General features: G+C 41.6%; 59 protein-coding genes and 1 pseudogene. 8 read left to right on the plus strand and 52 right to left on the minus strand.

Annotated elements, in window-relative coordinates:
• Positions 1–255 precede the first annotated feature (255 nt).
• From QZ169_RS04410 to QZ169_RS04475, 14 genes and pseudogenes are all read right to left on the minus strand, one after another.
• Positions 256–4,803 (minus strand): SpaA isopeptide-forming pilin-related protein, encoded by a 4,548-nt coding sequence (locus QZ169_RS04410; protein WP_295505078.1) that lies wholly within the window; start codon positions 4,801–4,803, stop codon positions 256–258.
• A gap of 327 nt (positions 4,804–5,130) precedes the next feature.
• A pseudogene (locus tag QZ169_RS04415) lies at positions 5,131–5,220 on the minus strand (SAM-dependent methyltransferase); the annotation flags it as partial.
• Positions 5,192–6,058: a PrsW family glutamic-type intramembrane protease gene (locus tag QZ169_RS04420; protein ID WP_295505080.1), complete on the minus strand. Its 867-nt coding sequence runs from the start codon at positions 6,056–6,058 to the stop codon at positions 5,192–5,194. The pseudogene QZ169_RS04415 and the gene QZ169_RS04420, both read right to left, overlap by 29 nt.
• Positions 6,055–6,918, minus strand: a complete 864-nt coding sequence (locus QZ169_RS04425; protein ID WP_295505081.1) for a PrsW family glutamic-type intramembrane protease — start codon at positions 6,916–6,918, stop codon at positions 6,055–6,057. Before QZ169_RS04425 ends, QZ169_RS04420 begins: the two co-directional genes overlap by 4 nt.
• 1,131 nt (positions 6,919–8,049) lie before the next feature.
• Entirely contained in the window at positions 8,050–8,622 is a 573-nt protein-coding gene (locus tag QZ169_RS04430; protein ID WP_295505082.1) for an HD domain-containing protein, read from the minus strand.
• An 80-nt stretch (positions 8,623–8,702) separates the two neighbouring features.
• Positions 8,703–9,227 carry a DUF1697 domain-containing protein gene (locus QZ169_RS04435; protein ID WP_295505084.1) on the minus strand — a complete coding sequence of 175 codons (525 nt, stop codon included), beginning with the start codon at positions 9,225–9,227 and terminating at the stop codon, positions 8,703–8,705.
• Between the two features lies 1 nt (position 9,228).
• Positions 9,229–9,804: a DJ-1/PfpI family protein gene (locus QZ169_RS04440; RefSeq protein ID WP_295505126.1), complete on the minus strand. Its 576-nt coding sequence runs from the start codon at positions 9,802–9,804 to the stop codon at positions 9,229–9,231.
• Positions 9,805–10,153: 349 nt separating this feature from the next.
• Positions 10,154–10,564 carry a helix-turn-helix domain-containing protein gene (locus QZ169_RS04445; protein WP_175859092.1) on the minus strand — a complete coding sequence of 137 codons (411 nt, stop codon included), beginning with the start codon at positions 10,562–10,564 and terminating at the stop codon, positions 10,154–10,156.
• Positions 10,561–11,301 carry a class I SAM-dependent methyltransferase gene (locus QZ169_RS04450; RefSeq protein ID WP_295505085.1) on the minus strand — a complete coding sequence of 247 codons (741 nt, stop codon included), beginning with the start codon at positions 11,299–11,301 and terminating at the stop codon, positions 10,561–10,563. Before QZ169_RS04450 ends, QZ169_RS04445 begins: the two co-directional genes overlap by 4 nt.
• 185 nt (positions 11,302–11,486) lie before the next feature.
• A complete protein-coding gene (locus QZ169_RS04455) occupies positions 11,487–13,358 on the minus strand; it encodes a SpaA isopeptide-forming pilin-related protein (protein WP_295505086.1) in 1,872 nt (623 codons plus the stop codon).
• A gap of 291 nt (positions 13,359–13,649) precedes the next feature.
• Positions 13,650–13,835, minus strand: a complete 186-nt coding sequence (locus tag QZ169_RS04460) for a hypothetical protein (protein WP_268683207.1) — start codon at positions 13,833–13,835, stop codon at positions 13,650–13,652.
• 33 nt (positions 13,836–13,868) lie between these two features.
• Positions 13,869–14,216, minus strand: a complete 348-nt coding sequence (locus QZ169_RS04465) for a class Ib ribonucleoside-diphosphate reductase assembly flavoprotein NrdI (protein WP_268683220.1) — start codon at positions 14,214–14,216, stop codon at positions 13,869–13,871.
• A 9-nt stretch (positions 14,217–14,225) separates the two neighbouring features.
• Positions 14,226–14,573: a hypothetical protein gene (locus QZ169_RS04470; RefSeq protein WP_002931247.1), complete on the minus strand. Its 348-nt coding sequence runs from the start codon at positions 14,571–14,573 to the stop codon at positions 14,226–14,228.
• A gap of 161 nt (positions 14,574–14,734) precedes the next feature.
• A complete protein-coding gene (locus QZ169_RS04475) occupies positions 14,735–15,301 on the minus strand; it encodes a TetR/AcrR family transcriptional regulator (protein ID WP_268683208.1) in 567 nt (188 codons plus the stop codon).
• Positions 15,302–15,452: 151 nt separating this feature from the next.
• On the opposite strand from QZ169_RS04475, the gene QZ169_RS04480 reads away from it, so the two are divergent.
• Positions 15,453–16,406, plus strand: a complete 954-nt coding sequence (locus QZ169_RS04480) for a hypothetical protein (protein WP_295505088.1) — start codon at positions 15,453–15,455, stop codon at positions 16,404–16,406.
• Positions 16,407–16,510: 104 nt separating this feature from the next.
• Here the strand turns inward: QZ169_RS04480 and QZ169_RS04485 are convergent, their stop codons facing one another.
• The 14 genes from QZ169_RS04485 to QZ169_RS04550 form a co-directional block, all read right to left on the minus strand.
• Positions 16,511–16,996, minus strand: a complete 486-nt coding sequence (locus tag QZ169_RS04485; RefSeq protein ID WP_295505089.1) for an immunity protein YezG family protein — start codon at positions 16,994–16,996, stop codon at positions 16,511–16,513.
• 161 nt (positions 16,997–17,157) lie between these two features.
• Positions 17,158–17,637: a DUF6985 domain-containing protein gene (locus QZ169_RS04490; protein WP_295505090.1), complete on the minus strand. Its 480-nt coding sequence runs from the start codon at positions 17,635–17,637 to the stop codon at positions 17,158–17,160.
• Positions 17,638–17,961: 324 nt separating this feature from the next.
• On the minus strand, positions 17,962–18,447 hold the full coding sequence (locus tag QZ169_RS04495; protein WP_295505091.1) for an immunity protein YezG family protein: 486 nt from the start codon (positions 18,445–18,447) through the stop codon (positions 17,962–17,964).
• Between the two features lie 77 nt (positions 18,448–18,524).
• Entirely contained in the window at positions 18,525–19,235 is a 711-nt protein-coding gene (locus QZ169_RS04500; protein WP_295505092.1) for a hypothetical protein, read from the minus strand.
• Positions 19,236–19,398: 163 nt separating this feature from the next.
• Positions 19,399–19,815: a DUF3021 domain-containing protein gene (locus QZ169_RS04505; RefSeq protein ID WP_295505093.1), complete on the minus strand. Its 417-nt coding sequence runs from the start codon at positions 19,813–19,815 to the stop codon at positions 19,399–19,401.
• A 10-nt stretch (positions 19,816–19,825) separates the two neighbouring features.
• Complete coding sequence (locus QZ169_RS04510; protein ID WP_061410523.1) at positions 19,826–20,281, minus strand: LytTR family DNA-binding domain-containing protein; 456 nt, start codon at positions 20,279–20,281, stop codon at positions 19,826–19,828.
• A gap of 22 nt (positions 20,282–20,303) precedes the next feature.
• The gene (locus tag QZ169_RS04515; RefSeq protein ID WP_295505094.1) at positions 20,304–21,149 is read right to left on the minus strand and encodes an ABC transporter permease; all 846 of its coding nucleotides are present in this window, start codon (positions 21,147–21,149) and stop codon (positions 20,304–20,306) included.
• Position 21,150: 1 nt separating this feature from the next.
• Positions 21,151–22,017 carry an ABC transporter ATP-binding protein gene (locus QZ169_RS04520; protein WP_295505095.1) on the minus strand — a complete coding sequence of 289 codons (867 nt, stop codon included), beginning with the start codon at positions 22,015–22,017 and terminating at the stop codon, positions 21,151–21,153.
• Between the two features lie 150 nt (positions 22,018–22,167).
• Positions 22,168–24,168: an ABC transporter permease gene (locus QZ169_RS04525; protein WP_295505096.1), complete on the minus strand. Its 2,001-nt coding sequence runs from the start codon at positions 24,166–24,168 to the stop codon at positions 22,168–22,170.
• Entirely contained in the window at positions 24,149–24,928 is a 780-nt protein-coding gene (locus QZ169_RS04530; RefSeq protein ID WP_002899832.1) for an ABC transporter ATP-binding protein, read from the minus strand. The genes QZ169_RS04525 and QZ169_RS04530 overlap by 20 nt, the downstream gene beginning before the upstream one ends.
• 171 nt (positions 24,929–25,099) lie before the next feature.
• A complete protein-coding gene (locus tag QZ169_RS04535; protein WP_295505098.1) occupies positions 25,100–25,855 on the minus strand; it encodes a TraX family protein in 756 nt (251 codons plus the stop codon).
• 149 nt (positions 25,856–26,004) lie between these two features.
• A complete protein-coding gene (locus tag QZ169_RS04540; protein WP_295505099.1) occupies positions 26,005–26,385 on the minus strand; it encodes a class Ib ribonucleoside-diphosphate reductase assembly flavoprotein NrdI in 381 nt (126 codons plus the stop codon).
• 11 nt (positions 26,386–26,396) lie between these two features.
• Positions 26,397–27,377 (minus strand): sensor histidine kinase, encoded by a 981-nt coding sequence (locus QZ169_RS04545; protein WP_295505100.1) that lies wholly within the window; start codon positions 27,375–27,377, stop codon positions 26,397–26,399.
• A complete protein-coding gene (locus tag QZ169_RS04550) occupies positions 27,361–28,047 on the minus strand; it encodes a response regulator transcription factor (protein WP_295505101.1) in 687 nt (228 codons plus the stop codon). The genes QZ169_RS04545 and QZ169_RS04550 overlap by 17 nt, the downstream gene beginning before the upstream one ends.
• A gap of 148 nt (positions 28,048–28,195) precedes the next feature.
• Here QZ169_RS04550 and QZ169_RS04555 point away from each other — a divergent pair, with 148 nt between their 5' ends.
• The gene (locus QZ169_RS04555; protein WP_295505102.1) at positions 28,196–29,410 is read left to right on the plus strand and encodes a DUF2974 domain-containing protein; all 1,215 of its coding nucleotides are present in this window, start codon (positions 28,196–28,198) and stop codon (positions 29,408–29,410) included.
• Positions 29,411–29,568: 158 nt separating this feature from the next.
• Positions 29,569–30,765, plus strand: a complete 1,197-nt coding sequence (locus QZ169_RS04560) for a ferric reductase-like transmembrane domain-containing protein (protein WP_295505103.1) — start codon at positions 29,569–29,571, stop codon at positions 30,763–30,765.
• Positions 30,766–30,916: 151 nt separating this feature from the next.
• Here the strand turns inward: QZ169_RS04560 and QZ169_RS04565 are convergent, their stop codons facing one another.
• On the minus strand, positions 30,917–31,477 hold the full coding sequence (locus QZ169_RS04565) for a hypothetical protein (RefSeq protein WP_295505104.1): 561 nt from the start codon (positions 31,475–31,477) through the stop codon (positions 30,917–30,919).
• A gap of 285 nt (positions 31,478–31,762) precedes the next feature.
• On the opposite strand from QZ169_RS04565, the gene QZ169_RS04570 reads away from it, so the two are divergent.
• Entirely contained in the window at positions 31,763–32,290 is a 528-nt protein-coding gene (locus tag QZ169_RS04570; RefSeq protein ID WP_295505105.1) for a DUF2975 domain-containing protein, read from the plus strand.
• Between the two features lie 12 nt (positions 32,291–32,302).
• Positions 32,303–32,512, plus strand: coding sequence for a helix-turn-helix transcriptional regulator (locus QZ169_RS04575; protein ID WP_002894739.1), 210 nt, complete (start codon positions 32,303–32,305; stop codon positions 32,510–32,512).
• A gap of 54 nt (positions 32,513–32,566) precedes the next feature.
• Here the strand turns inward: QZ169_RS04575 and lacG are convergent, their stop codons facing one another.
• The 14 genes from lacG to QZ169_RS04645 all read right to left on the minus strand — a co-directional run bounded on the left by lacG (position 32,567) and on the right by QZ169_RS04645 (position 45,552).
• Entirely contained in the window at positions 32,567–33,973 is a 1,407-nt protein-coding gene (lacG, locus tag QZ169_RS04580; RefSeq protein WP_002899825.1) for a 6-phospho-beta-galactosidase, read from the minus strand.
• Positions 33,974–34,204: 231 nt separating this feature from the next.
• Positions 34,205–35,911, minus strand: a complete 1,707-nt coding sequence (locus QZ169_RS04585) for a lactose-specific PTS transporter subunit EIIC (protein ID WP_295505106.1) — start codon at positions 35,909–35,911, stop codon at positions 34,205–34,207.
• Positions 35,911–36,228, minus strand: a complete 318-nt coding sequence (locus QZ169_RS04590) for a PTS lactose/cellobiose transporter subunit IIA (protein ID WP_295505107.1) — start codon at positions 36,226–36,228, stop codon at positions 35,911–35,913. The genes QZ169_RS04585 and QZ169_RS04590 overlap by 1 nt, the downstream gene beginning before the upstream one ends.
• Positions 36,229–36,277: 49 nt before the next feature.
• Entirely contained in the window at positions 36,278–37,111 is an 834-nt protein-coding gene (locus tag QZ169_RS04595; protein ID WP_295505108.1) for a PRD domain-containing protein, read from the minus strand.
• 196 nt (positions 37,112–37,307) lie between these two features.
• Positions 37,308–38,288, minus strand: a complete 981-nt coding sequence (gene lacD, locus QZ169_RS04600) for a tagatose-bisphosphate aldolase (protein ID WP_295505110.1) — start codon at positions 38,286–38,288, stop codon at positions 37,308–37,310.
• Between the two features lie 3 nt (positions 38,289–38,291).
• Positions 38,292–39,221, minus strand: coding sequence for a tagatose-6-phosphate kinase (locus tag QZ169_RS04605; protein ID WP_295505111.1), 930 nt, complete (start codon positions 39,219–39,221; stop codon positions 38,292–38,294).
• Between the two features lie 12 nt (positions 39,222–39,233).
• Positions 39,234–39,749 (minus strand): galactose-6-phosphate isomerase subunit LacB, encoded by a 516-nt coding sequence (gene lacB, locus QZ169_RS04610; RefSeq protein WP_002894723.1) that lies wholly within the window; start codon positions 39,747–39,749, stop codon positions 39,234–39,236.
• Positions 39,750–39,765: 16 nt separating this feature from the next.
• Complete coding sequence (lacA, locus tag QZ169_RS04615; protein WP_009659075.1) at positions 39,766–40,191, minus strand: galactose-6-phosphate isomerase subunit LacA; 426 nt, start codon at positions 40,189–40,191, stop codon at positions 39,766–39,768.
• Positions 40,192–40,398: 207 nt separating this feature from the next.
• Positions 40,399–41,154, minus strand: coding sequence for a DeoR/GlpR family DNA-binding transcription regulator (locus tag QZ169_RS04620; protein WP_295505112.1), 756 nt, complete (start codon positions 41,152–41,154; stop codon positions 40,399–40,401).
• 216 nt (positions 41,155–41,370) lie between these two features.
• The gene (locus tag QZ169_RS04625) at positions 41,371–42,027 is read right to left on the minus strand and encodes a DUF4230 domain-containing protein (protein WP_295505113.1); all 657 of its coding nucleotides are present in this window, start codon (positions 42,025–42,027) and stop codon (positions 41,371–41,373) included.
• Between the two features lie 4 nt (positions 42,028–42,031).
• Complete coding sequence (locus tag QZ169_RS04630; protein WP_002903218.1) at positions 42,032–42,166, minus strand: hypothetical protein; 135 nt, start codon at positions 42,164–42,166, stop codon at positions 42,032–42,034.
• Between the two features lie 172 nt (positions 42,167–42,338).
• Positions 42,339–44,339 carry a methionine--tRNA ligase gene (gene metG, locus QZ169_RS04635; RefSeq protein ID WP_295505114.1) on the minus strand — a complete coding sequence of 667 codons (2,001 nt, stop codon included), beginning with the start codon at positions 44,337–44,339 and terminating at the stop codon, positions 42,339–42,341.
• A 128-nt stretch (positions 44,340–44,467) separates the two neighbouring features.
• Entirely contained in the window at positions 44,468–45,100 is a 633-nt protein-coding gene (locus QZ169_RS04640; RefSeq protein ID WP_295505115.1) for a DUF421 domain-containing protein, read from the minus strand.
• Positions 45,097–45,552, minus strand: coding sequence for a DUF3290 family protein (locus QZ169_RS04645; RefSeq protein WP_295505116.1), 456 nt, complete (start codon positions 45,550–45,552; stop codon positions 45,097–45,099). The genes QZ169_RS04640 and QZ169_RS04645 overlap by 4 nt, the downstream gene beginning before the upstream one ends.
• 141 nt (positions 45,553–45,693) lie before the next feature.
• Between QZ169_RS04645 and QZ169_RS04650 the strand changes: the two genes are divergently transcribed.
• Both QZ169_RS04650 and QZ169_RS04655 read left to right on the plus strand, forming a co-directional pair.
• Positions 45,694–46,521, plus strand: coding sequence for an exodeoxyribonuclease III (locus QZ169_RS04650; protein ID WP_295505117.1), 828 nt, complete (start codon positions 45,694–45,696; stop codon positions 46,519–46,521).
• A gap of 11 nt (positions 46,522–46,532) precedes the next feature.
• Positions 46,533–46,919 carry a VOC family protein gene (locus QZ169_RS04655; protein WP_295505118.1) on the plus strand — a complete coding sequence of 129 codons (387 nt, stop codon included), beginning with the start codon at positions 46,533–46,535 and terminating at the stop codon, positions 46,917–46,919.
• Positions 46,920–46,946: 27 nt separating this feature from the next.
• Here QZ169_RS04655 and nth read toward each other — a convergent pair whose 3' ends face one another.
• The 8 genes from nth to tmk all read right to left on the minus strand — a co-directional run bounded on the left by nth (position 46,947) and on the right by tmk (position 53,435).
• Positions 46,947–47,576, minus strand: a complete 630-nt coding sequence (nth, locus tag QZ169_RS04660; protein ID WP_002897087.1) for an endonuclease III — start codon at positions 47,574–47,576, stop codon at positions 46,947–46,949.
• 94 nt (positions 47,577–47,670) lie between these two features.
• Entirely contained in the window at positions 47,671–48,024 is a 354-nt protein-coding gene (locus tag QZ169_RS04665) for an arsenate reductase family protein (protein ID WP_295505119.1), read from the minus strand.
• Between the two features lie 136 nt (positions 48,025–48,160).
• Entirely contained in the window at positions 48,161–49,336 is a 1,176-nt protein-coding gene (locus QZ169_RS04670; protein WP_295505120.1) for a 3-phosphoglycerate dehydrogenase family protein, read from the minus strand.
• A gap of 12 nt (positions 49,337–49,348) precedes the next feature.
• Positions 49,349–50,440: a 3-phosphoserine/phosphohydroxythreonine transaminase gene (serC, locus tag QZ169_RS04675; protein ID WP_295505121.1), complete on the minus strand. Its 1,092-nt coding sequence runs from the start codon at positions 50,438–50,440 to the stop codon at positions 49,349–49,351.
• 258 nt (positions 50,441–50,698) lie between these two features.
• Complete coding sequence (rsmI, locus tag QZ169_RS04680) at positions 50,699–51,565, minus strand: 16S rRNA (cytidine(1402)-2'-O)-methyltransferase (RefSeq protein ID WP_295505122.1); 867 nt, start codon at positions 51,563–51,565, stop codon at positions 50,699–50,701.
• Positions 51,566–51,567: 2 nt separating this feature from the next.
• Positions 51,568–51,885, minus strand: a complete 318-nt coding sequence (gene yabA, locus QZ169_RS04685) for a DNA replication initiation control protein YabA (protein WP_002894690.1) — start codon at positions 51,883–51,885, stop codon at positions 51,568–51,570.
• Between the two features lie 24 nt (positions 51,886–51,909).
• Positions 51,910–52,800: a DNA polymerase III subunit delta' gene (locus QZ169_RS04690; protein WP_295505123.1), complete on the minus strand. Its 891-nt coding sequence runs from the start codon at positions 52,798–52,800 to the stop codon at positions 51,910–51,912.
• Positions 52,797–53,435, minus strand: coding sequence for a dTMP kinase (gene tmk / locus QZ169_RS04695; RefSeq protein WP_295505124.1), 639 nt, complete (start codon positions 53,433–53,435; stop codon positions 52,797–52,799). The genes QZ169_RS04690 and tmk overlap by 4 nt, the downstream gene beginning before the upstream one ends.
• Positions 53,436–53,748: 313 nt before the next feature.
• Between tmk and QZ169_RS04700 the strand changes: the two genes are divergently transcribed.
• Positions 53,749–54,636, plus strand: coding sequence for a YitT family protein (locus tag QZ169_RS04700; RefSeq protein ID WP_295505125.1), 888 nt, complete (start codon positions 53,749–53,751; stop codon positions 54,634–54,636).
• A 34-nt stretch (positions 54,637–54,670) separates the two neighbouring features.
• On the opposite strand, the gene QZ169_RS04705 is transcribed toward QZ169_RS04700, so the two are convergent.
• Positions 54,671–55,327: a CBS domain-containing protein gene (locus tag QZ169_RS04705; protein ID WP_002905931.1), complete on the minus strand. Its 657-nt coding sequence runs from the start codon at positions 55,325–55,327 to the stop codon at positions 54,671–54,673.
• Between the last annotated feature and the right edge of the window lie 536 nt (positions 55,328–55,863).

Genomic DNA, 55,863 nt, shown 5'->3' on the forward strand with positions numbered 1-55,863 from the left:
CACTGAAAGTATACATAGGGGACAGCACCAAACGGTTGGTTAATTTGGCACCGTGACGCAATTGAATCGGGTCTATAATTTGTTTAGACATAGTAAAAATCTCCTTTCTTCTTTGACAACTATTATAGAAGATTCAGAGGCCAAAAACAAGGGCTTTTCAGTAAGTGGTATTAACCATCAGGTATCCGGTAAGAAAAGGATGGTCACCTGCATAAAAAAACAAGCGTCAATGTTCATTGACACTTGTTTTCTGTTTTATTTTTTGAAACGGATTCCGAAATAAACCCCACAACCAACTATGATAATCAAGCCTATAGCAAGTAGCGTAAAGCTGATTTCTGTACCTGTGAAAGGCAGAATTTTCTTCGTCTTCCCCTTATCTCCAGGTTTATCTTGGTCTTTTTCTGTTGGTTTATCTTGATTTGATTTTTTCGGATCTGGTTCATCTGTTTTTTTAGACGGATCCTTGTCTGGGCCAGTCGGTTTCGTTTGGTCAGTTACGACTAACGTCCCATCCTTGTATTCTACTGTATTTCCATTGGCATTTACAACTGTTACTGTACCATCGAGATTCACTTGGAACACGATGTCGGTAACAGCTAAGTAACCAGTTGGGGCTGCAGCTTCATGGAAAGTATACACTCCAGGAGCTAATCCAAGCTCATGCGATGTATTTGCTTCTGAAGTCCATTTCGCTACAGGATTACCAGTTGCCTCTTTGCCTTGGAAAATTTGAATCTCTGCACCAGCAATCTCAGTACCACCAAGGTTAACCTTACTGAAGGTAATCTTACGTGGAAGATCATCGTCCTTATCGGTTACTGTAACAGTTGAGCCGTTTGTTACGACCTTGTTCTCTTCACCCTTAGCGTCTTTTTCTCCTACGCTAGTCACTTCCACTGTACCGTCTGTTTTGACTTGGAAAGTGATGTCGGTTACTTTCAGGTAACCTGTTGGAGCTGCTTCTTCATGGAAGGTGTAGGTACCAGGTGCTAAGTTGATCTCCTTAGACTTACCAGCTTCCGATGTCCAGCTTTCGACTGCGTTTCCTTCAGCTTTCTCGCCCTTGTAAATCTTGATCTCAGCACCAGCGATTTCTGTACCGCCTAGGTTGACCTTACTAAAGGTAATCTTACGCGGTAGGTCATCATCTTTGTCAGTCACCGTAACAGTTGAACCATTGGTCGCAACGGTGTTAGCTTCACCCTTAGCGTCCTTCTCGCCAACATTGGTCACTTCCACTGTGCCATCATGTTTGACTTGGAATGTGATGTCAGTCACTTTAAGGTAACCCGTTGGAGCGGCTTCCTCATGGAAGGTATAAGTGCCTGGAGTCAAGTTGATGTCCGTAGACTTACCAGCTTCGGATGTCCAGCTTTCTACTGCATTTCCTTCAGCTTTTTCGCCCTTGTAAATCTTGATTTCTGCACCAGCAATCTCAGCACCACCGAGGTTGACCTTACTGAAGGTAATCTTACGTGGGAGATCATCATCCTTATCGGTTACTGTAACAGTTGAGCCGTTTGTTACGACCTTGTTCTCTTCACCCTTTGCGTCTTTCTCGCCAACATTGGTCACTTCCACTGTGCCGTCATGGTTAACTTGGAAAGTGATATCTGTTACTTTGAGGTAGCCGGTTGGTGCGGCTTCCTCATGGAAGGTGTAGGTGCCTGGAGTCAAGTTGATATCCTTAGACTGACCAGCTTCAGATGTCCAGCTTTCGACAGCTGTGCCTTCAGCTTTGTCGCCCTTGAAAATCTTGATTTGAGCTCCTGCGACTTCTGTACCACCGAGATTAACTTTACTGAAAGTAATCTTACGTGGAAGGTCATCATCCTTATCGGTTACTGTAACAGTTGAGCCGTTTGTTACGACCTTGTTGTCTTCACCCTTAGAGTCTTTTTCTCCTACGCTAGTCACTTCCACTGTACCGTCATGCTTGACTTGGAATGTGATGTCGGTCACTTTGAGGTAACCGGTCGGTGCTGCTTCCTCATGGAAGGTATAAGTGCCCGGAGTCAAGTTGAGGTCTTTAGACTTGCCAGCTTCGGATGTCCAGCTTTCGACAGCTGTACCTTCAGCTTTATAGCCCTTGTAAATCTTGATTTGAGCACCGGCGATTTCTGTTCCACCAAGGCTTACCTTACTGAAGGTCACCTTACGTGGGAGATCATCGTCCTTATTGGTTACTGTAACAGTTGAGCCGTTAGTCGCAACGGTGTTAGCTTCACCCTTAGCATCCTTCTCGCCAACATTGGTCACTTCCACTGTGCCGTCATGTTTGACTTGGAAAGTGATATCGGTCACTTTAAGATAACCCGTTGGGGCTGCTTCCTCATGGAAGGTATAAGTGCCTGGAGTTAAATTGATGTCCTTAGACTGATTAGCTTCAGATGTCCAGCTTTCCACTGCGTTTCCTTCAGCTTTCTCGCCCTTGTAAATCTTGATTTGAGCACCGGCAATCTCAGTACCACCAAGGTTGACCTTACTGAAGGTAATCTTACGTGGAAGGTCATCGTCTTTATCCGTTACGGTCAGAGTTGAACCGTTAGTCGCAACGGTGTTAGCTTCACCCTTAGAGTCCTTCTCGCCAACGTTTGTTACTTCTACTGTTCCGTCTGTTTTCACTTGGAAAGTAATGTCTGTCACTTTGAGGTATCCGGTTGGAGCTGCCTCCTCATGGAAAGTATAAGTACCAGGTGCTAAGTTGATATCCTTAGACTTACCAGCTTCAGATGTCCAGCTTTCGACTGCGTTCCCTTCAGCTTTTTCGCCCTTGTAAATCTTGATTTCCGCACCAGCGATTTCTGTACCGCCTAGGTTGACTTTACTGAAGGTAATCTTACGTGGTAGGTCGTCATCCTTATCAGTAATAGTCAGAGTTCCACCATTGGTCGCAACGGTGTTAGATTCACCCTTAGCATCTTTCTCACCAACGTTTGTCACTTCCACTGTACCGTCATGCTTGACTTGGAAAGTGATATCGGTCACTTTGAGGTAACCGGTTGGGGCTGCTTCCTCATGGAAGGTATAAGTGCCCGGAGGCAAGTTGATGTCCTTAGACTGATTAGCTTCGGAAGTCCAGCTTTCTACGGCTGTACCTTCAGCTTTTTCGCCCTTGTAAATCTTGATTTGAGCACCGGCAATCTCAGTACCACCAAGGTTGACCTTACTGAAAGTAATAGCTTTCAGACTATTGTCCTCCTTGTCAGTAATCGTCAGAATTGAACCCGCTGCTTGAACGGTATCTTCTGCTCCTTTTTTCACAAGAGTAACAGTACCATTAGCGCCGACAGTAAATGTGATATCTTCTACATATTGATAACCAGCAGGAGCATTAGCTTCAGTCAGCGTATAGGTTCCTGGAGACAGTTTTATTACTTTAGAAGTATTTTCTTCTGAAGTCCAGTCTGCAACAGGAGCTTCTTCCTGTTCAACATGATCACCTTTATAGATTTTTAGTTCCGCACCAGGAATTAATTTTCCGTTTGGATCTACTTTTTTGAAAGTTACATCCTGCTCGGTTACCGTCTTCTTATTGACGATTTCACGCGATACAGATTTGTCTGTTCCAAAATCCTGGGCACCAATCTTAATTTCCTCAGTTAATTTATCATATCCTCTAGGAGGAGTCACTTCACGGATGGTATAATCATCGCGCAACAAGTCACCCAAGTTGGCATTCCCGTTAGAATCTGTGGTTAATTTTCCGACAACTGCACCGCTCCGATCACGAACAACTTCAAATTCTGCACCTTGCAGGTTCTCACCATTTTCATTAACCTTATGGAGCTTAATAGTGAAAACATAGCCTTCTCCAACACCGCCGGCAATCTGATAAGAGCGATTTTCAGCTGATGTCGTTGTTTGACCACCATTATAGGTCATGGTAGCACTATTGGAAACACGCTCACCATCAACTAGATCGTAATCTGCTTTTGTCTTATAGTCCAGCAAATACCCGAAACCATCCATGTCGCCAAGGTCGATCGTGAATCCATCACCAGCAGCATTTTCCGTGATTTTTGATTGGAAATTAGCTGTCACGTCTTCTGTTGAATCCCGAACCCAATCTCCATTATTCCAGCGCCAAGCAATTTTGTAGACCCGAATTGAGTCCCTCATGATTTTAAAATTAGGCGAAGTAATCTTGTCAGTTATCGTTACTCCGGTATAATGCTCCATATTGCGGTTAATCGCAATATTGTAATGAACCTCGTTCTTACCGTCTTCTGCTGCCTGATAAGAGCTCTTCTCAATTTTTGAGTCATATCTTTTGGGTGGTCCATTATAATGGACGATTCCCGGATACAACATCCGACCTCCTACGGTAAATCCACCATTCAAGTCACCTTCTTGTCTCACAACATCATGGTCAACTCGTGCATAGAAGAAGAATTCTCCTTGGACACCAGACTTTTGCTCAACATAATTTGTATAGGTCAAAGTAATGGTCTTGTTGGTTGAATCCAAAAATCCATTTGCCACTACGTTATCCGAGCCGTCCTTAAGCTCAATAGCTGAAGAGTTCCCAAAAGCATACTCAGAAGGCAAGGTGATTTTTGTCGTATCTCCTTGATGTACTTGGTTATCCGGCAAGACAAACTTTGCGTAAACTCGAAAAGTTTCCCAAATATCAATTCCCTGCGTCAAATCACCACCTGAAGAATTCTTCAGGCTCATCTCAGTGATAACATCACCAAACTCAGCTGCTTGCACCTGAGTAAGAGGAGCAACTGATGGCAAAATGACTCCTAAACAAAGAATAATAAGGTGGAGCAATGCTCTAATCCTTTTGTTCATGCAATTTTCCTTTCTCACAATATTCAGTTTTAAATGTACAATGTAATTGTATACTAACTGAGCTTCCCCATCTTGTCAGTGCCCGCTTTCTAGAAAACGAACATTTATAGATACATTACATCTACATTTTATCATACTATAAGAAAAATGGCTATACACAAAAGGAGATTTTTTTAACATTTGTTTAGCTTTTTGTCATTTAGAAAAGATGGACGATTTATATGGTTCATTTGCAAATCAGACCAATATTGCTAGGGTCAATTGCGTCTGACAATCAATGTCCTCAATAACATAGAAAAACCGGAAACAAAGTCCGGTTCTAATCATTTATTTCCTAAACGTCAGGGCATAAAATTTCCCATCCCAGAGGAATTTAAATTCCTTCTCTTTAACTCCAGCCGGTATAACGGCCTCTAAAAAGATGAGAATTTTTCAATCGTAATTCACCTGACTGCCTATCTATATCTTTTGCTAAACTATAGGCTTTATAGAGGACTAAAAGACTAAAAGCAAGCTCAAAAGCTAGAATTATCCGACCCCAATAAGTCTGATTCGCTGGCAGATTCCACAAGAAATGTAAAACAAAAGGCAGCATAACACAAAATAGGCCATAAGCAAATACAGATTGATTCTTCTTATGATAATGTAATATCAGTGCAAGACCGAAAGTAAGCAAAGATGTATATAGCCCGTGAGACATAAAAGCCGGAACTAAACGGCTTATGACTTGTGATAGAGAATCAGCCAAACCACGGTCTACATTATTAGCAATCCAAACAAATTGTTCTTGAATTTCAAATCCTGTACCCGCAGCATAGCCCAGCAGCAATATTGATTTTAGATTTTTTACTGGAACAAAGTAATAGGCGAAGACTACTGCTAGAAGTTTGGCAGGCTCCTCAATAGGCGGAGCAACAACAGAGTCCTGAATGATATTCACCCAGGAAGTCTTAGGAAAGTTACTTTCTAATAAATAAGTCAGTCCCCTATCAGCCGTACTAGATAGAAACTTCGACAGGAAAAGTCCGCCTATCAGTGCTAATAAAATAGCTGCCAAGGGGGTCTGCCATTTTTTAGCCAAAAGAAAGAGCAAAAGAAAGACTGGAACAATATAGAAAATTTCTAATAAACTAGCTACTCCCACTATCCCATAATCAGTACCTGACAAACTATAGGAGATATAAGGTTCTGTAACGACTCCTAGTCCAAGTATCACTAGAAAAAAGTAAATAAAAAGAATAAGTCTTTTCTTCATTCCTTTACCCCCATTCTGAAATCAAGGAAATGGTTGTTACCAATGTTTAAGTCTTGTTTTCGATCAAATTTTTTGGCAAAATGAAAAGCTTCGTAAAGAACAACTAAACTGAAAGAAACTTCAAAAGCAATCATAAGGGGACTGAAGGATAAGTGACCGTTTGGTAAATTCCATAGAAAATGCAAAACAAAAGGCAAAATGAAACAAAATATTCCTTTATAAAATACTGATTGATTCTTCTTATAATAAAGTAGCATGAGTATTAAGCCAAAAGCCGTTAAAGCTGTATAAAGTCCGTGAGAAGTCAAAGCTGCGAAAATTCTCCCCAGAGCCTGAGAAATGGAATAAGCCAATCCTTTATCTAAATTTTTAGCAATAAAAGTGAACTGCTCCCTAATCTCGAATCCTGTCCCTGCCGCATAGCCTAGCAACAGTATAGATTTTAGATTTTTCACAGGCATAAAATATATTACCCAAACAACAGCTAATAACTTGACTGGCTCCTCAATAAATGGGGCTACTAAAGAGTCTTTAAAGATATTAAAGAATGAGTGACTAGGAAAAGTTGACTTTAACCAAGCAAAAATGCTCTCATCACCAACTATAGCAAAAAAACTGGATAAAAATAAGCCACCTACAAAAGCTAGCCAAAGAGCAACAGAAGGCGTTCGCCATTTGCGAGTCAAATAGGCCAATAATATTATAATAGGAACAATATAGAAGAGTTCAAGCAGACTCACTACACCAACAATCCCATAATCTTTTGCAGACAAACTATAAGATAAGTAAGGATTCATGGATAATCCTAACCCAAGACAAATCAGGGATAGGTAGCTAAATAAGACAATATTTTTCCTCATAAAAAGCCTCCTTTTCAAGAAAAACTACAAAAAGACTTATTCGAAAACGAATGATTATCATTTTTTTGCTTAAAATTCATCGAATTTATCCTCTTGAAAATAATGTAGTTGACTGCTTGTAAATCAGATTCTTAAAATCAACTGTCAAAAATTTTTGAATGAAATAGTAAAACATCTTACTAATTTCATTCTAGCAAAATATTAAAATTTTAATCTTACATAAATCTTACGTTCCAAACTTATAATCTTACAGTATTGTAAGATTGCAAACATAAGCAATTCTAATATAATCTGTCATTTCATTTCCGGTGTCAATTTATTGTAAAAAGTTTAAACCTTCTTCAATCCCTCATATTAAATATTCTAGAATACAAACATCAATTATTTTTCAAAAAATTTGCAGTTATTTTTTTCATACAATATTCCTTTCTAAAAAGTATGATATTAGCCTTAAAATCATTTCTCTATTTGGAGAAAATCAAAAGGTCACCCCCTATTATGCAAAAAAGAAGATAGGCTTTCCATAACCTAACCTTTCATTTCAGCTTTTAAACTTACATTTTTGTCACTTAGCATGAAGGAATATTTTTCTAACAATTAAACTGTGTCGAATGTTTCTTTTATTCAGAATCAAAAAAACCGGAAACAAAGTTCAATTCCTACATTTTTTGAAACTTACAACCTTGATTTAACAATGTTTTAGGACTTTTCAATTTTATAAAATAGACTCTTTTTTCAAATTTTAGTAACTTTTAGGTAATTGTTAATATAAAACAAATCCAAAATAACATATTACTCTCTCGCTTTAATATTATCTACACTGTCAATTTCATATCTACATTTTTTAAGATAAAGTAAACTAATAACAAAATCTAAATGTAAAATCATTCAACAAAAATATACTAATCTTTACCTATTGAGACTTTATCTTATAAACCATCAATCTGCATTAAAATAATCATAAACCTCTTTAAAAAGGGTATGCAATATTTCTTGCTCTTCTTCATCTAAATTATTTTCAGAGACTAGCTCATCCAAATACTTAGGTACAGTAGAATGGTTTTTAATAGTCGATTTAGCATATCTTCCTATCAAATGAGTCTTTTATAAAAGTTAATTTCAATATTTTATTCAGTACAATTCCTTTTCTAGTTCATTTAGGAAGGTGATTACAAATTGATGGCGACTTTCTGCCATTTGTTTGGCAGTCTCCGTGTTCATTTCATCTTTTAAGAGGAGCAACTTGTCATGGAAATGTTGGATGGTATCAGCAAGGGGCCTCCCTTTGTGGCCACCATAGGAAAAAGTTCGCGCAATTCCTACAGCTCCTATCGCATCCAGGCGGTCTGCATCCTGGACAATCTTTCCTTCTATGGTTTCTGGATGTTTACCGCGATTTTTGCTGAAAGAAACAGCATTGATAACCTGGCAAATCTGGTCGATTTGGTTTTGAGGAATACAAATCTCTTCTAGAAACGTGCGAGCATTCGCATTATTCTCTGTTTGAAATAATTTATCATCATCAGCATCGTGAAGAAGAGCTGATAAGCCCACTATCTCCATATCACATGGACCTTCTGCTTGTGCGATTCTCATAGCATTGGTATAGACGCGAAGGATATGCTCTACATCATGGCCATCCGCTCGATCAGCAAATAAAGTTTTAACATACTGCTTTGTAGCATGGATTCGTTCTTCTATCATCGTTCTTCTCCTTATCATCTCATAGTCATCAATTTTTGCTTTTCCACTTTTATAATATAATTTTATCTGATTCTGTCTGATTAAAACTTTGAAAGTCGGTTAACTACACTCAATTTTCGCATAGTCATCCGAATTCCAAATTTCTTTTCAAGATAATTAGTGTTTAAACGTTTTTTTCGAGCATCACGTGGTAAATATAGGTAACAACACTCACGACCACCATAGAACTCTTCATCTCCAAAATTCTCTCTACTAAGTTCTGTTAGAGTACTTTCGGGAATCTCTTCGTTAGTAAAAACTAGATGAATACGAGAACTATCATAAGTATTATCAAATGGATTTTCTTGAATAGCAATCTCTAATTGATTAATTTCTTTGATAATTATTGATAAATCAGCTCCAATTTTATCCAAAATTGTATCATGAACTAACTTTCTGATTTCTTCGTCAGATAACTCTGATTCTAAAATAATATTCCCACTCTGAATATATGTTTGAACGTTTAAAAAACCAACTTCTGTAAGGATTTCTACTAAATAAGACATTTTGGGAATTCTATTGGTACCAGTTGGTGTTACTCCACGAAGGAAAATAATCTTTTTCATATTAACTTTCCAATGCGTCTTTTTCTAGAGAGTTCATCATTTCGCCATAATATTGAGGATCTCCCGTTGAAAAATAATTAAACCATGCTTCAACTGTAGTTTTTGAATACAGGCCCAACTCCTCGACAATAAACTTAGCCCATAATAAAGAGCCGGCTGAACTCGCAGTAATAAGCTTTCCGTCTTGAACTGCAATCTCATCTTTATAATAACCATGTCCTCGATAATGTTGGCTCATCTGGCTTAAAAAGAATGAAGCATTACTTGTATGATATCGATTATCTAAAATTCCTTTTTCGGCTAATCCCAAAGTAGCTCCACAGATAGCTCCAACTAAGATATTTTCTTGTAATAATTTAGAGGCAAGTTCTAAAACGTCATCTTGCTCATTGTTCAACCAACTATCTCCTCCGATAAGCAATAGAGCATCTGTATTTGCAGTATCTATATCATATAGATTAAAATCTGGAACAATTGTCATTCCTCCAGCAATTTTTATAGACTTTTTCCCTTTAGAAACCGTTAATATTTTTACTTTGGATTCTCCTAACATAGCCTGTAAACTTAGTGCATGCATCAAATAGCCGTGTTCTCAATCGGCCATAGTATCTTGAACATACATATAAATATTTTTCATAATGCTTACTCCTCTTTGATAAATGATCGAACTATTAATTGTTTTTATTGTATCATATTTTGTGTTTCGCTGTAATACCAATATTTTTTACTTCATCAGTAAAATAGCGACTTTTAAATATTGAACAACCTACGGAGGCTCACCGTAGGTTTGTATTTATGTTATCAACTTCTGCAACATTTCAACTGCTTGTCCTCAATATCACTGTGCTCCCGTTTAAAAGCAGAGTCAAGAATTATGACAAATAGTACCAACATCTAGAATGAATTTAGAACCTAAAAACAAATCATCAATCTGCATTAAAATAATCATGAATCTCTTTAAAAAGGGTATGCAATATTTCTTGCTCTTCTTCATCTAAATTATTTTCAGAAACTAGCTCATCCAAATACTTAGGTAGAGTAGAATGGTTTTTAATTCCATTCATGACAATTGCAAATTTCAGATCATCTAGTTCAGTTTTATTAAACCCTTTTAGCTTCTTCAAATCAATTCTAGTGATTGGATGTGGGACAACATCTAGAGTACTGTAAATCGTTTTTCCTAATAAATAGTCTGTTGTGGTATCAAATAATTTTGCTAATTTGACAATGGCTTCTAAACTAGGTTCTAAAGTTCCATTTTCCCAACGAGAATAAGTACCTTGTTGTACATCAATCATCTCGGAAACTTGTACCTGAGTCCAGTTCTTCTGATTTATTTCCTAAACGTCAGGACATAAAATTTTCCGTCCCAGAGGAGTTTCAACTCCTTCTCTTTGACTCCTGTCGGTATAGCGGCCTCAATTTCTCCTAAATCAACAGTAGCGTCCTTAAAATAGTTCTTGCTGAAGTGGTTCTTCTTATATTGCTTGTCCACATAGTCTGCCGTCTCGTCTGAAATCATAATCTTAGTTCCTGGCTTAGCCACCCGCAGCATTTCCTGCATGGCCTTGGCCTTATCACTAAAGAAATTAATTCCACCGATATGATAGACGATGTCAAAGCTATTATCTGCAAAAGGCAGGTCTTCTGCACAAGCATGAAAGAGTTGCAGATTTGTCTTCTTGGCACAGGATTTCTGACATTTTTTCAGCATGCCTATGGAAATATCCGCCCCGACAAAGTCTAGGCTTTTCAGGTCAATATTCTCAGGAATGTAGCGCAGGTCTTGACCAGTCCCGATAGAGACATAAAGGACGGATAGATGATCCTTCCATTCTATTTCTGCCATCTGGTCCTTTCTCAGCTTGTCAATAGCTTTGCCATGGAGAAGTGGCCCCATCCATTTCTCACCAAAATCATACCAGCGAGCCAAGCGATTGTACATGGTCATATACTTGGCATTGTCCCCTGAGACATAGTCCGGATTCAGCGCCAGATAGATGTCTCCGTCTTTTTGAAGATCCTCTAACTTCAATCCTGGCTTCAGCTTCTCTTGTATTTTTGTATCTGTCATATCTTCTGTCTCCTTTTTCTATTTGCCATTTATTATAGAGGATTCTGAGACAAAAACAAGAGTTTTTCCGTAAGTGGTTGCCCTGCATGAGTAACTGGAAGAAATTGCTCAGTAAGTTGCAAAATAGCTAGACAAAATAAGCAAACAAAAAGAAGATAAAGCATTCTGCCCTATCCTCTCTTTGTTTATTTGCTCAGTCGAGTCTTATGGTAAAGTCCTAAAAGAGCCAGAACTACCAGACCAGCAAGAACTAGTCCAAGACTTTCGGCAGAGCCAGTCGCAGGAAGAACTTTTTTAGATTTTCCTTGACCGTCTGCTGCTTTATCAGAATCAGATGATGGATTTGAATCTGATGATTGACTTGGCTTGGTACCACCTTGAACCGACTTATCCGGTGTGCTTGGTTCAGCAGGTGCCGCTTGGTCAGTAATGAACAACTTACCATCTGTATATTCTACAGCATTGCTATTAGCGTCTAGAACTGTTACAGTGCCATCTTCATTAACTTGGAAGATAATATCTGTCACAGCCAGATAACCTGTCGGAGCCGCTTCTTCATGGAAGGTGTAAATACCCGGCTCTAAGTTGATTTCTTTAGATTTGTCAGCTTCTGAAGTCCAAGATGCGACAGGACTGCCCTTGCTTTCCCGTCCCTTGAAAATCTGAATCTGCGCACCGGCAATTTCCTCACCAGCTAGGTTGACCTTACTGAAGGTTACCTTTTTGTCTCCAGGAGTTTGCGTTTGCTTGTTAACGACATTTACTGCGACCAATCTGCTGTCTCCAGAATCTCCAGATGCTGGACTTCCTACGTTCAAAGTCTTACCAAAATCCGTCGGACTGATGGTAATATCCTCTGTCAGGCGATCGTAACCAGCTGGAGCAGTCGTTTCACGCAGGATATAAGTGTCACGCAGAAGATTACCAACTTCTGCGTTCCCATCTGCATCTGTCGTGATTGTGCCAACCACCTTATTGGTCGCTTTCCGCACCACTTCAAAGACTGCACCGCTCAGAGAAGCATTAGACTCATCTGTTTTGTGAACCTTAACCTTGAAGTTATAGCCTTCAGACTTTCCGCCAGCAATTTGATAAGAGTATTCATTAGTTACAGACACTGTCTCGGTATTGTTGTAGTTCATAGTAGCCTTATTTCCTACAACTTCTCCATCAGCCAAATCATAGTCAGCCAATGTCTTGTACTCAACTAGGTAGCCGAAACCTTCTACATCTCCGAAGTTGATTGTCAAGCTATCACCTTCAGCGCCAAAGGTCATCTTAGACTGGAAGTCTGCTGTTACATCTTCAGTCGAATCACGCGCCCAATCTCCATTATTCCAGCGCCAAGAGACCTTATAAACTCGTACAGAGTCTTGAACAATCTTAGCGTTTGTGTCACCCAGCTTATCCGTCACAGAGACATTTTTGTAGTTGCCCATGTTACGGTTAATGGCCACATTGTAGCGGATTTCATTCTTAGCATCAGCATCCCACTGAAAAGCACTCTTTTCTAGCAGAGACTCATACTTTTTCGGCGGTCCATTATAATGAATGCTGCCGGCTGGAATCCTATTATTGCCGACCGTGAAAGTAGCTGGAATATCCCTTTCCTCTGTGACGACCTCGTGGTCAATCCGCGAATAGAAGAAAAACTCGCCTCTGACACCAGACTTCTGCTCCACATAGTCTGTGTATGTCAGTGTGATGGTCTTGGCATCGCTATCCAGGACTCCATTAGCTACCAGAGCTCCGTTTTCATCCTTGAGCTCAATAGCTGATGAATTCCCAAAGGTAAATTCATTCGGTAAATGAATCACCGTTGTATCACCTGCATGAGCCTGGTTGTCCGGCAGGGCAAACTTAGCATAGACACGGAAGGTCTGCCAGATATCCACACCATTGGTCAGCTGCTCACCAGAGTTAGTGGTCAGGTGCATCTCAGTGATAACATCATTCAGTTCCGCCGCCTGAGCCTTAAGGGTTCCGGCTAGGAAAGGCAGGAACACACCTAGACAGAGAATGATGAGCTGAAACCATACTCTCAGTTTTTTATTCATGCAATCTTCCTTTCTCACAAGTAAAATTTGTTTAAAAGTATAGCGTATTGGCCAGCCAGTCGAACACGTTCTTTTCATGTTTTTCTGCCTTTTTGACAAACACTGGAAAGACAATACTAATTCATTGTACCATATTGACTATTAAAAAACTATAGGAATGCTCACAGGGGTTTATCATAAAAAGGAGAAAGAAGACGCTAATCCTTCTCTCTCCTTTTGATACGCAAAAACAGGTCAAAAGATGACCTAAAAATCATTGAACAAATTAAGCTCTTCTATTTTGACAAAAAGTCAATCTTTCTGTGACGCACTGGAAGTTGCATCTACCTGATTCTGATCTGTTTCTTCTTGTTTGGAAGAATTTCTTTCCGTCTTATCTGAAGTTTCGGGCTCTTTCTGTACATGCACGCAGGCCGTTAGGATAAAGACAGAAATCAGAGCCAGAAACAAGCTCCCAATTTTCTTGAATCTAGACAAACGAGTTCTCCATTTATACGAAACTTGATGAGACTAGCACTCAGCCAAAAATGACTGCACAGTCTTGACATCTTCTGAACTACCGCCGCAGTCAATATCGCAGATATGCTGGAGCCCATATTTTTCGATAATCAAGGCAGTCGCCCCGCAGAAAGTCCGGCCATGTTTAACAGAATCGCCATTGTTAACAAAACCTTTAATCAGCCCAGGATGCTTCTTGATAAAGCGTTTGGTAGACCATGGAATTTTCCCAGCACCAGCATTACGAGTAATGAGAATACAGGGCTCTTCCAGTTTCTCCTTGATGCTCTGGGTCGGATAGCCCAGTGATTCTGCAAAACGTTTACCGACACCAGTATTTGAATCATAAACTACAATCATCTTCATTACCTACTTTCTTAAAAAAAGGATAGCAAACCAGGTCGCAAAGCCTAAAACCACAACATCTGAGATGAGCATAAGCATAAACTCTAAATCTGGCATCATGTGAATGTAAATCAGCAATGACAAAGTTGTCAAAGCCAGTACCGCCAGCTTAGCAACTGCCGGCAAGCCCGGAATCAAAGCTGCTCCGATTAGAACAATGATGAGACCTCCGACTAAAAATGACTGAAAATCCACACTTAAACTAAAACCAACTGTCACACCGCCGTAGCCAATGGTCAAAAGACCAATCGCGACCAGACAGATACCCAAAATAGCCATTCCACTCATAGCAAATCCTCCTTGCTTGTTCATTCTATTTCCTCACTTTCTATTTTTGAATGAACGCTTCCAAATATTCATTCAAAGCTTTCTAACCATTCCTATTCGCACTACATAAGACATCACCTCCTTTGTTTGTGAATGAATAGTTTTAGAAATTCATTCACTAATGCTTTTAAGAAAAGGAATTTCCTCTATTTGGAAAAAATCCCCTTAACAAAATATTTCACTAAAGTCTCAAGACTATCGAAGTAGCCTGAAAAATCCTGTTCTGTAACATGCATGTCTATGTAATAAATCAAGTCATAAACCTTCATGATCTCAGCTATTTTCTCCTGCGAAAAGCCCTCTTCCTGCAAGCGCTGGCTGAAGGTCTGAATCAGAAACTGATGAAAGGCATTGGATGCTCGTCCGGAATCCTGATTATAGTAATCGTGCAGAATCTGAGAAATCCCTGGCTTGTTCCACTCAGCCAGAATTTTATTGGGTGAAATCAATTCAAAAGTGACTGCAAAAAGCTGTTCAATGATTGCCTCGGGCTCGCCCTGCCAGTCTACGCTTTGCATGATTCCCTCACGTATACGGCTATTTTCAGTTACATAAACCTCCAAGAAGATAGCTTCCTTGGACTCATAATACTTGTAAAAAGATCCGACAGCCATCTGGCTTCTCTTAGCAATATCAGAAATTCCAGCTGCCTTATAGCCTTTTTCTGCAAAGACTTCTCTAGCCGCAGCCAGGAGCTCATTTTTTTTATCCATTTCCACGCCTCTTTTGTGAATGAATTATATTTTGTGTTCATTCATATTTTAACACAATCTTGCCACTTGTCAAGCATTTATGCTATACTATACAAAAAAAGATAGTTTGCTAATCAAATTATTTTTTAGATTATATTTTGGAGGTTGAGCTATGCTCAAGGAAAGACGAAACCAGGGTACCATCGCCCTAATGGTAATTTCTCTTATTTTTCTAGCTGTTGCTGCAGTGATGGGCTTTATCCAATACCAAAAAGTCAACACCAAGACTGCCTATGACCGAAATAGCAATCCTGGAGCAGATTCAGCAGTCTATGCTGAAGTGTCATATATTTTCCCAGAAGCTCTGATTGAAGTAGACGATAATACCCAAGTTTGGCTGGTTGCCTACCAAGACGGATATGTTGGTCTGCAGGCTAAAAAAGGGGACAAGCAGATTGCCCAGCTCTTGGAAAAAGAGAAAAAGGGCGAGCTGGAAAAAAATCCTGTCCGAATCGTTGGCTCCTACGTTAATGCTAACTCCCCTAAAAAAAATCAGGGATATATCTCTAATTATGGTAGTCTCGTTCGCGGTCTCCTAGCAGACAATCCCGAAGTCATCACAGTAATGTCAAGCAGCTCCTATATCTCTATCACTGAATTTGAGTCTGACAATCTTGCATTCATGTTCTACATTCTGTTTTTGATTGGACTCTGTGTTTTCTTTGTCGTTATAGGAATTATTGGCCGCAAGAAAAATATCGCTGCCTACGAAGAAATCTATGCAGCCTATCCAGAGGCCAAGGACAATCTCAATATCCTGCTGGAGCAAGCTTCTTTCCACGACGATGTGCTGAAAATTGCTGTTTATAAAGATCATCTCATTACCTACTATCGAGGTTTCAAGGCGATTGATCTCAAACAGGTCGTCCATCTCTACCACCACATTCTCACCATGCATCGTGGCTTCGTTGCTTCAAACAGAAACTCAACCTTAGTTGCTGTTCGAAACAATCAAAAGAAATACCAAATGCCTATTAAGAACATTGGTAAAACAACAGATACCAAACTCCAGTCAACCTTTGACTATCTCTACAACCACTTCCCTCATATCAGATTGGGAGTGTAAATGACTATAAAATAAAGCTAGGTTAGTCCTAGCTTTAAATTTCTGACAAACTAGTTCTAAGTTTGTCTTTTTTGTTTTATTGATATAGTACAAGAGATAATCTTTTATTTACTATTGTACTTTCTTTGGAAGACTTCTATGGCCTTGAACTGTTCAAGATCTTTTTCGTTTCGAGGTTTAAAGCCAAGATATTGATATCTAAAGAAATTTATTCTCGCCGTTGGTCCAAATTGACTTTCATTCCATGGTGCATAGTCAAAGTCCAAAGAGGCTCTATTATTTTCATCCACCTTTATTGTAAAGGCAGACCACTCTGCCAGACCCTGCTCGATGAATATCTTCTTCATCTCACCACCTAAATCAAACAAGTCCATAAATTCATTATCAAATTCGTCTTCAGAAATGTTAAATAAAGATGGAATATCCATATAATAATGATATTCTCCTTTATATTTAAAGAAAAATACTACACCGCCACTAAGAGTTTTATCCACTTCAAAGTTGATATAAAGATCTTCCCACTCAACCGGAATCATATCATTCACTTTATAAATAATCTCTGTCATTTTCTCATTAATTTGTTTTTCCATTTTATCCTCCGATTTGGTCTATTACATTGTTTTATTATAATCCTAGTATATCACAAAAAATATGTATCACCATTGATTAAACCAGAAGAAAACCACCTTAAAGGTGGTTAAGTCACAAGCAGTTTTCTCCTGAATCAGTCAGTTATCAAGAAAGAAACTATCTATAAAAGTATATCTTGAGGACCAATCTCAGACAATACGCCGTTGGTAAATTTTATCGCTAGTCCGTTTTCCTTATCCCAATCACAATCACATAAAAAGCCAAATTCTTCAACATTTTCGTCAAAGGTCAAAGGAAACATGATTTGCTTGAGCTTCAACAAAGAGTAAATTTGTTCTTTGTCTCCAATTTTATCCAAAAAATATTGTTTTTCGTCTGTATTTGTGTAACCAGAAACAATATTTGATATTTCACGATTATAGTATGATACAATGGCACAATTAGCTTCTTTTACAATTTCATCTAAGTGTTCTTTAAAAAAGATATAGGCTCTTTCTTGATTTACTTCAAATTTTCCATCATCATCTGCATCAATAATCATTTCTAAAACATACTGCTCACCAAAAATAGTGACGGTCATATCTCGAGTCCAACCATAATTAAATGTTAGTTTACCAAAAATGTGATGATTCAATTCCATTATTTACAACTGCCTCTCTAAAAAACTAATAATTTTTAACTGCTGCAACTCTACCTAAATGTCCAAATTTAATACTGATAATAGCCGAGATTAATCGCATTGTTTTTATGTCATTAAATCATGCCAAGCAAATTTCCCTTATTTTCGAAGTTTGGTTATTTCTTTTCCAGATATTTCTAACTATTTTACTAAAAGTTCATCAGCTACTTTAGTTTTCTTTTGATTTCCTATTCGCGTTCACTATAGTTCTAACAACATAAACAATATCTACTGCCAACTTTCTAACCAAGTTCTGCCTCTAGGGAGGCTTTGGGTTTGATGGAACTATTTTCCATTATGATCTCTTTGAAAGGCTTCCATGGCCTTGAACTGTTCAAACTCTTTTTCATCTCGAGACTCAAAACCAAGGTATTTATGCTTGAAATATTTTAAAAGAGCACTTGGTCCAAAGCCACTTTCATTCCATGGTGCATAGTCAAATTCAGCAGATAATTTCGTACCAAGAACCTTTAGCGTACAAGAAGACCACAATGCTTGTCCTTCTTTTTCAAATATTTCTCTCAATTCCCAAGCCAGTCTAAAGATTCGTCTTTCGTTTTCTTTAAACTCTGAAATAGGAATACTATATTGCTTTGGTATATAGAGATTGTAGATATACTCATTTTTCCCTTCTTCATTAAAAAAATAATAAACTCCTCCTCCATCAGAAGCAAGACTTATACCAATATAAAGATTATCCCAAGCTACAGGTATTGTCTTATGAACGCTCTGCGCAATTTCCATCACTTTTTCGTTTATCTGTTTTTCCATATTTTCCTCTTTCTAGCTCGCTAAATTGCAGCTGGTAAATCTTGCCCATTTTTAACCGTATTGACACAAGTTTCTTTTTAAAAATCCAGTCCAATGATAATCCATTCATCAATGATATCCCAAAAATTTAAGTTTCCTTTAGGAAGCTCTTTTGTGGACCAAAGATAAGCTCCAGTTTCTATATTCTGCGTCAAATCCAGAACGATATAGGTCCCCATCCCGTTACTGAAAAAGTTATAGCAAGAGGTCAAATCCATCTCCAGCTGGTCTTCATATTCCCATTCAAAATCAGCCATAGAATCGATATTTTCAGCGCTATCCAAGCCCATTGTTTTACTCGGATAGTAATAAAAACCATTATGAACCTTTGTGTAAAAGTCTACAATTATTTTATCAATATTTTCAACTGTACAATCAAATTTTTTACCAAAATTTGATTCAGATAGTGGGTTTTTCCCTTCGTAGAAAGCTATCTTTTGAGTCTTGTAACTAAGAATGGTATACAAAATAGAGTATTCATCCCCAATTTTCATCAACTCAATATTTGTCAAATAAGTTTTCAGGTAAAGAATGGTATTGCTTAGTTCTCTTGCAAAGTATTTTCTCCATTCTCCTAAAATAGCTGATTTTCTATCTTCCAAATTATCAGTTAGAAAAGCAACTTTCCAATATTCTGGAATGGGAGCATTCAAAATAGTTGATTCATCGGTTACAAACTCCACTTTCTTTTCAGACGATAGCGTATATTTGTTTAAAAATGCAATCTTTTCATTTACCATTTTATCCATCTTCACCTCCGAATTTTTTTAAAATCAACTTATTTGTATCTCTAGTATACCACAAAGCAAATCTCCGAGCTTCTTCAGATAAAAAACCACCTCCTGAGGTGGTTTTTATACATACAAACTATTTTTCATTATATTCTTGCTAGAAAGTTTCATTAGCCTTGAACTATCTTAGTTCTTTTTCCTTTCTGCGCTTAGCCAAGGCACTGTTAATCTTCTTGGTCTTAAGATTTGTATCCAAGTAAAGAAAGAGCCATACAAAGAGATAAATCAGAATAAAATCCAGCCAGAAATGACAGCTGGCAATTAAAAATCCCCAGTTATTATAGACCATGAAACAGCATACTAAGACTGCGACAGCGACAAAATGCAGTAAAATCGAGACTAAAAAAGAGAAACGGTCTTCAAGAGTTTTTAAAATTGAACTGATGATCCCAATCAAACCGCTCATCACCATGACACTGATGATATTACTAGTTGTGGGCGGATGTTTTTGAATAGAGAAAGCAAGGACAATCAGATAGACTGCACTCCCTGTCTGGATGCCCATTAATATAGCGTGTAGACATTTTTTTATACTCATCACTTACCTCCTAGATTCCCAGATATTCCATCAAGAGCTTGACATAGCGACGGCTGACTTCGGTCTTGATTTGATTGGTCAGCTTAGCCGTCATATTGCCAGAAAAACTGTCAGACAAAGACTCCAGATGGTCAATATTGATGACAGCATGCCGAGAAACCTGGATAAAGTTCGAGCTGCTAATCCGCTGCTGAAAGCGAGTCAAGGTCTCTGTTGTCTGGTAGATGCCTTCTCTGCTGTAAATCATTAGAGTTGTCTGGTTGATGTCTGCTAGGATAATATCTTCAGTCTTCAGCATGACCAGTTTATCATCCGACTTGATAGGCAGGACGCCACTTGGCCCTGCCTTGTACTGCTCTAAATAATCTAAGATGGCCTTGGCTTCTGCCGCTAGCTGGTCTGCCTTGACCACAACCAGCGGATCCTTGGATGAAATGGTTGGATCTGTTTCAAATTTTGCTTGCAAGAGGAAACTCCCTATTCACATTCTATTGTAGTTTCAGCCGGCGGATGGCAATCATATTTTGCACCATCCAAATAAGCGCTATTGCAACTAAAACTATTCCAACTATATAGAAAGTTTCTGTCCTTGTCAAGAGCTCCTGCCATTCAATGCGAATTCCCATTGTTTTTTCAAAAGCTGCTCGTGACTGGCTGCTATTAGTAAAAGTATCTGCTAGACTTTCCTTCATGAGAACCTGTCTAAATAGAGATGTCATGTAGTTAGAAGGAGTGAGCTTCATTAGATTTTGCGCCATTTTCGGCAAGATTCCAATGGGGATATAGGTTCCCACTAGAAAACCAGAGGTAGCTCCGACTGCTGTCGCCAATTTACCCAGACTATCCACTGATTTGAAACATTGAACAATCAGAGCATTTATCAGTGTGGCCAAGAGGCTATTTAAGAGCATCAAAAGAACCAGATAAGGAAGGATTCCCCACTCAAAGGAAATTTTATCCGCCAGCGTAAAATAGCTGAGCATAAAGGCAAACATAATGACCTGCATCAAAAAGCCGATAATGACAGAGCTGACAAGATAACTAAGCTGCAAGCCCCATGGTCCCAAGTCTGTGATAAAGAGGTCGTCTGTCACCTTCCGCTCCCGGTCTTCGACCTGCCGAGAGAAAGCCGCCAATGTGGTCGTTAATCCTGTAACTGCCAACACGCCGCCAATCAGCCACAAGTCCATCAGCTGGCTGGAATGGTCTTTGTAATTATTTTTCAAAAAAACGATATAAAGCACAAAGGGAATAATGGCTCCGAAGAGGGACAAAATTACCCCACTGCGGTTGCGAAAATAAAGTAAAAAATTACGTTTTATCAAAGCTAGCATATTAGCGTACCTCTCTTCCTGTCAGTGCCATAAAGGCATCGTCCATGGTTCCGGGTTGGAATTCAAATTGTTCGATATAGGGACCAGCCTGAGCCAATAAGGTCAGTGCTTCTTGAGTCGTTTTAGGGTGGAGGATAAATTCCCCTTCCTTGACTTGCTCCCAAGCGCAGCCTCTTGACAAGCTTTTCTCTAAACCTGCTGCATCTTGGCTCAAAATCCGTAAAACATTGCGAGCGTAGCTTCCCTTAATCTGGTCTGCAGATCCTTTGGCAATGACCTGACCATGGTCTACGATATAGATCTTATCCGCATCATCAGTTTCATTGAGATAGTGGGTTGTCAAGACAATGGTCATCTGCTCTTCTTTCTGAATCTGCTTGAGCAGGCTCCAGATACTCTCCCGAGTCTGAATGTCCAGGCCTGTCGTAGGCTCATCTAGAAAAAGTAGGTCAGGGCTATTGAGCAGGGCTCGCGCAATGTCCACCCGACGCTTTTGGCCACCAGACAGTGTCCCATAAGGCTGCTTAACAAAGGCTGACAAGCCCAGCTGAGAGACCAAGCGCTCGATTCTACCTGCCGGCATTTCCTTGTACTGCTTGGCTCTGATGGTCAGATTTTCCAAAACTGTCAGCCGGTCGTCCAATACACTGTTTTGGAAAACCACACCCAGCCTAGGCTTTTCAGCATAGCAAATCTGCCCGGATGTCGGCTGCAAGAGCCCTATCAGCATCTGAATGATTGTGGATTTTCCTGCACCATTAGGGCCTAGAATAGCTGTAAAACTGCCTCTCTCAATCTGAATATTCAGATCATTGACTGCCACCTTATCGCCATAAACCTTGCTAAGATTTTTCGTTTCTACTAACATGATCTTTTCTCCTTTTCTTTACTTCTGAGACTATGATAGCAAGTCTTTTTTGAAAAATCTCAGCTTTTTGGACAAGCGGTAAAATGAGGGAGATGAGAGGTGAAAATCCAGACATCAAAAAATCCCCGACCAGAGGTCAGGGATTTGCTCTTAGCGGGCGACAATCTTGCGGTAGCTTCGTGAAGTCAGAAGGAAGACCAGAATATAGGTCAGGAGGAAGACTCCGCAAGTTGCTAGTGTTGTCTGAATTAAGAGAGAAAGATTGGTCACACCCAATAAAGCAACTATCAAGCGCAGCATATGAAAAACCGCTGCTACATGTAGAAAAGCAAAGATGAGAGGTAGGAAGAAAACAGTCAAGATTTGCTTGCGAATGGTACTTCTAGTCTGCTTTTCATCTAAACCAACTTTTTGCAAGATGATAAAGCCATCGCGATCTTCATATCCTTCAGAGATTTGCTTGTAGTAAATCACGAGAACAGCTCCTAGGAGGAAGATAACCGAGAGGAAGACTCCGATAAAGAGCAAAGTTCCAGTAAGTTCTTGATAGCTCTTTTCTGCACTATAACGGTCACTAGCCATTGCGAAGCTACCATCTTGAGCTTGTTCCTGATCCAAAGTGTCCCTCAACCCCAGTTGGACTTGCTCGACAAACTTTTTACTGCCCTTAGTCTCTGAAGCAACTCCAATGTAGTAGTAATGATCCACATCGAGATTAACCTCTTTGCTATCATTGACCACCATATAGAGACCCTGCTCCATGGTCACATCGTTTGGATTAGGAATTTCCCCATGCGTGAAATTCGACGATAAAAGCTGCTTAATCTTCCAGTCCTTACCATTCACTCGGAGTGGCTTGTCCTTATTTAAGGAAATATTTTTTCCATAGACAAGAGTTTCATCGTCTGCCAGGTCTATCTTTTCCCCTGTCATTTTTTCATAATCCTGACGATTAATGACCGTAATCGTGCCTGCAGACTTGGTCAAGATACTTGTATCTGACTCCAGCTCTCTTTGCATTGGAACTGTCACATCATTACCAGCCAGTTTCATAATGAAGGCTGATTGGTAGAGATAGGTAGTATAGCTTGGCTTCTTCAGATCTGTGTCCTGAGCGACTTGCTGGACCTTGTCTAACAGAGCCTCCTTCTGATCGGTCGATTTCGGCAAGACCACGCTGACATTGTAATCCTTTGGATGCAAGGTAGTAATATAATCCTGACCTCCAACATAGATATTGATTGTACCAACCAGAGTCACTAAGAGCATGGTAGATAGAATGGAGATAGTTGCCAATCCTGCTGCATTTTTACGCATCCGCGAGATGAGATTGGAAACAGAAATGAAATTTTGCGTTTTGTAATAGTAGCCTTTGCGCTTTTTGAGAAATTGTAATAGTGTAATTGAACCTGCATTAAAAAGCAGATAGGTTGCTAGGATAACCATGACCACAGCTATAAAGAAATTGCCGATAGCAGTGACAGGTTTGGTAACGGTCAAAGCCATATAATAAGCCACACCCATGAGCAGGAGCCCCAGCAATGTTTGCAGAAAAAGGAAGCGTCCTTTCTTCTCGCCTGCTTTCTTTTCTTTCATTAGGTTAAGAGAGCTATAGCGTAGAAGTCGGGTAGAGTTGAGCAACAAAATCACCGCAAAAGCGACACCTAGACTGATTAGAGTCATCCCGACGTTCTGCCATTGGAAGGTCGAGTCAAGAACTGCCGGCATTCCCATCAATTTCAAAAGGACTGCGTAGAGCATCTTATCTAAAGCTAGACCAGACAAGATACCCAGACCAACTGTAGCCAGATAAAAGACACAGAGTTCAAAGAAGGTCATGACTAACAGATGCTTTTTCTCCATACCCAGCAGACTATAGACTCCCAACTCTCGGGAGCGGTTTTTCATGACGAAACTATTAGCATAGGTGATAAGGATAAGGACGGCAATCTGAATGACATGGATACCAAACTGCAGGGTCATGCGAGCAGCTGCACCGCCATAAGAGGCCTCCATGTTGGGGCTATGAGTTAGTGAGACAAAACTATACAAAATCGCTGTTGCCAGTACCGTCGCCAAAGCAAATGGATAATACAAACTGCGATTTTTAACCAGATTGGACAAAGCCAGTTTACTCGTTAGTTTGAACATAATTGCCCACCTCACTTGCCATAACTGTCAGAGTATCGGAAATCTCTTGGAACATCTGCCGCTCGGTCTTGTCGCCACGGAAGATTTGATTATAAAGAATTCCATCCTTGATAAAGAGCACCCGCTTGGCGCGGCTAGCCGCTGCAGTTGAGTGGGTCACCATGAGAATGGTTTGACCGCGGGCATTGATATCGTCAAAGACATCCAACAACGCTGCCGAAGACTTGGAATCCAAGGCTCCTGTCGGCTCATCCGCCAGCAGAATCTCAGGATCTGTGATGATGGCCCGAGCTACTGCTACCCGCTGCTTCTGGCCACCGGAAATCTCATAAGGAAACTTCTCTTGCAGCTTGTTAATCCCCAGCTCATTGCAGGTCGTAACCAGCTTTTGCATCATCTCGGTAATGGGACGACGAGAGAGGACCAGAGGCAGGAGAATATTATCCTTGACCGACAGGGTATCCAGCAGATTGAAATCCTGAAAGACAAAACCTAATTTCTCCCTACGGAAGCTGGAAGCCTGACTGTTTTTGATGGTTGCTGTGTCAGTTCCGTTGAGAAAGACACGGCCCTCAGTCGGCTTGTCCAACATGGCTAGGATGTTAAGCAGGGTGGATTTCCCGGAGCCTGACTCCCCCATGATGGCGACATATTCGCCTTTTTCTACCGTAAAGTGAATGTCTTTCAGTGCCTCTACTTGGCTGCCCTGAAAGCGGGTTTTATAAATCTTTTTTACGTGTTGTACATCTAATAATGTCATCTTGCTTCCTTTCTGTCTAGCAGGCACCTATCAAAGCCCTGCTTTTAGCAGCATTTATAAACTGCTTCCTAATTGATAAGTCTATTTTATCTCAATACCAACCGCCCTGCCATAACCTAAGCTTACATTTTAAAGTGCAATCTTACAGTTTTGTAAGATGTGAGATGGGCTTTATTTTACCCAAAAGGCGACCAAGGCAATTAGCCAAAGGTGGGCTGGATAGAAAATATAGAAGAAATATTTGCTCCACTTGCTGCTGGATCCTCGCTCACCATTATAGAAGTGCAAGAGAGGAAGAACACTGATAAAGAGCCAATCTGAATTATAGAGCAGCATTGATAGCGTATCCTGCAGAGTTGGATAAATTTGAATACTCATGGCAAAGAGAACTCCCCCCCAGGCTACATAGGACAAGTTTCTGAAAAAGACTTGATTTCTAAAAAGGTAGGTCAAGAGCATGAAAGGAAGCAGAGCCATGCCGCCTTCGCTAAAGAGAAGCCCAGCCAGCAAGACTAATACTCCTGCTGTCAGCCGCAAACCACGCTTCCCATCCTTAGTAGCTCCGCCATTGTCAGAAAAGCCAAAGAAAAGACTCAGCATGAGGACACCGCAGGCCAAGGTCAGAAAGATATTGTGAGTGAGGTAGATGCCCTTCTCCTGAAAGAGAAGCGTCAGGATACAGTTTCCTGTCTGCATCAGGGCTGCCCAAAAGAAGAGCCGCATATTGTAAGCCAGGCGGTTGCGAGTGTGGAGAAAGCCTTCCACTGCCATGAAGGCAAATGCTGCTCCGACACAGCGGGTTAGGGCATGCAAGACGCCATCCCAGCCCTCCGGCACCAGCCCCGGTATCTGACTGATATGGTCAAAAACCATAAGAAATGCCATGAAGAGCTTCAACTGAAAAGCATTTATACCTTTTGATTTCATTTTTCTGTCTCCTTCTTATTTCTTGCCTCTATGATAATAAAAAAGAAAGGTCGGTACCATAACCTAACCTTTCATTTGCTAGTTTTATTCTTACAATTTTGTCACTTTTAAAAATCATGCAGGAGCATCCGTCAAAAATAGCACAAAACCTAGTGGCTTTTATGAGAACTTTCTTCTGTATGCAACTGTTCTAAAAAGCCTTTGACCGCTTCTCGGTCTGCTTCCGTTCCAGAACCTTCTATGTTACGGATATGGCGGAGGCCGTACTGCTCCACTATCTTATCCGTTGCCCCGCAAAAGGTCCGCGGATAACGCTTCTGATTGCCATTGATGACAAAGCCTTTGATTAGATGTCTGTTCTTTCTGATGAAGCGCTTGGTCGTCCACGGAATCTGCCCAGCACCGCTATTTCTGCTGACTAAAATACAGGGTTCCTCCAGCTTTTTCCAGACTGACTGGCTAGGCAGTTCCAGGCTTTGAGCAAACTTCTTGCCCAAACCAGTCAGGCTATCATAAACCACTACTAGCAACTTTCTTCCTCCTACTCAAAGATCAATTTCTTCTCAGGAAAGGCGATGGAGACCGTCGTTCCCCGACCAACTTGAGAGTCAATGGAAATCTTGTGTCCCAGCTGGTCAGCAATTTTCTTGGACAGGTAAAGGCCTAAGCCTGATGACTGCTGGGTCAGACGACCGTTGTAGCCTGAGAAACCGCGCTCAAAAACCCGTAGCAAATCAGCATTTTGAATCCCCAGACCCGTGTCTTTGATGTAGAGGCTACCCTCTTGAAAATAAATCTCTATGCTGCCTTCTTTGGTGTATTTAAGACTATTGGACAGGACCTGCTCCAAAATCACTAGAAACCACTTTTTATCAGTGACAATCGTGTGGTCTAGATCATGAAGATTGAGACTGAGTCCTTGCTGAATAAAGAAAAGAGCGTATTTCTTGACTACTTCCCTGACCAAATCAGCCAGATTTTCCTGCTTCAGAACTAGATCATCATGGAAGCTTTCCAGACGGAGGTACTGGAGCACCAGATGAACGTAGGATTCAATCTTGAAGAGCTCCTGCTCCAACTGAGACTTGGCTTCCTTATCCTTCAAATCTCCAATCAAAAGTGAACTGGCTGCAATAGGTGTCTTGACTTGATGAACCCAAAGAGTATAGTAGTCCAGCAAATCATTGTATTTTTCCTGCTCAACCAAGAGCTGATTCTTCTGTTCGTACTCCAGCTCTTCCACTCGTTCCTGCAAGAGCTTTTCTAGAGGAGTCTGAGCCTGAGCGGAGACCTGTAGCTTCTGGCTGCGATAGCTCTTAAAGGCCGTCCAAGCATCTGCTCCGATAAACAAGAAAGACAGAAAAGCCAGCAAGAGCGCGACATATTCCAGCAGACTGCGGTAAGCATCAAAGACAAAGGCAAATAGAAGAATAAAGCCTAGCAGCAGAATCAGCAGAGCTAGAAAAAATCGCCGCGAATAAAGGTAAGACTTAAGAAAGAAAAATTTATCCTGTGTGTCCATTGATGAGACCGTATCCTATTCCTTTTTTGGTTTCGATGAAGTTTTTCAGTCCGTGCTCTTCAAGCTTCTTACGCAGGCGAGCCACATTGACCGATAGGGTATTGTCATCGATGAAAAAGTCACTGTTCCAGAGTTCCTTCATCAGATCATCACGCGCTACGATACCATCTGCGTGCTCAAAGAGGACCCGCAAAATCTGAAATTCGTTCTTGGTCAAGGTCACCACTTTGCCATCAAAGACCAGATCTGTCGACTTGAGATTGAGAATGACACCCTGATGCTCCAAGAGACTCTGGTCGTTTCCAAACTCATAGGAACGGCGCAGCAAGCCCTGAACCTTAGCCAGAAAGACATTATTGTCAAAAGGCTTGGTCACATAGTCGTCTGCCCCCATATTGATAGCCATGACAATGTCCATGGACTGATCGCGGGAAGACAGAAACATGATAGGCACCGTTGAAATCTTGCGGATTTCCTGACACCAGTGATAGCCGTTAAACAAGGGCAGGCCGATATCCATCAGTACCAAATGCGGCTCCTCTCGGACAAAGACAGTCAGCACATCCATAAAGTCCTCTACTGCCACTACCTGAAAGCCCCATTGTTCCAGCATTTTCTTAACCATCTGACGAATGACTGGATCATCTTCTACTAGTAAAATCTTGTGCATCTTTCCCTCCCGATTTCTTGCTAGTAACATTATACCAAAAAATGCGCTTGCTTGTTTATCATCCTCAGTCTAAGGTAGGATTTTTCTGGAAAAGAGAAATTCTAGCAAAAAATATGCTATACTAACTAGTAGAAATTGGAGATATAATATGAGCAATATTTTTACTTACCTTGAAGAAGTGCAGCATGACAGTATTTATGATAAACCTTTTAATGAACTGGATCTGCTAATCCTGACAGAGCTAACCTACTTGCCTTTTGACCAGCTGGTACATGAAGATATGTCCCCTTACTGCGACTGCCGGCTGCTGGATTTGGCCGATCAAGTACCGCGCGACCTCTCCATGATGGTCAGCAAAAACCGACTGAAACTGCTAGATTCGGCCGCAGCCTCTACCCGTTTTAAAAATCTAAAACTGATGGGCTATGTCAATGACGTTGACCAAGATATCCAGAAGCAATTCGCTGCCTTGATGTTCAAAATCAAGCCTGATACCTATGTTCTGGTCTTTCGCGGTACGGACGACTCCATTGTCGGCTGGAAGGAAGACTTCCACATGACCTATATGGATCAGATCCCTGCTCAGAAAATGGCCGCCCGCTACCTGCAGAAGGCCTTAGAAAATCTGCCCGGTAACTTTATCCTAACCGGCCATTCCAAAGGAGGAAACCTGGCTTCTTATGCAGCCAGTCAGATGGAAACGTCGCTTCAAGACCGTATTGAAGCCATCTACAGTTATGACTCTCCCGGTCTCAATCACTTTGTCACCGAAAGCGATGGCTATCAGGCTATGGTTGAAAGGATGAAACGCTACCTGCCTCAGAACTCCATCGTCGGCATGATGCTGGAAACACCTAAGGAAGCTAGGATTGTCAAAAGCAGTGCCATCGGCGGCTTTGCCCAGCACGATACATTTTCATGGAAAATCAAGGGAGACTCTTTCCTATTGCTGGATACACTAGATGCAGAGAGCCTACAGATAGACAAGACTTTTAAAAATTGGGTGAGCACCGTTTCAGATGAAGAACTTAAAGACTTTTTCGACCTCTTTTTCGGACTGATTTTGGATGCTGGTATCCAGTCTGTCGATGAACTGTCCAATGTTGAAAACTTTAACAAAGTCCTTGATATCCTGAAAAATGCTAAGTCTCTAACAGACCAAGAACGTGACATGCTGCTGCGCTTGTCCAAGCTCCTACTGGATATGCGTGTCCAAAGCTGGAAAGACTCCATTAGCTTGCCTAAGCCTTCTGCTATTGGCAAGGATATCCGAGAAAACCTATCACGCTGGAGCAAGCAGTTGCCTTTCGGCCAGTCTGAGACTGACAAAAAGGAAGAGACTGCCGCAGAGGTTCAAGAGTAAAATCAAAAAAGTCCTCTATAGCTTATCTAATGGCAGACTTGGCCTATCCATACCAAAAACAAAACAAGCTCTTATCTTGACAGCTTGTTTTTTCTTTGTTAGAATGTAACAAATTCATTTACAACTAAGTAGTGATAAAAACCAGAAAGGAAACCATCATGAAATCTATCAAAGGAATCGCCCTTATCGCTATCAGCATAATCCTGACCATCTATGCTTGGGCTTCAGCTGGAATGACCAACTTTATCGTACCCGGTCTGGCCTTGACCACCCTTTCGCTGACCTTTTTACTTGCGACTCGGAACGCCCTTTTGGAAAAATGGTTCCATGGCATCGAAAAGATGTATGCTTATCATAAGTTTACCGCTATCTTTTCCGTCGTTCTTCTTGCTCTCCACAATGTTGCCATGGGCGGCAGTCTCTGGGGCTCTCATCTGGCAGCCCAGCTTGGTAATGTTGGAATCTATCTCTTTGTCAGCATTGTTCTGGTGGCCTATCTTGGCAAGCACATCAAATATGAGGCTTGGCGCTGGATTCACCGCTTTGTTTATTTGGCCTATATCTTTGGTCTCTTCCACGCCTATATGCTGATGGGCGGTCGACTCCTAACACCGACCTTACTAGGTTTCGTAGTCGGATTCTACGCTATCATCGGTTTAGCCTCTGGCTTTTACATCATCTTCCTCTACCAGTCTCTTGCCTTTCGCCATCTGGGAAAAATCCTGCAAGTCAAGCGCCTCAACCACGATACCGTGGAGTTGAAGATCCAGCTTAGTCAAAAGCTAGACTATCAGTATGGGCAGTTTGCCTTTGTCAAGATTTTCCAAGAAGGATTTGAAAAAGCGCCGCATCCATTCTCTATCTCTGGCGGCCATGACAATATCATCTACTTTACCATCAAGGACTCTGGTGACCACACTAAGAAACTTTATGACAAGATCCAAGAGGGAACCAAGGTCACCATTGACCGAGCTTATGGTCACATGATTCTTGACCAGGGGCAGGAAAAACAAATCTGGATTGCTGGTGGGATTGGCATTACGCCCTTCATTTCCTATATCCGCGAAATTACTAATCTGAATCGTCCAGTCAGCTTCTACTACGCTTATACTGGAGCAGAAAATGCTGTTTACCTAAACCTACTCAAAGACTATGCAGCCAAGAATCCGCAGTTTGACCTTCATTTGGTCGATAGCAGGGTCTCTGGCTATTTAGACTTCAAAAATTATCCTCTGGATGACAAAACCACCGTCTTCATGTGCGGACCTGTCAGGATGATGGATAAACTAGCCAACGAATTCAAAAAGACCAATCCTAAAGCAGATCTGGTCTATGAAGGCTTTAAGTTTAAATAAAGAGTATAAAATATCAGGAGCAACAATAAGGTTGCTCCTGATATTTTATTGTCTAGTAATGGATGGAGCTGAATCAAGATACAGATTGGGAGGTCTGCCTGATTCGGAAGAATCTTCTCCAGAGAATAAGGATCAATTTCAATAGCTGATATTACTGTTTTTTAGGCATATTTGAAACAAAAATATAAGACATTTTCAAAACATTTACCAGTTTATCACGTTTCTCTTTTAAGTTTTGCAGGAACGGATCCCGTACTTCTGCTGGAACTTCTAAATCATCTGAACCATACTGAGATAATTGATCACTAAGAGTCTGTTTGGATTCCTCAAAAGCTTTCAAACTTGCTTCCGCTTCTTTGTCAAAATCTGTTCTTTCAGACTCAGGGAGTTTTTCTCTAATTTCTCCACTATATTTGATGTAATTATCCGCAAGCTTATTATAGACGGTTTTCAAATCACCAATTGTTGTTGCATTAGCGATTTCTTCGTCTGTAACCAAGACAAAATCAGGCGTTTCTAAATTAGCACTTGACGAAGTACTTGAGCTGCTTGAGTTACTTTCTTTACTGCTTGATTTTGAAGACTTCTTAACTGAGCTAGAAGCAGCCTTGCTTTCTGAAGATTTAGAAGTAACGGATGAATGATTATTTGAACATGCTGCTAAGGTAACTGCTGCTAAAAGAGCCACGCTGGCTGAAAAAATTTTTTTCATTTTTGTCTCCTTAAATAAAAAGTAAATTTATTATAGAATAAAAATAAAGTGCTGTCAAAAATCCGACTATTTTTTAAAGAAATCAAAAATTCCCATTTTTTCCTCCTTGAATTAATTTGAAAACTTTATGGCACAAGAAACAAGTAATGGCTTTTATGATAAAAGGGTATATATTTTATCGTTTTTCGATATATTTTTCTTGAAATACAATAAAAAATAGATTATAATAAGAATAAAAGGAAAAGAAAATCTACTGCCGGCTGATTTTCGATAGAGGTAAGCATCATGAAAAAGATTGAATTAAAAAATAACTCTTTGCTCAAAGATATCGTTACTCTACTGAATCTTATCATAGTGGGTTATGCTGCTATTCTGGTGTTTCTTACTATCCTAAGTGTGATTTCTTACACCGGTCTTTCCGACAGGTTGGGAATAAAGCTCAATGTTCAATTTCTGCCCTCGGTTGATTTTTCAAATTTGTGGAGTATTTTAGCCTTTGTTATAAATCTTCTCACAGCTTCTTTGACTATTTATCTCATCTATCTTGCTCGTAATTTCATCAAAAATTTGATTGGTGGAAAGATTTTTGATTCATCAAACACGCAACTAGCTGATAAGGCATGGAAAGTCTTTTTGGCTCTGACCTTTCTTTCCGTTAAGGTTGCTGCATCAGGCAATCCCATTGCCCTCCCCTTCTCTTTTAACGCCAGTATGAGCTTTACACCTCTCTTGGGCGCTCTGATTATTTGGCTGATGATGAAAATTCTAGAAAAGGGGATTGATATAGCTGAAGAAAATGAATTTACCATCTAGGAGGCTGCTATCATGATTATCGTTAATCTTGATGTCCAGCTGGCCAAGAAAAAGATGAAACTAGGTGAACTGGCCGATATCATCGGTATTACCAACGCCAACCTTTCCATTCTCAAAACGGGCAAGGCCAAGGCTATCCGCTTTAGCACCCTCAATGCTATCTGTCAAGCCCTTGATTGCCAGCCCGGAGACATCCTAGAATTTACAGATGATGAAGAATAAAAAAACTCCCGTCTTAGCCGATTCCATTCAGCTAGGAGGGGAGTTTTTATTTGCCTATTCAATCATTTGTGTTTCGGCTAGTTTCTTATACCAGTGAGCGGATTTCTTCGGATAGCGTTCCTGCGTTTCGAAGTCTACGTAGAATAAGCCGTAACGCTTTTCATAACCGTTAGACCAAGAAAAGACATCCATCAGAGACCAGATAAAGTAGCCCTTGACATTAGCCCCGTCCGCAATCGCATCGGATAAGACTTCCAGATGCTGCTTGACGTAATCAATCCTAGCATCGTCGTAAACTGTATTGTCCACAAATTCATCTTTATAACCCAGACCATTTTCTGTGATATAAATCTTCTTGTAGTTTGGATAATCCTTCTTAATCCGCATGATCTGATCATAGAGGCCTTGCGGATAGATAATCCAATCCCAATCAGTTTTCGGAATATGGGTTGGAGATTCTCTGCGCCCTACACCCTTAATCTGGTACTTGGAGCTTCCCTTTTCGCCTTTACCGTTATGGATAATTTCTGTTTCACCGTCAAAGTCGCGCATCCAGTCACTCATATAGTAGTTGATGCCAAGGAAGTCATTGAGGTCTTTAGCTGCTTCTAAAGCCGCAAAGTCTTCATCTCGCAGATCGAGCTGACCACCATTGACCTTAAGGATATGATTCACTCCTGCCAGAGTTACATCTGAATAGTGCCCCAGATAAGTCGCATCTAGGATAAACTTGTTATGAATAATATCTTCCAACTCTGCTGCTCTGACATCTGCTGGATTTTCTGGGTCGTAAGGGTATTTTGTCGGCAGGGCATGAACGACACCGATTTCACCCTTGTAGCCCTTGTCCTTATAAAGCTTAACTGCGCGGGCATGGGAGACCATCATGTTGTGATGGGATTGAAAAACCTTGGCTAAGTCATACTGAATCCCCGGCGGGAATTTTCCAACTAAGTACTGACCATCACCAATAGGACCAATTTCGTTGAAAGTTGTCCAATAGCGAACTTCTGGAAATTCTTCAAAACAGAAAGCCGCATAGTCCACAAAGTGCTCAATATTTTCTCGATTGAGGAAATCGCCATTTGAATGAAGGGCCTCTGGTGTATCAAAGTGGTGAAGGGTCACAAAAGGTTCTACATGACGCTTGTGGCATTCTGCGAAAAGATTATGGTAAAATTCCACACCTTTTGGATTGACCTCGCCATAGCCTGTCGGAAAAATCCGTGACCAAGCAATGGAAATCCGAATCCCATTGACACCATACTCTTCAGCCAATTTCAGATCCACAGGGTATTTGTGGTAAAAGTCACTGGCAGGTTCTGCCGTGTACCAGTAGTTATCCTCTAGGTATTTATCCCAGGCAACAGGTCCTTTTCCATCTGTGTGGGTTGCTCCCTCAGCTTGATAGGCTGCTGTGGCACCACCGAAAATAAAATCTTTAGGTAAGCTTTTTGTCATCTTATTTTCCTTTCAATAACATTTGGAGAGTGGGACAGAAATCGGTAATTCGTTAGAATTCGATTTCGTCGTCCCACCTCCGCACAGTTGAGTAGGGCTGTAAAAGCTGATGAAATCAGCGTAGTAGAGCCCACTCAACCACTGCGTCTTGCTCGACAATCCAAAGACAATTGAGAGGCTAGGACTTTTGTCCCAAACTCTATCAAGTTGCTTCATCTCACATAAACAGATTTAGTTGTTGAATTGCTCCTGAACGAAGGCTAGCGCTCCTTTGCCATCACGGGTTAGTTTGATGTATTGGCCGCCTTCAGTCTTAGCCAGCTTGATACCCAATTTATCAGTTTCCGCCTTCATGTCTTCAAAGTTGGAGGCAACTTGAGGAGCCAGAATAACCAGGTCAAACTCAGGCAGCATTTCACGGTGAGCACCGTAGCCACCCGCTGCTGCTTTGACAGGAACATTGTATTCAGCTGCTGCTTTATTCAAAGCGTTGGCCAGCAATCCACTAGTACCACCACCTGCACAGAGCACCAGAACATTGGTTTCTTCGCTAATATTGTTTTGCGCTGGAGCTTCTTCGTCCACTCCTGCTTTTTCAAGGATAGCCTCCGCTTTAGCAGTATTAAAGTTAGCTGCTACCTTTTCTTTCAGAGCATCGTTAGCTTTACCAGAACGTTCTTCTTCTAGGATTTGTTCGTCATAAACCTTGACGAATGGATAGTAAATAATCACATCTACTACGACAAGGAGGGCTGCTAGTACAAAGGACAGAAGCTGGAAGTTCGTACCCAGCACAATTCCCAGAGGTCCAGGTGTTACCCAAGGAAGGTTGGCTGAGAAGGAGTTCATGTTTAAGGTATCAACAAAGAATTTGAAAATCCATACGTTTGCGATAGGTGCAAAGATAAATGGAATGAAGAAAATAGGATTCAGTACGATTGGAGCACCAAAGAGAATAGGCTCATTGACACCAAAGAAAGTTGGGACAACAGATGCCCGTCCAATTGCACGGTTACGCTCGGACTTACAGATCCACATGAAGAGGAATGGAACAATCAAGGTCGCACCAGTACCACCCATAGTAACGATGAACATTTGAGTACCAGAAGTGATGACCTTATCCGCATGCTGACCAGCTTGAACCAGAGCCAAGTTAGCATCGATATTGGCATAAGTAATGGCAGCAATGGCAGGCTCAACGATAGATGGACCGTGAATTCCCACAAACCAGAAGAAAGCATAAGCACCAAAGATAAGTGTGATTCCCAGATAGCCATCTGCCGCTGAGAAAAGCGGAGCGAGAAGTGTTCCGATGGATTCAGCAACAGTTACTCCCAGACTTGCTTTAACAAGCAGTTCCAAACCGTAGAGCAGAACGACTGAGACAGTAAATGGAATCAAGTCTTTAAATACTTGAGAAATATTTGGTGGAACTTCTTCTGGCATGCGAATGGTGATATTATTTTTCACACAAACCTTGTAGACATTAACCGTAACGAAGGCTGCGATGAAGGCTGTCAAAAGACCTTTGGTTCCCATAAAGGCAGTCAGGAAGCCACCTTCCTTGGCAGGTTCAGCCGCCATGAGGAGGAAGCCGACCATAGAAGCCAGCATAGTAGACAAGAAGTTAATCTGGTTTGTCGCAGGCAGGTCGCGATTGACAGAGTCTGTCAGCGCCTTAGCAGTGGTCCCACCCACAAAGAAAGCCAGAATCCCCATCGAATAGCTATAAGGGGTCATTAGGAAAGTTTCAATGTCCTTTGACCAGTGGAAGCCCCAAGCATTTGGCACATAGGCAATCAAGATAAAGATAGATGAGAAAAGGATGACTGGCATACCAGCGATAAAGCCATCCCGAATAGCACGGAGATAGATATTCCGAGAAATCTTCTCAAAGAAAGGCTTCCCTTTCTCAATAAGTCCGATGAGTTTGTTCATTATTTTACTCCTCTTTTGTATAGTTCAATCAAATGGTGCATCACGTCTTTGAGCAAGATGGTAGTCATTAGATGATCTTGGCCGTGCATCATGGTCACGCTGTAAGCCAAGTCCTCACCAGCAGCTTCTTTTGTCAAGAGACTGGTCTGAGCATGGTGTGCTTCAGCGATGCAGCCATTTGCTTCTTCTACCAAGGCATCTGCCTTGGCAAAATCCCCAGCCTCTGCGGCTTTCAAAGCTTCCAGGAGCTTGGATCGAGCGTCACCAGCGTAGGCCACAATTTCAAAACCGAGCAATGTTACTTCTTCTCTATTCATGAGAGTTCCTCCTTGTATTCTTATGTAAAATATTATTATTGTTTTCTATTTATAAAAGGCGTTGAATATGCAGAACCAGGTAGACCCGTTCGCTGTGGTAGAGATCAATTCCCGTCTTCTGGGCAATGATGTGGTAAATATCGCTTCCGACCTGATAGGCTTGAGGGTAGGTCATCTGGATCTGACTTTCCATTTCCAGCAGGGAAACATTGTCATCACGGCTTCTGTCCAGATAGTCTAAAAAGTAGTTCAGGTGAATCATAAAACGGTCATAAAAGTTGCTGTTTTCTGCACTTCTTTTAATGCCATTTTTCTTCAGCTCTGCTTCAACTGCAGCCAGAATATCTTTTCGCTTGCCCAAGTGACTTTGCCCCTCGGGATTGGTCTCCCCTTCAGCATTGATAAAGTGATATGCAATGCGATTGACCTCGTCGCTAGGGAAATTATCCAACAACCGCTCGCGGTATATGGCTACCGCTTCCTGGGCAATCTGATAAGGGACAGGGTATTTGTCCGAAGCATCTGGCAGGTCACTCTCCTTGTACCGCCCCTGCTGCAGAGCCTGATATGAACAGTAGATGTGATCCGTCAGCGTGACATAGATATAGTCCTGGACAGGGTAATTATACTTCTTAGAAAGGGTATCAATCACATCATAGGTCACTGTGATAAAGTCCAGTGGAACATCTTTGAGCAAGGCCACAAAGTTTTCTTTAGACTCTTCCGTTCTTAGGCGAAAGATTTTCTCAATCTTACTTTCCAGAACGATGTCACCCTTCTTTTTATTAAAAGCTATGCCACTGCCAATCAGAACAACCTCTTCACCATTTTCATGTTTGGCTAGAGCAACATTGTTGTTCATAGGATGTATGATTCGATACATATCTCCTCCTCTTCATTTTCTAGGGTTCTGGCAAAACAAAAAGACCACAAACAAACCGAGGCTATATCTTCCCTCAATTTATTTGCGGTCACGCCTAATCCAACTTAGTAACGCTCACCCTATTCAATTTCTGGTTTCATTATAGCATATCAGCCTCAGAATGTAAACCCTTACTTTATTTATTTTTTAACTATTTTTAGACTCTTTCTTTCCAAGAAGTAGCTGTTTTTTGAAGAACCTTGTTGAGCTCATCAATATTTTCAAATCCTGTTGTACGAAGCCACTTGCGAGCTGCTTCTTCACCTTGCTCAATGTAGTCTTTGACACTGCCAGCCCAAGTCGCACGTCCGCAAAGAACACCGTTGAAGTTAGCACCTGACTCATGAGCGAACACAAGTGTTTCTTGGAAAAGTTTCGCAGATACACCAGCACTCAAGTATATGTATGGCAGGTTAGTCGACTCATCTTGTTCCTTGAAGAAGGCTGCAGCTTGTTCTTTAGTATGCACCACTTCACCATCGCCAAAGCCTTCAACGTATTTAACGTTGACTGGAACTTCTACTTTCAAGACATCAATGTTGAAACGTGGATCTGAGAAGACCTTCATGGCACCGATAACCTTGTGAGGTTTCACTTTCGCGTATTCAGCGCTGGAAGCATCCGCAATCTTTTCATCGTAAGCCAAGATTTCAAGGAAGAAAGGAATATCTTCTGCCACACACTCAGAACCTACACGCTCGATATAAGCCTGCTTTTGCTGGTTGAGTTCTTCAGAGCTGTCTACATCGTAGTAAAGGAGGAATTTAACCGCATCCGCACCTTGTTCTTTGATGCGTTTCGCAGACCAAACATCCAGACAGTCTGGCAGGCGCTTAGTGCTAGAAGTATCATAGCCTGTCTTTTCATAGGCCAATAGCAAGCCAGCATTCTTGTCCAGAGCCTTAGTAGCAGGCAGTCCATACTCAGGATCCAACAGCATAGACGAAGCGTAAGGAGTCAGCTCTTCTGCAACCAAAACTTTCAGTTCTTCCATTTGAGCTACTGTTGGTTCTGCTTCCTGGTGTTGGGCCATGAGGCGTTTCAAAGCACCGCGTTGGTCAAATGCCAAAGCAGAAATGATGCCATTCTCATCAGAAAGTTTTTCCATGTACTTGCGTTTTTGTTCTGTTAATACCATTCTTTATACCTCTTTTACTGTAATTTGATTGTATAGGCCGTCGTAGTTTTCAACGTTGACATGACCGGTCATTTTTTCTTGGGCATTGAGCATGCCGAGAACGTTTGCTTTCTTCAATAAGGAAGCATCATCTAAACGAAGACTCAAGGCCGAAGAAATCCCTGCAACAGTTGAGTCCCCAGAGCCAACTGGATTGACCACTTGGATTTTAGGAATATCTACTTTATAGAAAGTATCCCAGTGTTTTGCAAAAGCGCCATCTGCACCGAGTGATACGATGATCCACTCGATTCCATCAAAGAGCGGTTCTGAAAGGACAGCTTTTAACTCATCCAAATCTTTGGAAACATCGCGGCCCAATAACTGAGAAAGTTCCTCATTATTAGGTTTGATGGCAGTTGGCTTCACATCTGATTTGAGTACAGCTTCCAGAACTGCTCCAGAGCAATCCAACACCACCTTATTGCCAGCTTGGTTAGCCAGTTCAATCAGCTGGATATAGTATTCTGTCGGCAGGCCCGCTGGCAAACTGCCCGAGATACTGACAACATCCGCCTCAGCCATCAAAGACCGAAAATGCTCTTGGAAATCCCTTGCCTCATCTGCTGTAATAGTCGGACCGGCTTCCAGGATTTCTGTTTGCTTGCCCTCGTGTAAGATAGCAATACAGTTTCTCGTATCTCCCGAAATGTTATAAAAGCATTGTCTAACATTAGGATGAAGGTTTTGTAATAAGAACTCTCCATTAGTCCCACCAATCAGGCCCGTCGCAGCAACATTGTCTCCAATTTCTGCCAAGACCCTGGTTACGTTGAGACCCTTTCCGCCTGCTGTTTTACTGACTTCTGCAACACGATTAACAGTATCTATTTTCAATTCTTCTAAGGGATAGGAAATATCGATAGAAGGATTCATGGTCACTGTAAGAATCATCTGGCTACCTCACTAGTCGTGGTACTCTCCACGATCCCATTTTTCAAGAAATTCTGTAAAGAAGTTGGCATCTGTTTGATGAGCATTGTGAGTCTCAACGTGCTCAATTTTTGCGATCAATTTTTTATTTTCTTCAGTCGGCTTGTACTCCGCATGGATGAAAGCTTCAATGATATCACACATGAGGAGCTCACCAGTAATTTTTCCACCAAAACCAATAACATTTGCGTTGAGTTCTTCCTTAGCATAGAGAGCTGAAGTCATGTCACGTACCAAAGCTGAACGAACACCAGGAACTTTATTTACAGCGTTGTTGATACCGACACCAGTACCACAGATACAAACACCAAGATCAGCTTGTCCACTAACGACTGCCTCCCCTACTTTTTTACCAAAGATTGGGTAGTGAGTACGTGTATGGTCATAAGTACCAAAATCAAGAACTTCATAGCCTTTTGATTTTAGAAAATCTGAGACTGCCATTTTTTCATTGGTAACGATATGGTCACATCCAATTGCAATTTTCATTTGACTTCTCCTTTTCTTAGCACATCTTGTTGAGCATATCAACTCGGATTTGGTGACGGCCGCCGTCGTATTTACCATTGACAAAGCCTTTGGCAATGTTCTTAGCCAGCCCTTCACCAACGATTTCAGCTCCCATCGTAATCATGCGAGAGTTGTTATGGCCGCGAGTCATGTAGGCAGAGCGTTCATCTGAGACTTCCGCTGCTACCATGCCTTTGATTTTGGTCGCTACCATGAATGGACCAGCTCCATAAGCATCAATGACAATACCAAGATTTTCCTCTTGTTTATTCACCTCAGCCGCAACTGCAAGGGTCACATCAACAAAATCCTGACCTTCTTTCGTCACATCCACCACTTCAAAGTTTTCTCCGACGAGAAAATCCTTGACCACATCTTTCAGCTTGCTTCCAGCAGCATCTGCTCCAATAATAATTGCCATGAGCATTCTCCTTTATTTGATTTTTGGAACAGAATATTGTTTATAAAAAACACTTTCTGTTTCCTATAAGCATACTATACTCCTTTAAAAGTTATTTGTCAACAGATTTTTGTTTATTTTAATCAAAATCTTTTTAAAGATGATTAAAATAAACAAAAAAGCCCTAAAAAGAGCTTTTTGATAATTTTTTCATCCATTTAAAATAAACTAGGAAATAATCTTGGTATAGACTTCCAGTTCTTCCTGAGCATTTTCAGACATCTGGTCTGTGATAACAGCTGTAATCTCCGACAAAGGACAGATAGAGGTAAAATCTTCCTTGCCAATCTTAGAAGAATCAATCAGTAGATATGTCTCTGTCGAGCGCTCCAAAGCTAGCTTCTGAGTATAGGCCTCTTCAAAAGAAGAGGTCATAATCTGCCCGTTTTTGATACCATTGCCACTGAAAAACATCTTGGTAAAATACATCTTGTCCATGATGGCATTGGTCATCTCACCAACAAAGGCTTGAGTCGCTTCCCGCATCTCCCCACCAAGTAGAAAGACTTTGAAAGTATCCGACTTCTTCTTCAAAAGATCGTGAAAAATCGGAAGGCAGTTGGTAATCACGCGCAGATGCTGATTGCTGATTTCCTCAGCCAGCACTTCCACAGAAGTCCCCGGTCCAAGAAAAATAGTATCGCCATCTTCAATCAGCTCCACAGCCTTCTTGGCCACAGTCCGCTTGGCCTCGATATTCTGATAAAGCTTCTCTTCATGAGGGATTTCTCTATACTTGAGATGCTGATTACTTTTAGCCCCACCGTGAACACGAGTCAGCAGCCCTTTACTTTCCAGCTCAATCAAGTCCCGCCGAACCGTCATGTCTGAAACCTTCATACTCTCTACAATCTCAGCAACCGTCACTGTCCCAGCTCGATCCACCAGCTTAACTATTTCGTCCTGTCTCTGATTTTTTCCCATACTTTAGCCTCTCTACACATTGGTTTTGTTTATTATAACTCATTTTTCTGTTTTTTTCCATATTTTTTGTTTGTTTTAAACAAAATTGAGGGTTTGCAATATGGTATAGGACATAAAAAAGCACCTCGCAATGATGTGCAAGATGCTTTCTCCAGTTGATAGAACGATATATTTCACAATATGCCAAACTGTATCACTATAAAGAAATTTTAATACCTATTGATTTACATTTTTAAAGGTCACTTTAGCTTCTGGGTCAATACTAGTAACAATAGTTTTATAATAATGTTCTGCGGATTCTGTAATGAGATTTTTATATTGCTTAAGATATTCTTCCTGTTCTTTATTGCTAAGAGATTTAGCAACATGCTCTCCAGTATCAATATTTTCTGTTGCACCACTCAGCAGCTGACCACTCGTGTCATATAGTTTGTATCGCTCTTTGGGATCATCTGAAACCTTAACTCCTATAACTTCATATTTAGGGATAGTCAACTCATATTCATGATCATCAATTTTCTTAACCTTGACTCCTTCTTTAATCCCAAATTTAGCTGTATAGTTAAGAATGATGATTGCTTTCTTAACAGACAATGGAATTCTGAAATTGGTACCAGGTATTTTCTTATCTTTCTCAATCACTTCAACCTTTTGAATGCCAACATCCAAAAAAACACTTTCGTTGACTTTCTCCAAGCGAGTGATTTGCGTATAGATTTGGCTTCGTTCATCTGAAGCGTTTTTACCTTGGAAAAATCCAATGATATTATAAGTTTTCGCAACAACAAAAAAGATAGCAAGAACGGCTACCACAATCCATATGTAAATTTTAGCCCCCAAAACTTTTTTCATCAAATCCTTAACTATTTTCATTATACTACTTCCTCCGAATCAAAAATGCTGTTCCAAGGCTAATAATAGCTAGAAAAGCTGCTAAATAAGGATTCAGCGGAAAGAGAATGACAATTAAAAGCAACAACAAAACAAGTGATGCAATTTTTACTATTTTCATAATATACTCCTAAAACTTTTTCAATAAAAATTATATAAATATATATACCTTTTGTCAAGCGGTTTCAAAGAGAATATTACATCAAAAATCCCCCAGCAGCCTCTTGCTAGGGGAATGTCATTGAATAAAGTCAAGAAAGTTTTTGTTGACTTCATCTACCGATCAAAGATTGTTATCCAATCAAACTTCCATTTGGGACATTTTCGTCCACAGTAAGGAGAGTAAGTTGGTCGCCGTGCTCGGCTGATAGAATCATCCCTTGGCTAACATATTTTTTCATCATCTTACGTGGTTTGAGATTAGCTACGATTTGGACTTTCTTACCGACCAGTTCTTGCTCGTTTGGATAGTATCTAGCAATACCAGAGAGGATTTGGCGGTCCTCACCGTCTCCTGCATCCAAGCGGAACTGAAGAAGCTTATCCGAGCCTTCAACTTTAGAAACCTCTTTGACTTCTGCGACACGAATTTCCACCTTATCGAAATCATCAAATTTGATTTCCTTGCGGTTGAGTTTGAGCTCGACTTCTTCTGGATTCCATTCTTTTTCAACCGTAGGTTTGTTGCCTTCCATTTGTTCTTTGATATAGGCAATTTCTTCTTCCATATCCAGACGCGGGAAGATTGGTGTTCCTTCCCCTACAACTGTCAGACCTGCTGGGAGCTGGTCAATTGCTAGGTTTTCCAGTGAATCCGCTTGAGGCAAGCCAAGTTGGCTAAGGACAGCCTTGCTGGTTTCCATCATGAAAGGCTCAATCATGTGGGCAACAACACGGAGGCTAGCTGCCAAATGGCTCATAACTGCTGCCAGTTCTTTGACCTTGGAATCATCCTTAGCCAGAACCCAGGGAGCTGTTTCATCAATATATTTATTAGTGCGGGAGATGAGCGTCCAGACTGCTTCCAGGGCACGTGGATAGTCAACTGCATCCATGTGTTTGTAGTAGTCAGAGATGGATTCAGATGCCACCTGAGCCAGAGCTCCGTCAAAGTCTGTCACATTTTCTTCATAGGCTGGCACCTGACCGTCAAAGTACTTGTTAATCATAGAAACCGTACGGTTGAGCAAGTTGCCTAGGTCATTAGCTAACTCATAGTTGATACGACCCACATAGTCCTCAGGTGTGAATGTTCCATCAGATCCCACCGGAAGACTGCGCATGAGGTAATAACGCAGGGCATCCAAGCCATAGCGTTCTACCAGCATTTCAGGATAGACCACATTGCCCTTAGACTTGGACATCTTGCCATCCTTCATGACAAACCAACCGTGGGCAATCAAGCGGTCGGGCAGCTTAATATCCAGCATCATGAGCAGGATTGGCCAGTAGATAGAGTGGAAACGCAGAATGTCCTTGCCCACCATGTGGAAGACTGTTCCATTCCAGAATTTATCGTAGTTAGCATGATCATCCTGACCGTAGCCAAGAGCAGTCGCATAGTTGAGCAGAGCATCAATCCAGACATAGACAACGTGTTTAGGATTGGATGGCACCGGCACACCCCAAGTAAAGGTCGTCCGAGATACGGCCAAGTCTTCCAGACCTGGCTCAATGAAGTTTTTCAGCATTTCATTGAGACGTCCGTCCGGCGTGATAAAGTCAGGATGTGATTTGAAAAATTCTACCAAGCGGTCTTGGTACTTGCTAAGGCGCAGGAAGTAAGACTCTTCTGATACCCACTCCACTTCATGTCCAGATGGCGCAATTCCGCCGGTTACTTTTCCATTTTCATCACGGAAGACTTCTGCTAGCTGGCTTTCAGTAAAGAATTCCTCATCAGATACAGAATACCAGCCTGAATATTCACCCAAGTAGATATCATCTTGAGCTAAGAGACGTTCAAAGACATCAGCTACAACCTTTTCATGGTAGTCATCGGTCGTCCGAATAAATTTATCATAAGAAATATCCAACAACTTCCAGAGTTCCTTGACCCCAACTGCCATACCATCGACATAAGCTTGAGGACTAATTCCTGCCTCTTCTGCCTTGGTCTGAATCTTCTGTCCATGCTCGTCAAGACCAGTCAGATAGAAAACATCGTAGCCCATGAGACGCTTGTAGCGAGCCAGAACATCACAAGCAATGGTCGTATAGGCAGAGCCGATATGGAGCTTACCAGATGGGTAATAAATGGGAGTCGTAATATAAAACGATTGTTTTTCAGTCATTTTTTAATCCTTTCAAGGCTAATGAAACCTTTTTTAATAGCACTTCATTATATCATATTTTGTTAAGTTTGCGAAAAGACATTCATTAACAATAAAATCAATTAAAAAACCTAGAAAATATTCTAGGTCTAATAAGTCACAACATTCAAATTACCACTTTCATACTCAGCGATGAAGATATTAGAAATATCGGTGTATCCGTCTTTAGCCAGTCTCTCCACCAGCCAGTCTTCTGTTTTGTCAATAGACTCTAAAATATCAATTTGGACAACACCATCAGTGATAAGCGGATATTTAGGATTCTCTTCACCAGCCTGTACAATAATCAGCTGGCCGTTTTGTTCTATAACCGCCCGTTTGACCTGCTTGAGCTGGAAAATGCCTTGGCTGCGCAGCTTCAAAGCTACATCAGCTGCCGAAAGACCAACAGAACGGCAGGCTTCGGGAATCAATTTCCCATGCTGAATCAACGTTGTCGGCTTGCCATCAATCAAATGCTTAACCGCACGGACATTGTTATTGAGCCACTTTAGGGTCAAGACCAAGATGGTCCACATGATAAGAATGACAGCATATTGAAGAATGTTAATGGAGCTATTATAAATCACCCCACCGATAATGCCACCAAGGACATAGTTTTGAATCTGGTCGATTGCTGAATTGGGCGCCAGATTGCCTTTTCCGGTCACATTGATAACAAAAACGAGTGAGAAAAGACCCAGTGCTAGTTTAATTAGGACTTCAAGAAAATTTAATGTCATTTTTCAACCTCCATTATTTCGATATCTGTTGTCTTATGCAAGTCAATTTTTTCAAGCAAATATTTATCCGGCTCACTGCCACTCATAGCCCGATAAAAGTTCTTTCCGACCTTCAAAATCGCTCCATCCGTCGCGGCTGAAGTATTGACATAGACCTCCGACTTATCCACACCCAAGTCTTCTGAAATAACCTCAATAAAATGCAGAGAGGTTTGAAACTGGTTATTAGAGTCTTGGTCAGTCTGAAAATTGCTAATGCCAATCAAGACCATAGCCACCAAGGCCAAAACAGAAATGATGGCTAGTTCCCGAAATTTTGAATCGCGCTTATTGCGATAGGCCTTAAAAGCAAAAAATCCTGTCACAAGCAGAAGCAAGACAGAAAGTGCAACTGTCACCCAGTTTTGCTGGCTAATCTGACTCAAAACATAATCATAAGAATAGAATTTCATGGTTTCTTCCCTCTATTTTTCTAGGATAATTATAGAAAAATTTTCATTATTTTTCAAGCTTTCTTACAATCACTTTGCTATAAATCATTCCTAAATTTTGTTATAATAAACTCAGTAAATTTTACTAGAAAAGGAAATTTTATGAAACTCATCTCTTGGAACATTGACTCTCTCAACGCTGCATTAACCAGTGATTCTGCCCGCGCTCAGCTTTCTCAGGCTGTTCTTCAGACCTTGCAAGCTGAAAATGCTGATATTATCGCCATTCAGGAAACAAAACTGTCTGCGACAGGTCCGACAAAAAAGCACTTGGAAATCTTGACAAATCTTTTTCCAAACTATGAAAACACTTGGCGCTCCTCCCAAGAGCCTGCTCGTAAGGGCTATGCAGGAACCATGTTCCTCTACAAAAAAGAACTGACACCAACCGTAACTTTCCCAGAAATCGGCGCTCCGTCAACCATGGATGTTGAAGGTCGCATCATTACGCTAGAATTTGACGACTTCTTCGTCACTCAAGTTTATACGCCTAATGCTGGTGATGGCCTCAAACGCTTGGATGACCGTCAAGTCTGGGATACCAAATATGCTGAATACTTGGCAACACTAGATGGACAAAAACCAGTCCTCGCTACTGGCGACTACAATGTGGCCCACAAGGAAATTGACTTGGCCAATCCAGCCAGCAACCGCCGTTCACCAGGCTTTACCGACGAAGAACGTGCTGGCTTCACCAACTTGCTGGCTAAAGGCTTCACCGACACCTTCCGCCACCTACACGGCGATATTCCTAACCAATACACCTGGTGGGCGCAGCGCAGCAAGACTTCTAAAATCAACAATACAGGCTGGAGAATCGACTACTGGCTGACCAGCAACCGAGTGGCTGACAAGGTGACCAAGTCTGATATGATTGACTCCGGTGCGCGCCAAGACCACACACCCATTGTCATGGAGATTGAACTCTAAGGAGAAAACGAATGGACTATCAAGCTGTCATTCCTGAATTTGTAGTATCTGACATCAAACAGTCGCGCCACTTCTACTGCGACTTGCTGGGATTCTCTGTCGAATACGAGCGTCCAGAGGAGAAATTTCTCTTCCTCTCGCTTGAAGACTGCCAACTTATGCTAGAAGAAGGCAGCGCAGAAGAATTAGCTCAGCTGACCTATCCTTTCGGGCGCGGTGTCAATATTTCCTTTGGCATTGAGGATGTCCCTCAGCTCCACCAAAAACTGCTGGAAGCTGACTATCCTATTCATCGTCCCCTGACAAAAAGAGAATTTCGAGTAGGAGATAGCTTTATTTATCCCCATGAATTTGCGATTTTGGATCCAGATGGTTATTTTTTAAGATTTAGTGAATAAGAAAGCGAAGTCATCAGACCTCGCTTTTTAAATGTCTTTAAAGTTATAGAGTTGCGGATAGTGATCGCACTCGGGATTTTTAGGATGGCAGATAGCCCGTCCAAAGTAAATCATGGCCTGATGGGCTGGCAGCCAACGTTCAGGTGGAAGGACATCCATAACTCGCTTTTCTACTTCCAGTGGCGTTGCCGACTTTTTAACGATATCATGGTGCTTGCAAATGCGCTCCACATGAGTATCAACAGCAAAGGCTGGAATACCAAAGCCCACACTCATGACTACATTGGCCGTTTTGCGACCAACACCAGCTAGACTTTCCAATTCTGTCCGCGTTTGTGGTACTTGACCGTCAAAGTCATCCAAAAGCTGCTGAGCACATTTCTTCAAAAACTTGGCCTTGTTGCGATAGAGCCCTAGGCGGGAGATGTATTTAGCAATGTCTGCTTCACCAGCCGCAGCCATGTCTTGAGGACTTGGATAGGCTTCAAACAGAGCTGGCGTCGCCTTATTGACCGCAGCATCTGTCGTCTGAGCCGACAGCATGACCGCTACCAAAAGCTCAAAGTGATTGCGAAAATCTAGACTGGGCTTAGCATCAGGGAAAAGAGCAATAATCTCTTCAATCACATGACGAGCCCGTTTTTTTGATAAAACCATGATTCTTCTTTCTAAGATTGAGATAGATTTATTATATCATGAAAGGAAGAAGCATCCAAAAATCATGATTGAGAAAGCAGCTGGTCTTAATATTTCACAACCCCAACTCTTGATATGCTTTTCGGTAACCAATCTGCAAGATTTGGTTATCTCGCACCAAGAGCGGTCGCTTAATCAGCATGCCGTCTGTAGCCAGTAAATCTGCAGCTTCCTGAGCTGACAAATGCGGAACTTTTTCTTTTAGACCCAGTTCACGGTATTTGAGACCGCTAGTATTGAAAAAGGCCTTGAGCTCAAAGTCCGAGTTCTGGATCCAGTCTAGGAGCTGGTCCCGGCTAGGTGTATTTTGGACAATATCCACCGCTTCAAAGTCCACTCCTAATTGATTGAGCTCAGCCTTGGCCTTGCGGCAGGTAGAGCATTTTGGATATTCGATAAATTGTAACATTGTTTTTCCTCCGTCCCTATAATAGCCCAGCTAACTCCTTCTTGTCAAGCCGAGACTCATTAGAAAAAGCCGACAAGAGAAAGGCTCATCGGCTGGTACAGACTTATCATCTAGGGAAGTACAGTCTGTTTTTCTGTTATTTATTAATCAAACGCACGCGCACAATATTGTCGCTATTCTCAAATTTATCAACCAGCTCCTGAATCTTGCTTTCGTCCGACTCATCCAGATCCAGCAAAGTATAGGCATAATCGCCTTTGGAACGATTGATGATATTATCAATATTGATATTCAAATCACTGACCGCTGTTGAAATCCGAGCCACAATATTCGGTACATTTTTGTTAATCAGGGTAATCCGATAAGGCGCTGAGAGGGCCTGACGGACATTAGGGAAATTCACAGAGTTGATAATCTCCCCCGTTTCCATGAAGCGGCGGATAGTTTTCCCAGCCATAATGGCACAGTTGAGCTCAGCTTCTTCGGTCGAGCCGCCCAGATGAGGAAAGACAGTAATCTGCGGATGACGGAGCAGCTCTTCTACACCAAAGTCTGTGATATAACGCTTGACTACACCAGCTTCTAAGGCATCAAAGAGGGCAGCATTGTCCACCAGCTCTCCACGGGCAAAGTTGATAAGAGTCGTTCCCTTTTGCATAAGATTAAAAGCAGCCTGATCAAAAGTAGCACGTGTATCCTCAGTCAGGGGCACATGGATAGTGATATAATCACTCTTTTCAAAGATTTCCTTAATATCCGCTACCCGTTTGACATGACTAGAGATATTCCAAGCTGTTTCAATGGATACATAAGGATCATAGCCCAGGACGTTCATCCCCAGACGATAGGCATCGTTGGCAATACGGCCGCCGATAGCTCCTAACCCAATGACTCCCAAAGTCTTGTCTGAAATCTCTGTCCCAGCAAACTGTTTCTTACCAGCTTCCACTTGCTTAGGAACATCATCTCCAGAAAGGCCCTTAGCCCAACTGTTAGCTGCGATATAGTCACGGGCAGACAGAAGAATGGAAGCCAAGACCGCTTCTTTCACCGCATTGGCATTAGCTCCTGGCGTATTGAAGACTACAATTCCCTGAGCTGTTGCCTGGTCGACAGGAATATTATTGGTTCCTGCGCCTGCTCGCGCAATGGCTTTAAGCTTGCTTGGAAATTCCTGTCCATGCAGGTTTTGACTACGGAGGATATAAGCATCTGGATTGTCAGACTTGTCTCCGTCAATCTGAAAAGCATTGCCCAGCTCCTTAAGCCCGATTTGATTGATGTTGTTAAAGGTTTTGACACTAAAGACCATAGTTTCCCTCTCTTAAGAATTTTCTTCTTCAAATTTCTGCATAAAGGCAATCAAGTCCTTGACACCTTGAAGCGGAAAAGCATTGTAGAGACTAGCTCTCATGCCGCCTACGCTGCGGTGCCCCTTGATATTCTTGAATCCCGCTGCTGCAGCCTCTTTGTTAAACTTGGCATCCAGCTCTGGGCTAGGAGACACAAAGGGAATATTGGCTACTGAGCGCTGCTCCTTGTAACGAACTGGACTACGGTAAAAATCAGACTGCTCAATGAAGTCGTACAAAAGGCCGGATTTTTCACGATTGCGCTTTTCCATTTCTGCTACGCCACCCAGCTCCTTGACCCACTCAAAGACCAGCTTGGCCATATAGATGGCGAAAGTCGGCGGTGTATTGTAAAGAGAGCCATTGTCCGCCTGAATGCGGTAATCCAACATGCTAGATAGAACTGGTTCGTCATCCAGCAAGTCTTCTCGAATGATAACAACTGTCACTCCGGCAGGTCCGATATTCTTCTGAGCCCCAGCATAAATCAAACCAAAATCCTCTACTCGGTATTGAGCAGCAAGTATATTAGAAGACATGTCCGCCACAATCGGTACGCCATTTGTTGCAGGAAGATCATAAATAGCCGTTCCTTCGATAGTATTATTGGTTGTCAGATGCACATAAGCCGCCTGCGGATCAATCTCCTTTTCATCAAAAGAAGGAATTTCTGTGTAATTTAAATCCTCTGACGAAGCCAAAAGAATAGGCTCAAAAGGAATAAACTTAGACAGTTTGACTGCTTCAGTGTAAGCTTTCTTTCCCCAAGATCCAGCCACTAGGTAATAGGCCTTGCCGCCTTGGGCTAGATTAAGGGGAATCATACTAAACTGAGTAGAAGCTCCACCCTGCAAGAAGAGCACGCGGTAATTGTCTGGAATATCCATGAGCTCACGTAGCAAGCTCTCAGCTTCTTTTATAATATCGTCAAATTCCTTGGATCGGTGGGACAGCTCCATCACACTCATGCCACTTTTGGCATAGTCTAAAAACTCAGCCTGAGCTTTTTTCAAGACTTCCTTGGGCAATACTGCCGGTCCAGCAGAAAAATTGTAAATCGTCATATCCTACCTCCAAAATTTATTTTGTATATCATATCACAAAGTTTAGAAAATATCTATTTTATTTCAGAAATCTAGCACTTTTTTAGCCAATTCCCGAACATTGTTGAAATATAGATAAGCAAAACCAACTGTCTAATCCAGATAACAAAAAATCCTGAGTTTAAGTCAGGATTAAATAGTCTTACTAAAAAGCTGAGTTACGCTTTTTCCAATTCTAAAAGAGACAACTGGTTGTATTGAGAAATTTCTGAGCTTCTATCAATCCTTATTTTCATGATAAACCGCATAGAGCTCGCTCTTGTTCCTGCCGTATTTTTTGGCCACGTTCTTGATGGCTTGATTTTTTTTGCTGCCGGCTTTAACTAAGAGATCAATTTCAGCGAGGATCTGCTCTTGAGATATTTCTTGTTGAGCATCTTCTACCGCCCCAGCTACAATCAAGAGACACTCTCCTTTAGGCGGATGTTCAGCCGTATAAGCCAACAAGTCTGAAATCAGCCCTCGCTGATACTCCTCGTGAATCTTAGTCAGCTCGCGCACCAAGACGACTTGGCGGTCACCATAAACCGCCAGCATATTTTCCAGCGTCGCCCGAACCCGATGAGGGGATTCGTAGAAAATCTGAGTCTCAGGATAGGATTTTTTGCTAGTGAAAAATTCCTTCTGCTGGCCAGCCTTTCTAGGCAGAAAGCCATAGAAAATATGCGGTTGGGGAGCCAGTCCGCTGGCAATCAAGGCTGTTATTCCAGCACTAGGACCAGGAATTGGCACTACAGTAATTCCAGCTTCTAGCGCTGCCTGAACCAAATCATGTCCGGGATCAGAAATACTGGGCAGACCAGCATCCGAAACCTGAGCTATATCATTTCCACTTTGAAGCATGTCCAAGAGAACTGGAATTTTCTCCTTGGCATTGTGCTCATGAAAACTGATCTGCTTAGTCTCAATCCCAAAATGCTTGAGCAGAAGGCCCGTATTTCTCGTATCTTCAGCCGCAATCCTGTCAACCTCTTTCAAGGTATTGATCATACGGATGCTCATATCATCCAGATTACCGATAGGAGTCGCGACCAGATAGAGCTTGCCGAAGGAAGTTTCGCCCTTAAAACTTTTTTGAACCTGCATCACTACTCCCTAAATAACAATTCATCGCAGAACATGCACTCTGCGTCATTCTCTCGGCGCTGGCCATAGAAATCCGTACAGACATGAAAGCCGTCATAATAAAGCTTGCGCAAATTATCCCGGTTTTTCTTGGTCTTGGTCGGAGCTTCCTTCTCCACCTCTCCCAAGCGCTCCCTCAGCTTGTCATTTTCTAGATGCAGAGCAATATTTTCCTCTACCACACTCTTGAGATTTTTCTTGACAGCCTCCACCTCAGCAAGTGTCACTAAAAGCGTCTGTGAAAAATCATCCAAGGCGTCAAATAAGTCTTTTTTATCCATTTTATACTCCTGTGCTGCCTCTTTTTACTTTCCCTTCAAAGTCATATATTCTAAAGCGTTTTGAAAAGATACATTGGCCCGCCACATCTTCCGAGCCAGCAAAAGCTGCTCCAAGGCCTGTCGACCGCTCTCTGTTGCTATCTCTTTATAAAATAATACTTCCAAGAGCTTGAAGACCTGTTCCTGCTTCTCCTTATCATCAGCCAGCTTTGCCAGACGCGAAACCTGCAGAAATGCCTGACTTGGACGAGTTTGAAAATCCTTGACAAAGCGCTCGCATTCGCTGACTAATTCAAAAAAGGCATTATTATGAGCCAAGCTATCCGCTTCTGACTGAGTCTGACTATAAGCAGCTAGTAGCTCCGCTCGACTTTTAATCAAGCCATCCTGTTCCAAACTGTGCTGCAGAGCAGCTGTATTTTTCAAGAAATGATAAACCTGAGTCCGACTTCGAATCGTCGGCAGAATCAGCTGTTCATCAGCAGTCAGAAGAAAGATATAAATCTCGCTCTGTGGTTCCTCAATGACTTTGAGCAAGGAATTGGCTGCATTGATGTGCATCCGATCCGCATCGCAGATAATGAAAACCTGCCGACTGCCTTCTAAGCCACTTTGAGAGAAGTTTCGGACCAACTCCCGAACTCGGTCTGTTTTAATAATGTTATTAACCGGTCGCACCACAGTTACATCAGAAAAATCTTCTGCTGCAATCAAACGACAAGAACGACAAGACTGACAAGGCCAGACGCCTTGCTTATTCTCGCAAAAGAGACTCTGGGACAGGATTTGGGCCATTTCAAAACTGCCAAAAGCTCCGGTAAACAAGTAGGCATGACTAAGCCGCCCCTGTTCCAAAATATGCTGAAACTGCTCAAACAAGCTGGGCTGGCTTTGCTGTAAATCTTTTATCTTCATGACAGATTCCCAAATCGTTCCTGAATGATGGCCAAACTATCGGCCACCACCTTATCCAGAGGTTGACTGGCATCCACCTTGACAAAGCGCTCAGGCTCCTTGTCAAGAATCGCCAAATAGCCCTGCCGAACCCGCTGATGCAAGTCCAAACCTTCCAGATCAAGCCGATTCACCTCTCGGCTTTCACTCTTAGCAATCCGCGCCAGCCCTTCTTCCACATCAATATCAAAATAGAGTGTCAAATCAGGTTTGAGTCCATCTATCGCGAACTGATTGAGCCATTCAATGTCCGCTACATCCAGACCACGGCCGTAGCCCTGATAGGCCACTGAGCTATCGATAAAACGGTCCATCAAGACAATCTTCCCTTGGGCCAAAGCTGGCAAAACCCGCTCAGCCAAGTGCTGGCGGCGACTAGCAATGTACAACAAGAGTTCTGTCTTAGCATCCATAGCCGTATGACTAGGTTTCAAAATCACTTCGCGAATAGCCTCAGCAATCTGGACGCCGCCTGGCTCCCGTGTCGTAATCAGTCCAGTGCCATAATTTTTCAAAAAAGGAAGCAAGGCTTCCAACACACTCGACTTTCCAGCCCCTTCCGGACCTTCCAGCGAAATCAAAATACCATTTTTCATCTTTACCTTTAATCTCTAACTTCTAATTTCTTAATCTTTATAAGAAAATGCAGATGCGAATTGCTCTAAAACTTGATATAAGCTACTTTTCAGAGTTCGTCCACATTACTGAGCAGCCTGATAAGAGCCGATTCTGTCAACTCATTATTTTCATCCCACTCTTTTTTATCTATTGTTTATTTTACCAAAAAAAAAGCTAAAAGCCCATCATAAGAAAAGACTTTAAAAATTTTTTCAAAGTGTTTTACAAAGGCTAAATTTTTGGTAAAATATATTCAGAAGAAATTTCTGGAAATAGATTTAGGAGGATCTTATGTTTAAATTAAAAAACGTACTGGCCATCATTTTTGGGGCTGGAATTTTTTCTTTTGGGATTCATTATTTGGTCATTCCCTTTCATTTGTATGAGGGCGGAGCAACGGGTCTGACCTTGATTACCTACTATCTATTTAAAATCCCTGTCTCGACAACCAACCTAGTGATTAACATTCCTCTCTTTATTATTGCATGGAAGCTACTGGGTTCGAGAACCCTCTACCTCAGCATTCTAGGGACTTTCTCTGTGTCTGCTTGGCTCAAGATTTTTGAAATCCTACCGGCCTCCAAACACCTGCAAGACTATTTTATCTCAGCTCTGGACGGTGATGTCTTACTAGCCTGTCTTGGAACGGGGATTGTTATGGGGATTGGACTAGGCATCATCTTCAATGCTGGCGGAACGACGGGCGGTACTGACATTGTAGCCCGTATCTTTAATAAATACACTAGCATTTCCATGGGCAAACTCATGCTGACTGTTGATTTTGTGGTCATTACCTTGGTTCTCCTTGTTTTCAAAGACCTACGCATGGTGTCTTATACCCTGATGTTTGTCTTTATCACCTCGCGCGTCATTGACCTGATTGCAGAAGGAGGCTTTGCCGGCAAGGGATTCCTTATCGTTACCAGCAAACCGGCAGAACTGGCTGAAGCTATCAATAACAAGCTAGATCGTGGAGTGACCTACCTCAAGGGGCAAGGCTTCTATAGCAAGCAGGATCTCCAGATTGTCTACTGTGTTGTTTCCCGTAACGAAATGCAGCAAATGAAGAAACTCATTAACCAAGTCGATCCATTTGCCTTTACTACTATTACCGAAGCCCATGAGATCTTGGGCGAAGGCTTCACTTTAGATGCCAACAAACAACCTATTGTACGTTAAAAACCTCATCCAATGATGAGGCTTTTTTTATTACTTATAAAGCTTTTGCTGAAGTATGCGTAATCTCAGCCAGTTCAATCGCATGCTCTTCAAATTTTTTCTTGAGAAGGGCTGTATCTATATTACCAGCTAATTGTACTTCAATGACGACTTTGCCATCCTTGCGTGGGATATTGACGGTATTGGAGATGTTGAGATTTTCTTCCACCAGAAGACGGATAATCTGCTCAAGAACCCCCACCTTATTCTCAGTGACAAAGCGCAGACGGACTCCCTCTTCACCATAGCCAGACACTTCTAAGAAAGCTTTGAAAATATCACGGTCAGTAATAACCCCGTAAAGTTGCTCATTGTCCACGACAGGCAGGATACCAATCTTATTTTTCAGCATCAGATAGGTCGCATCTTCCAGACTGGCAAACTGAGAGATCGTAACCACATCACGAATCATAACATCACCAACCTTGGTTTTGTTGAGAAGATAGTTCATCTCATAAATGGACAGACTCGTTGCCTTAGATGGACTAGCTTCTGCAATCGTTCCTTCTGTCACCAGTCCCACTAGTTGGTCATTCTCAATCACCGGCAGACGGTGGAGTTTCTGCTCACGCATCATATCTGCCGCATGAGCAATCGTTGTATTTGGGCTGATATAAACCACCTTACGCGTCATAAAATCTTTAACTGCCATAAAAGTCCCCTCTACTTCCTATCCATAATTCTTATACTTATTATACTTTATTTTGAAGCTGATTTCAAACGCTTCCAAGTCCTTTGCCTAAGTTTTCAAAATTTAGAAAAATCCCGCGATTGGAAAAATTGAAGATAGACAATGGCTAGCTATACTATGTTAAGCATCTAAGAGAAGAAAAATGTCTTGCGGACCTTAACGATCGAAAACTCGCTGCTGCGAGTTCCCATCTGCAATCTGAAACAATCCACCGGATTTTGACGAAAAACTTGTTTTTTTTATCTGCAACTTAAAAAGGTCCAATGGACCTTTTCAAAACGTTACGTTACTATCGTAACTTTCTATCCACAACCTAAAAATGTCTCCCAGACATTTTGAAGAAAACTCGCTCTCTCGAGTTCCCATTTGCAACCTGAAACAATCCACCGAGCATCTTGACGAAAACTTTGTTTTCTTTATCTGCAACTTAAAAAGGCCCGCAGGACCTTTTCAAAACGTTAAGTTACTATCGTAACTTTCTATCAACAGCCTAAAAA

It is taken from the genome of uncultured Streptococcus sp. (genome assembly GCF_905372115.1).
Lineage (GTDB): Bacteria > Bacillota > Bacilli > Lactobacillales > Streptococcaceae > Streptococcus.

What these genes read in the sequence shown, in the direction of transcription:
- QZ169_RS04410 (WP_295505078.1), bottom strand. Translation starts at nt 4,803, where the DNA reads ATGAACAAAAGGATTAGAGCATTGCTCCACCTTATTATTCTTTGTTTA.
- QZ169_RS04420 (WP_295505080.1), bottom strand. Translation starts at nt 6,058, where the DNA reads ATGAAGAAAAGACTTATTCTTTTTATTTACTTTTTTCTAGTGATACTT.
- QZ169_RS04425 (WP_295505081.1), bottom strand. Translation starts at nt 6,918, where the DNA reads ATGAGGAAAAATATTGTCTTATTTAGCTACCTATCCCTGATTTGTCTT.
- QZ169_RS04430 (WP_295505082.1), bottom strand. Translation starts at nt 8,622, where the DNA reads ATGATAGAAGAACGAATCCATGCTACAAAGCAGTATGTTAAAACTTTA.
- QZ169_RS04435 (WP_295505084.1), bottom strand. Translation starts at nt 9,227, where the DNA reads ATGAAAAAGATTATTTTCCTTCGTGGAGTAACACCAACTGGTACCAAT.
- QZ169_RS04440 (WP_295505126.1), bottom strand. Translation starts at nt 9,804, where the DNA reads ATGCATGCACTAAGTTTACAGGCTATGTTAGGAGAATCCAAAGTAAAA.
- QZ169_RS04450 (WP_295505085.1), bottom strand. Translation starts at nt 11,301, where the DNA reads ATGACAGATACAAAAATACAAGAGAAGCTGAAGCCAGGATTGAAGTTA.
- QZ169_RS04455 (WP_295505086.1), bottom strand. Translation starts at nt 13,358, where the DNA reads ATGAATAAAAAACTGAGAGTATGGTTTCAGCTCATCATTCTCTGTCTA.
- QZ169_RS04465 (WP_268683220.1), bottom strand. Translation starts at nt 14,216, where the DNA reads ATGATTGTAGTTTATGATTCAAATACTGGTGTCGGTAAACGTTTTGCA.
- QZ169_RS04470 (WP_002931247.1), bottom strand. Translation starts at nt 14,573, where the DNA reads ATGAACAAGCAAGGAGGATTTGCTATGAGTGGAATGGCTATTTTGGGT.
- QZ169_RS04475 (WP_268683208.1), bottom strand. Translation starts at nt 15,301, where the DNA reads ATGGATAAAAAAAATGAGCTCCTGGCTGCGGCTAGAGAAGTCTTTGCA.
- QZ169_RS04480 (WP_295505088.1), top strand. Translation starts at nt 15,453, where the DNA reads ATGCTCAAGGAAAGACGAAACCAGGGTACCATCGCCCTAATGGTAATT.
- QZ169_RS04485 (WP_295505089.1), bottom strand. Translation starts at nt 16,996, where the DNA reads ATGGAAAAACAAATTAATGAGAAAATGACAGAGATTATTTATAAAGTG.
- QZ169_RS04490 (WP_295505090.1), bottom strand. Translation starts at nt 17,637, where the DNA reads ATGGAATTGAATCATCACATTTTTGGTAAACTAACATTTAATTATGGT.
- QZ169_RS04495 (WP_295505091.1), bottom strand. Translation starts at nt 18,447, where the DNA reads ATGGAAAAACAGATAAACGAAAAAGTGATGGAAATTGCGCAGAGCGTT.
- QZ169_RS04500 (WP_295505092.1), bottom strand. Translation starts at nt 19,235, where the DNA reads ATGGATAAAATGGTAAATGAAAAGATTGCATTTTTAAACAAATATACG.
- QZ169_RS04505 (WP_295505093.1), bottom strand. Translation starts at nt 19,815, where the DNA reads ATGAGTATAAAAAAATGTCTACACGCTATATTAATGGGCATCCAGACA.
- QZ169_RS04515 (WP_295505094.1), bottom strand. Translation starts at nt 21,149, where the DNA reads ATGCTAGCTTTGATAAAACGTAATTTTTTACTTTATTTTCGCAACCGC.
- QZ169_RS04520 (WP_295505095.1), bottom strand. Translation starts at nt 22,017, where the DNA reads ATGTTAGTAGAAACGAAAAATCTTAGCAAGGTTTATGGCGATAAGGTG.
- QZ169_RS04525 (WP_295505096.1), bottom strand. Translation starts at nt 24,168, where the DNA reads ATGTTCAAACTAACGAGTAAACTGGCTTTGTCCAATCTGGTTAAAAAT.
- QZ169_RS04530 (WP_002899832.1), bottom strand. Translation starts at nt 24,928, where the DNA reads ATGACATTATTAGATGTACAACACGTAAAAAAGATTTATAAAACCCGC.
- QZ169_RS04535 (WP_295505098.1), bottom strand. Translation starts at nt 25,855, where the DNA reads ATGAAATCAAAAGGTATAAATGCTTTTCAGTTGAAGCTCTTCATGGCA.
- QZ169_RS04545 (WP_295505100.1), bottom strand. Translation starts at nt 27,377, where the DNA reads ATGGACACACAGGATAAATTTTTCTTTCTTAAGTCTTACCTTTATTCG.
- QZ169_RS04550 (WP_295505101.1), bottom strand. Translation starts at nt 28,047, where the DNA reads ATGCACAAGATTTTACTAGTAGAAGATGATCCAGTCATTCGTCAGATG.
- QZ169_RS04555 (WP_295505102.1), top strand. Translation starts at nt 28,196, where the DNA reads ATGAGCAATATTTTTACTTACCTTGAAGAAGTGCAGCATGACAGTATT.
- QZ169_RS04560 (WP_295505103.1), top strand. Translation starts at nt 29,569, where the DNA reads ATGAAATCTATCAAAGGAATCGCCCTTATCGCTATCAGCATAATCCTG.
- QZ169_RS04565 (WP_295505104.1), bottom strand. Translation starts at nt 31,477, where the DNA reads ATGAAAAAAATTTTTTCAGCCAGCGTGGCTCTTTTAGCAGCAGTTACC.
- QZ169_RS04570 (WP_295505105.1), top strand. Translation starts at nt 31,763, where the DNA reads ATGAAAAAGATTGAATTAAAAAATAACTCTTTGCTCAAAGATATCGTT.
- QZ169_RS04575 (WP_002894739.1), top strand. Translation starts at nt 32,303, where the DNA reads ATGATTATCGTTAATCTTGATGTCCAGCTGGCCAAGAAAAAGATGAAA.
- lacG (WP_002899825.1), bottom strand. Translation starts at nt 33,973, where the DNA reads ATGACAAAAAGCTTACCTAAAGATTTTATTTTCGGTGGTGCCACAGCA.
- QZ169_RS04585 (WP_295505106.1), bottom strand. Translation starts at nt 35,911, where the DNA reads ATGAACAAACTCATCGGACTTATTGAGAAAGGGAAGCCTTTCTTTGAG.
- QZ169_RS04590 (WP_295505107.1), bottom strand. Translation starts at nt 36,228, where the DNA reads ATGAATAGAGAAGAAGTAACATTGCTCGGTTTTGAAATTGTGGCCTAC.
- QZ169_RS04595 (WP_295505108.1), bottom strand. Translation starts at nt 37,111, where the DNA reads ATGTATCGAATCATACATCCTATGAACAACAATGTTGCTCTAGCCAAA.
- lacD (WP_295505110.1), bottom strand. Translation starts at nt 38,288, where the DNA reads ATGGTATTAACAGAACAAAAACGCAAGTACATGGAAAAACTTTCTGAT.
- QZ169_RS04605 (WP_295505111.1), bottom strand. Translation starts at nt 39,221, where the DNA reads ATGATTCTTACAGTGACCATGAATCCTTCTATCGATATTTCCTATCCC.
- lacB (WP_002894723.1), bottom strand. Translation starts at nt 39,749, where the DNA reads ATGAAAATTGCAATTGGATGTGACCATATCGTTACCAATGAAAAAATG.
- lacA (WP_009659075.1), bottom strand. Translation starts at nt 40,191, where the DNA reads ATGGCAATTATTATTGGAGCAGATGCTGCTGGAAGCAAGCTGAAAGAT.
- QZ169_RS04620 (WP_295505112.1), bottom strand. Translation starts at nt 41,154, where the DNA reads ATGGGAAAAAATCAGAGACAGGACGAAATAGTTAAGCTGGTGGATCGA.
- QZ169_RS04625 (WP_295505113.1), bottom strand. Translation starts at nt 42,027, where the DNA reads ATGAAAATAGTTAAGGATTTGATGAAAAAAGTTTTGGGGGCTAAAATT.
- QZ169_RS04630 (WP_002903218.1), bottom strand. Translation starts at nt 42,166, where the DNA reads ATGAAAATAGTAAAAATTGCATCACTTGTTTTGTTGTTGCTTTTAATT.
- metG (WP_295505114.1), bottom strand. Translation starts at nt 44,339, where the DNA reads ATGACTGAAAAACAATCGTTTTATATTACGACTCCCATTTATTACCCA.
- QZ169_RS04640 (WP_295505115.1), bottom strand. Translation starts at nt 45,100, where the DNA reads ATGACATTAAATTTTCTTGAAGTCCTAATTAAACTAGCACTGGGTCTT.
- QZ169_RS04645 (WP_295505116.1), bottom strand. Translation starts at nt 45,552, where the DNA reads ATGAAATTCTATTCTTATGATTATGTTTTGAGTCAGATTAGCCAGCAA.
- QZ169_RS04650 (WP_295505117.1), top strand. Translation starts at nt 45,694, where the DNA reads ATGAAACTCATCTCTTGGAACATTGACTCTCTCAACGCTGCATTAACC.
- QZ169_RS04655 (WP_295505118.1), top strand. Translation starts at nt 46,533, where the DNA reads ATGGACTATCAAGCTGTCATTCCTGAATTTGTAGTATCTGACATCAAA.
- nth (WP_002897087.1), bottom strand. Translation starts at nt 47,576, where the DNA reads ATGGTTTTATCAAAAAAACGGGCTCGTCATGTGATTGAAGAGATTATT.
- QZ169_RS04665 (WP_295505119.1), bottom strand. Translation starts at nt 48,024, where the DNA reads ATGTTACAATTTATCGAATATCCAAAATGCTCTACCTGCCGCAAGGCC.
- QZ169_RS04670 (WP_295505120.1), bottom strand. Translation starts at nt 49,336, where the DNA reads ATGGTCTTTAGTGTCAAAACCTTTAACAACATCAATCAAATCGGGCTT.
- serC (WP_295505121.1), bottom strand. Translation starts at nt 50,440, where the DNA reads ATGACGATTTACAATTTTTCTGCTGGACCGGCAGTATTGCCCAAGGAA.
- rsmI (WP_295505122.1), bottom strand. Translation starts at nt 51,565, where the DNA reads ATGCAGGTTCAAAAAAGTTTTAAGGGCGAAACTTCCTTCGGCAAGCTC.
- yabA (WP_002894690.1), bottom strand. Translation starts at nt 51,885, where the DNA reads ATGGATAAAAAAGACTTATTTGACGCCTTGGATGATTTTTCACAGACG.
- QZ169_RS04690 (WP_295505123.1), bottom strand. Translation starts at nt 52,800, where the DNA reads ATGAAGATAAAAGATTTACAGCAAAGCCAGCCCAGCTTGTTTGAGCAG.
- tmk (WP_295505124.1), bottom strand. Translation starts at nt 53,435, where the DNA reads ATGAAAAATGGTATTTTGATTTCGCTGGAAGGTCCGGAAGGGGCTGGA.
- QZ169_RS04700 (WP_295505125.1), top strand. Translation starts at nt 53,749, where the DNA reads ATGTTTAAATTAAAAAACGTACTGGCCATCATTTTTGGGGCTGGAATT.
- QZ169_RS04705 (WP_002905931.1), bottom strand. Translation starts at nt 55,327, where the DNA reads ATGGCAGTTAAAGATTTTATGACGCGTAAGGTGGTTTATATCAGCCCA.